At 40.7% G+C, this 57,671-nt stretch carries 53 protein-coding genes, 2 tRNA genes and 2 pseudogenes (2 of these 57 only partly in view); 24 read left to right on the plus strand and 33 right to left on the minus strand.

Features of this window, described 5'->3' with window-relative positions; genetic code table 11:
• From AC4MBN_RS13735 to AC4MBN_RS13745, 3 genes are all read left to right on the plus strand, one after another.
• A protein-coding gene (locus tag AC4MBN_RS13735; RefSeq protein ID WP_419365001.1) for a methionine aminotransferase crosses the window boundary here: on the plus strand, positions 1-23 show its final stretch. 1,132 nt of this gene lie to the left of the window's left edge; 23 of the gene's 1,155 nt are visible here — the last part of the coding sequence; the start codon falls outside the window, past its left edge; the stop codon is at positions 21-23.
• Between the two features lie 104 nt (positions 24-127).
• Positions 128-1,492 (plus strand): MATE family efflux transporter, encoded by a 1,365-nt coding sequence (locus tag AC4MBN_RS13740; RefSeq protein ID WP_179992722.1) that lies wholly within the window; start codon positions 128-130, stop codon positions 1,490-1,492.
• Positions 1,493-1,654: 162 nt separating this feature from the next.
• Positions 1,655-3,022: an LLM class flavin-dependent oxidoreductase gene (locus AC4MBN_RS13745; RefSeq protein WP_491880373.1), complete on the plus strand. Its 1,368-nt coding sequence runs from the start codon at positions 1,655-1,657 to the stop codon at positions 3,020-3,022.
• Positions 3,023-3,171: 149 nt separating this feature from the next.
• On the opposite strand, the gene AC4MBN_RS13750 is transcribed toward AC4MBN_RS13745, so the two are convergent.
• The 11 genes from AC4MBN_RS13750 to AC4MBN_RS13800 all read right to left on the minus strand — a co-directional run bounded on the left by AC4MBN_RS13750 (position 3,172) and on the right by AC4MBN_RS13800 (position 12,525).
• Positions 3,172-3,984, minus strand: coding sequence for an ABC transporter ATP-binding protein (locus AC4MBN_RS13750; RefSeq protein WP_491880374.1), 813 nt, complete (start codon positions 3,982-3,984; stop codon positions 3,172-3,174).
• Positions 3,985-4,321: 337 nt separating this feature from the next.
• On the minus strand, positions 4,322-5,134 hold the full coding sequence (locus AC4MBN_RS13755) for an ABC transporter ATP-binding protein (protein WP_491880375.1): 813 nt from the start codon (positions 5,132-5,134) through the stop codon (positions 4,322-4,324).
• Positions 5,135-5,152: 18 nt separating this feature from the next.
• Complete coding sequence (locus tag AC4MBN_RS13760) at positions 5,153-5,914, minus strand: ABC transporter permease (RefSeq protein ID WP_491880376.1); 762 nt, start codon at positions 5,912-5,914, stop codon at positions 5,153-5,155.
• 10 nt (positions 5,915-5,924) lie between these two features.
• Positions 5,925-6,779, minus strand: a complete 855-nt coding sequence (locus tag AC4MBN_RS13765; protein WP_491880967.1) for an ABC transporter permease — start codon at positions 6,777-6,779, stop codon at positions 5,925-5,927.
• A gap of 27 nt (positions 6,780-6,806) precedes the next feature.
• Positions 6,807-7,874, minus strand: coding sequence for an ABC transporter substrate-binding protein (locus tag AC4MBN_RS13770; RefSeq protein ID WP_491880377.1), 1,068 nt, complete (start codon positions 7,872-7,874; stop codon positions 6,807-6,809).
• 24 nt (positions 7,875-7,898) lie between these two features.
• Positions 7,899-8,360 (minus strand): hypothetical protein, encoded by a 462-nt coding sequence (locus AC4MBN_RS13775; RefSeq protein ID WP_491880378.1) that lies wholly within the window; start codon positions 8,358-8,360, stop codon positions 7,899-7,901.
• A complete protein-coding gene (locus tag AC4MBN_RS13780; RefSeq protein WP_491880379.1) occupies positions 8,350-9,387 on the minus strand; it encodes a hypothetical protein in 1,038 nt (345 codons plus the stop codon). Before AC4MBN_RS13780 ends, AC4MBN_RS13775 begins: the two co-directional genes overlap by 11 nt.
• 13 nt (positions 9,388-9,400) lie before the next feature.
• Entirely contained in the window at positions 9,401-9,616 is a 216-nt protein-coding gene (locus tag AC4MBN_RS13785) for a TOBE domain-containing protein (protein ID WP_491880380.1), read from the minus strand.
• Between the two features lie 110 nt (positions 9,617-9,726).
• Positions 9,727-10,431, minus strand: coding sequence for a Crp/Fnr family transcriptional regulator (locus AC4MBN_RS13790; RefSeq protein WP_491876394.1), 705 nt, complete (start codon positions 10,429-10,431; stop codon positions 9,727-9,729).
• A 118-nt stretch (positions 10,432-10,549) separates the two neighbouring features.
• Positions 10,550-11,491 carry a TauD/TfdA dioxygenase family protein gene (locus AC4MBN_RS13795; protein ID WP_491880381.1) on the minus strand — a complete coding sequence of 314 codons (942 nt, stop codon included), beginning with the start codon at positions 11,489-11,491 and terminating at the stop codon, positions 10,550-10,552.
• A gap of 185 nt (positions 11,492-11,676) precedes the next feature.
• Positions 11,677-12,525 (minus strand): SDR family NAD(P)-dependent oxidoreductase, encoded by an 849-nt coding sequence (locus AC4MBN_RS13800; protein WP_180052699.1) that lies wholly within the window; start codon positions 12,523-12,525, stop codon positions 11,677-11,679.
• A gap of 219 nt (positions 12,526-12,744) precedes the next feature.
• Between AC4MBN_RS13800 and AC4MBN_RS13805 the strand changes: the two genes are divergently transcribed.
• The 3 genes from AC4MBN_RS13805 (at position 12,745) to phoR (ending at position 15,761) form a co-directional block, all read left to right on the plus strand.
• Entirely contained in the window at positions 12,745-13,419 is a 675-nt protein-coding gene (locus AC4MBN_RS13805; RefSeq protein WP_419365019.1) for a TetR/AcrR family transcriptional regulator, read from the plus strand.
• A gap of 249 nt (positions 13,420-13,668) precedes the next feature.
• The gene (gene phoB / locus AC4MBN_RS13810; protein ID WP_419365021.1) at positions 13,669-14,379 is read left to right on the plus strand and encodes a phosphate regulon transcriptional regulator PhoB; all 711 of its coding nucleotides are present in this window, start codon (positions 13,669-13,671) and stop codon (positions 14,377-14,379) included.
• 23 nt (positions 14,380-14,402) lie between these two features.
• Positions 14,403-15,761, plus strand: a complete 1,359-nt coding sequence (gene phoR / locus AC4MBN_RS13815; protein ID WP_491880382.1) for a phosphate regulon sensor histidine kinase PhoR — start codon at positions 14,403-14,405, stop codon at positions 15,759-15,761.
• A gap of 52 nt (positions 15,762-15,813) precedes the next feature.
• Here phoR and AC4MBN_RS13820 read toward each other — a convergent pair whose 3' ends face one another.
• The 3 genes from AC4MBN_RS13820 to AC4MBN_RS13830 all read right to left on the minus strand — a co-directional run bounded on the left by AC4MBN_RS13820 (position 15,814) and on the right by AC4MBN_RS13830 (position 17,965).
• Positions 15,814-16,464, minus strand: coding sequence for a glutathione S-transferase (locus tag AC4MBN_RS13820; protein WP_491880383.1), 651 nt, complete (start codon positions 16,462-16,464; stop codon positions 15,814-15,816).
• 120 nt (positions 16,465-16,584) lie between these two features.
• Entirely contained in the window at positions 16,585-16,983 is a 399-nt protein-coding gene (locus AC4MBN_RS13825) for an OsmC family protein (RefSeq protein ID WP_419365027.1), read from the minus strand.
• 34 nt (positions 16,984-17,017) lie between these two features.
• A complete protein-coding gene (locus tag AC4MBN_RS13830; protein WP_419365160.1) occupies positions 17,018-17,965 on the minus strand; it encodes a pirin family protein in 948 nt (315 codons plus the stop codon).
• 495 nt (positions 17,966-18,460) lie between these two features.
• Here AC4MBN_RS13830 and AC4MBN_RS13835 point away from each other — a divergent pair, with 495 nt between their 5' ends.
• Positions 18,461-19,813, plus strand: coding sequence for a GGDEF domain-containing protein (locus AC4MBN_RS13835; protein WP_419365029.1), 1,353 nt, complete (start codon positions 18,461-18,463; stop codon positions 19,811-19,813).
• 159 nt (positions 19,814-19,972) lie between these two features.
• Positions 19,973-21,198: pseudogene (locus AC4MBN_RS13840) on the plus strand (GGDEF domain-containing protein).
• Positions 21,199-21,255: 57 nt separating this feature from the next.
• Here AC4MBN_RS13840 and AC4MBN_RS13845 read toward each other — a convergent pair.
• Together AC4MBN_RS13845 and guaA are read right to left on the minus strand one after the other, a co-directional pair.
• Complete coding sequence (locus AC4MBN_RS13845) at positions 21,256-22,407, minus strand: IS4-like element ISAbe18 family transposase (RefSeq protein ID WP_058951619.1); 1,152 nt, start codon at positions 22,405-22,407, stop codon at positions 21,256-21,258.
• Positions 22,408-22,545: 138 nt separating this feature from the next.
• The gene (gene guaA, locus AC4MBN_RS13850) at positions 22,546-24,114 is read right to left on the minus strand and encodes a glutamine-hydrolyzing GMP synthase (RefSeq protein ID WP_491880384.1); all 1,569 of its coding nucleotides are present in this window, start codon (positions 24,112-24,114) and stop codon (positions 22,546-22,548) included.
• Positions 24,115-24,595: 481 nt separating this feature from the next.
• Between guaA and AC4MBN_RS13855 the strand changes: the two genes are divergently transcribed.
• Entirely contained in the window at positions 24,596-25,234 is a 639-nt protein-coding gene (locus tag AC4MBN_RS13855; RefSeq protein WP_034704672.1) for a DedA family protein, read from the plus strand.
• A 25-nt stretch (positions 25,235-25,259) separates the two neighbouring features.
• Here the strand turns inward: AC4MBN_RS13855 and AC4MBN_RS13860 are convergent, their stop codons facing one another.
• The 5 genes from AC4MBN_RS13860 to AC4MBN_RS13880 all read right to left on the minus strand — a co-directional run bounded on the left by AC4MBN_RS13860 (position 25,260) and on the right by AC4MBN_RS13880 (position 28,061).
• Positions 25,260-25,853: a hypothetical protein gene (locus AC4MBN_RS13860; protein WP_005233326.1), complete on the minus strand. Its 594-nt coding sequence runs from the start codon at positions 25,851-25,853 to the stop codon at positions 25,260-25,262.
• Positions 25,854-26,046: 193 nt separating this feature from the next.
• Entirely contained in the window at positions 26,047-26,439 is a 393-nt protein-coding gene (locus AC4MBN_RS13865; protein ID WP_004780647.1) for a hypothetical protein, read from the minus strand.
• A 13-nt stretch (positions 26,440-26,452) separates the two neighbouring features.
• Entirely contained in the window at positions 26,453-27,289 is an 837-nt protein-coding gene (locus AC4MBN_RS13870) for a ParA family protein (protein ID WP_034704678.1), read from the minus strand.
• A gap of 61 nt (positions 27,290-27,350) precedes the next feature.
• Positions 27,351-27,743 (minus strand): SirB2 family protein, encoded by a 393-nt coding sequence (locus AC4MBN_RS13875; protein ID WP_005233322.1) that lies wholly within the window; start codon positions 27,741-27,743, stop codon positions 27,351-27,353.
• Between the two features lie 9 nt (positions 27,744-27,752).
• Positions 27,753-28,061, minus strand: a complete 309-nt coding sequence (locus AC4MBN_RS13880) for a BolA family protein (protein ID WP_004780643.1) — start codon at positions 28,059-28,061, stop codon at positions 27,753-27,755.
• A gap of 230 nt (positions 28,062-28,291) precedes the next feature.
• Between AC4MBN_RS13880 and AC4MBN_RS13885 the strand changes: the two genes are divergently transcribed.
• Together AC4MBN_RS13885 and AC4MBN_RS13890 are read left to right on the plus strand one after the other, a co-directional pair.
• Positions 28,292-28,367: transfer RNA gene (locus AC4MBN_RS13885), tRNA-Gly, on the plus strand.
• Positions 28,368-28,412: 45 nt separating this feature from the next.
• A tRNA-Gly gene (locus AC4MBN_RS13890) sits at positions 28,413-28,488 on the plus strand.
• 342 nt (positions 28,489-28,830) lie between these two features.
• Here the strand turns inward: AC4MBN_RS13890 and AC4MBN_RS13895 are convergent.
• Both AC4MBN_RS13895 and AC4MBN_RS13900 read right to left on the minus strand, forming a co-directional pair.
• Positions 28,831-29,232, minus strand: a complete 402-nt coding sequence (locus AC4MBN_RS13895) for an NUDIX hydrolase (RefSeq protein ID WP_034170792.1) — start codon at positions 29,230-29,232, stop codon at positions 28,831-28,833.
• Positions 29,229-29,819 (minus strand): LOG family protein, encoded by a 591-nt coding sequence (locus AC4MBN_RS13900; protein WP_491880385.1) that lies wholly within the window; start codon positions 29,817-29,819, stop codon positions 29,229-29,231. The genes AC4MBN_RS13895 and AC4MBN_RS13900 overlap by 4 nt, the downstream gene beginning before the upstream one ends.
• 519 nt (positions 29,820-30,338) lie before the next feature.
• Between AC4MBN_RS13900 and AC4MBN_RS13905 the strand changes: the two genes are divergently transcribed.
• The 9 genes from AC4MBN_RS13905 (at position 30,339) to glmS (ending at position 40,297) form a co-directional block, all read left to right on the plus strand.
• On the plus strand, positions 30,339-31,307 hold the full coding sequence (locus AC4MBN_RS13905; protein WP_419365042.1) for an alpha/beta hydrolase: 969 nt from the start codon (positions 30,339-30,341) through the stop codon (positions 31,305-31,307).
• 336 nt (positions 31,308-31,643) lie between these two features.
• Positions 31,644-33,155: an acetaldehyde dehydrogenase ExaC gene (gene exaC / locus AC4MBN_RS13910; RefSeq protein ID WP_166135102.1), complete on the plus strand. Its 1,512-nt coding sequence runs from the start codon at positions 31,644-31,646 to the stop codon at positions 33,153-33,155.
• A gap of 414 nt (positions 33,156-33,569) precedes the next feature.
• Positions 33,570-34,691 carry a bifunctional 3,4-dihydroxy-2-butanone-4-phosphate synthase/GTP cyclohydrolase II gene (gene ribBA / locus AC4MBN_RS13915; protein WP_491880386.1) on the plus strand — a complete coding sequence of 374 codons (1,122 nt, stop codon included), beginning with the start codon at positions 33,570-33,572 and terminating at the stop codon, positions 34,689-34,691.
• An 11-nt stretch (positions 34,692-34,702) separates the two neighbouring features.
• A complete protein-coding gene (ribH, locus tag AC4MBN_RS13920; RefSeq protein WP_004280926.1) occupies positions 34,703-35,173 on the plus strand; it encodes a 6,7-dimethyl-8-ribityllumazine synthase in 471 nt (156 codons plus the stop codon).
• 4 nt (positions 35,174-35,177) lie between these two features.
• The gene (gene nusB / locus AC4MBN_RS13925) at positions 35,178-35,627 is read left to right on the plus strand and encodes a transcription antitermination factor NusB (protein ID WP_005233270.1); all 450 of its coding nucleotides are present in this window, start codon (positions 35,178-35,180) and stop codon (positions 35,625-35,627) included.
• Positions 35,628-35,644: 17 nt separating this feature from the next.
• Positions 35,645-36,562 (plus strand): thiamine-phosphate kinase, encoded by a 918-nt coding sequence (gene thiL, locus AC4MBN_RS13930; protein ID WP_491880387.1) that lies wholly within the window; start codon positions 35,645-35,647, stop codon positions 36,560-36,562.
• A gap of 22 nt (positions 36,563-36,584) precedes the next feature.
• Entirely contained in the window at positions 36,585-37,061 is a 477-nt protein-coding gene (locus AC4MBN_RS13935) for a phosphatidylglycerophosphatase A family protein (protein ID WP_491880968.1), read from the plus strand.
• A 20-nt stretch (positions 37,062-37,081) separates the two neighbouring features.
• The gene (glmU, locus tag AC4MBN_RS13940) at positions 37,082-38,446 is read left to right on the plus strand and encodes a bifunctional UDP-N-acetylglucosamine diphosphorylase/glucosamine-1-phosphate N-acetyltransferase GlmU (RefSeq protein WP_491880388.1); all 1,365 of its coding nucleotides are present in this window, start codon (positions 37,082-37,084) and stop codon (positions 38,444-38,446) included.
• 12 nt (positions 38,447-38,458) lie between these two features.
• Positions 38,459-40,297: a glutamine--fructose-6-phosphate transaminase (isomerizing) gene (glmS, locus tag AC4MBN_RS13945; RefSeq protein WP_491880389.1), complete on the plus strand. Its 1,839-nt coding sequence runs from the start codon at positions 38,459-38,461 to the stop codon at positions 40,295-40,297.
• Between the two features lie 56 nt (positions 40,298-40,353).
• Here the strand turns inward: glmS and AC4MBN_RS13950 are convergent, their stop codons facing one another.
• Positions 40,354-41,418 (minus strand): acyltransferase family protein, encoded by a 1,065-nt coding sequence (locus AC4MBN_RS13950; RefSeq protein ID WP_491880390.1) that lies wholly within the window; start codon positions 41,416-41,418, stop codon positions 40,354-40,356.
• Between the two features lie 140 nt (positions 41,419-41,558).
• Between AC4MBN_RS13950 and AC4MBN_RS13955 the strand changes: the two genes are divergently transcribed.
• Complete coding sequence (locus tag AC4MBN_RS13955) at positions 41,559-42,929, plus strand: phosphohexomutase domain-containing protein (RefSeq protein ID WP_491880391.1); 1,371 nt, start codon at positions 41,559-41,561, stop codon at positions 42,927-42,929.
• Between the two features lie 64 nt (positions 42,930-42,993).
• Here AC4MBN_RS13955 and AC4MBN_RS13960 read toward each other — a convergent pair whose 3' ends face one another.
• The 6 genes from AC4MBN_RS13960 to AC4MBN_RS13985 all read right to left on the minus strand — a co-directional run bounded on the left by AC4MBN_RS13960 (position 42,994) and on the right by AC4MBN_RS13985 (position 50,780).
• Positions 42,994-44,436, minus strand: a complete 1,443-nt coding sequence (locus tag AC4MBN_RS13960) for a capsule assembly Wzi family protein (protein ID WP_491880392.1) — start codon at positions 44,434-44,436, stop codon at positions 42,994-42,996.
• A 28-nt stretch (positions 44,437-44,464) separates the two neighbouring features.
• Positions 44,465-45,496, minus strand: a complete 1,032-nt coding sequence (gene galE / locus AC4MBN_RS13965) for a UDP-glucose 4-epimerase GalE (protein ID WP_491880393.1) — start codon at positions 45,494-45,496, stop codon at positions 44,465-44,467.
• A 1-nt stretch (position 45,497) separates the two neighbouring features.
• Positions 45,498-47,159 carry a glucose-6-phosphate isomerase gene (gene pgi / locus AC4MBN_RS13970; protein WP_491880394.1) on the minus strand — a complete coding sequence of 554 codons (1,662 nt, stop codon included), beginning with the start codon at positions 47,157-47,159 and terminating at the stop codon, positions 45,498-45,500.
• Entirely contained in the window at positions 47,159-48,415 is a 1,257-nt protein-coding gene (locus AC4MBN_RS13975; RefSeq protein WP_491880395.1) for a nucleotide sugar dehydrogenase, read from the minus strand. The genes pgi and AC4MBN_RS13975 overlap by 1 nt, the downstream gene beginning before the upstream one ends.
• Positions 48,416-48,432: 17 nt before the next feature.
• Positions 48,433-49,308: a UTP--glucose-1-phosphate uridylyltransferase GalU gene (galU, locus tag AC4MBN_RS13980; RefSeq protein WP_491880396.1), complete on the minus strand. Its 876-nt coding sequence runs from the start codon at positions 49,306-49,308 to the stop codon at positions 48,433-48,435.
• 107 nt (positions 49,309-49,415) lie between these two features.
• Positions 49,416-50,780: an undecaprenyl-phosphate glucose phosphotransferase gene (locus AC4MBN_RS13985; protein WP_491880397.1), complete on the minus strand. Its 1,365-nt coding sequence runs from the start codon at positions 50,778-50,780 to the stop codon at positions 49,416-49,418.
• Between the two features lie 246 nt (positions 50,781-51,026).
• Here AC4MBN_RS13985 and AC4MBN_RS13990 point away from each other — a divergent pair, with 246 nt between their 5' ends.
• Together AC4MBN_RS13990 and AC4MBN_RS13995 are read left to right on the plus strand one after the other, a co-directional pair.
• The gene (locus AC4MBN_RS13990) at positions 51,027-52,451 is read left to right on the plus strand and encodes a mannose-1-phosphate guanylyltransferase/mannose-6-phosphate isomerase (protein ID WP_491880969.1); all 1,425 of its coding nucleotides are present in this window, start codon (positions 51,027-51,029) and stop codon (positions 52,449-52,451) included.
• A 76-nt stretch (positions 52,452-52,527) separates the two neighbouring features.
• Positions 52,528-53,790: an oligosaccharide flippase family protein gene (locus AC4MBN_RS13995; protein ID WP_491880398.1), complete on the plus strand. Its 1,263-nt coding sequence runs from the start codon at positions 52,528-52,530 to the stop codon at positions 53,788-53,790.
• 44 nt (positions 53,791-53,834) lie between these two features.
• Here AC4MBN_RS13995 and AC4MBN_RS14000 read toward each other — a convergent pair whose 3' ends face one another.
• The gene (locus AC4MBN_RS14000; protein WP_491880399.1) at positions 53,835-54,857 is read right to left on the minus strand and encodes an IS30 family transposase; all 1,023 of its coding nucleotides are present in this window, start codon (positions 54,855-54,857) and stop codon (positions 53,835-53,837) included.
• 136 nt (positions 54,858-54,993) lie between these two features.
• Positions 54,994-55,986 (minus strand): acyltransferase family protein, encoded by a 993-nt coding sequence (locus AC4MBN_RS14005; protein ID WP_491880400.1) that lies wholly within the window; start codon positions 55,984-55,986, stop codon positions 54,994-54,996.
• 158 nt (positions 55,987-56,144) lie between these two features.
• Here AC4MBN_RS14005 and AC4MBN_RS14010 point away from each other — a divergent pair.
• Positions 56,145-57,077, plus strand: a pseudogene (locus AC4MBN_RS14010) (IS5 family transposase).
• A gap of 224 nt (positions 57,078-57,301) precedes the next feature.
• On the opposite strand, the gene AC4MBN_RS14015 reads toward AC4MBN_RS14010, so the two are convergent.
• Positions 57,302-57,671, minus strand: partial view of a glycosyltransferase WbuB gene (locus AC4MBN_RS14015; protein WP_491880401.1) — the final stretch only. 875 nt of this gene lie beyond the right edge of the window; the window shows 370 of its 1,245 coding nt (coding positions 876-1,245); its start codon lies off the right edge, out of view — the gene reads right to left on this strand; its stop codon occupies positions 57,302-57,304.

The following is a 57,671-nucleotide window of genomic DNA, read 5'->3' on the forward strand; positions in this document are numbered from 1 at the left end:
CACATATTCTTTCCAAAGTTTAAAAAAAATAGACTTATTGGTTACTGAAAAGCTAAGGCGTTCTTGATGCGGATCAAGGATAATTTAGTCCTGATAAATATATGAAAAATCAAGAACAGGATGTCATATGGCACAGCAAGCATTGGTTCACCAGCAGAATTTATGGAAAACATTTTTTATTTTCCTGTTACCGCTGGTCGTTACCAACATCCTGCAAAGCCTGTCCGGTACGATTAATACTGTTTTTGTGGGGCAAATGCTCGGCGTGCAAGCGATTGCTGCAGTTGCAGTATTTTTCCCGATTCTGTTCTGTCTGATGGCTTTTGTGATTGGTCTCTCTGCAGGTTCTACGGTTCTGGTAGGACAGGCTTGGGGTGCCAGAAACCTGGAAAAAGTGCGCTGTGTAGTTGGCTCTACCCTGTTTATGACGCTGATTGGTGGCAGCCTGATTGCCCTATTGGGTGTATTTTTTGCTGAAAATATCCTGCAATTATTAGGTACAGATCCGGATGTGATGCACCTTTCTTTGCCTTATGTGCAATGGATGTTGGCTGGTAGCCCACTGATTTTTATTTATATTATTTATACTTCAATTTTACGTGGTGTCGGAGATAGCACTACGCCACTGTTTGCCTCTGCCTTAACGATTGGTGTGGGCTTGGTAGTAACACCAGTCTTGATCGCCGGTTATTTCGGTTTTCCTAAGATGGGGATCATCTCTCCAGCAATTGCAACCATTCTGGGGAACTTGGCTGTTCTGTTATTTCTCATTCTCTATTTAAATTATAAGCGTCATCCTCTAAGACCAGACTGGGCGTTGATCAAAGATATTCGTCATCAGCCCCAGCTCAGCAAGATTATCCTGCGCTTAGGTATTCCGACCGGAGTTCAAATGGTCACAACTTCAGTCGCTGGTCTGGTCATTGTGGGTCTAGTCAACCGTTATGGTGCAGAAGCAACAGCAGCCTATGGTGCCGTGAATCAGGTGCTGAATTATATTCAGTTCCCTGCTCTTTCTATTGCCATTGCAGCTTCCGTCTTTGGGGCACAGGCCATTGGTGCTGGTAAAAATGATTTGCTCAATAAAGTGACTCGAACTGCTTTAAGTATGAATATCTTGTTCACAGGTAGTCTGGTAATTCTGGCTTATCTGTTTTCTAAATATCTCATGGCACTATTTATCACTGACCCACAGGTCGTGGTATTGGGTCAGCAACTTCTCTTCATTGTCCTATGGTCGATTTTGTTCTTTGGTGCTAGTGCAATTTTCGCTTCGATCATGCGGGCCAGTGGCACAGTAACAATCCCTATGTTGATCAATATCATTGCCATTATTGGAATTGAAGTACCAGCTGCCTATATGTTCAGCCGCTGGTGGGGTTTACAAGGGATCTGGTATGGCTATGCCCTTGCCTTTGTCTGTCTTTGTATTATGCAAGGCTTGTATTACCAGTTTATCTGGAAGAAAAAGACCATCGAGGCACTGGTTTAATCTTCCGGCCTGAACTACTGGATAAACCTTAGTAAACCACCTCTAAAGAGCGTATTTCCTGCTTAATCCATATTTTTTATATGGATTCATTTTTATTATATTTTTCAGGCATGAAGATCCTTGTTATAAGCAGTGTATTGTATAAAAACACAAGGTCTTCTCATGGCTAAACGACAAATTAAACTGGGTGCTTTTATTCCAACGACTTCGCAACATGCGGCAGGTTGGCGCCATCCTGAATCTCGTCCTCAGGATCATTTAAGCATTGATTATGCGATTGAATTAGCAAAAACTGCTGAACGCGGCCTGTTTGATGCCTATTTCCTTGCAGATGGTCTGGCAGTCAACTGGAGTCATGGCGCTTCCAAACATAATAAGAATGTCGGTTATAGCGATAAAGTTGTGGGCTTTGAACCCGTCACCTTATTCGCAGCGATTTCAGCCGTCACCCAAAATATTGGTTTTATTGCAACTGCTTCTACCACCTATGAAGAACCGTATCTGTTGGCACGAAAATATGCCTCTTTAGACCATATCAGTAAGGGTCGTGCCGCTTGGAATGTCGTCACCACTATATCTGCTGAAACCGCGCGGAACTTTGGTTTCAGTGCACATCCGGATGCCAAAGTCCGTTATGAGCGCGCGGATGAATTTATTGAAGTTGTACAGAAGCTCTGGGATTCCTGGGAAGATGATGCATTCCTCTATGACAAAGAAAGCGGTCATTTCTTTGATGCATCTAAACAGCATGAACCTCTGCATAGCGGCAAATATTTTAATGTCCAGGGTGCACTCAATGTCCCTCGTCCACCACAAGGCTACCCCGTCATTGTTCAGGCAGGCCAGTCTGAAGATGGTCGTGAACTGGCCGCCAAATATGCCGAAGTGATTTTTACCGCCCAACAAAACCTGTCTGATGCCCAAGCCTTCTATCGTGATGTTAAAGGTCGTCTGGTTAAATACGGTCGTCATCCGGATGATCTAAAAGTAATGCCGGGGGTTTCTGTCTTTGTAGCTAAAACAGAACAGGAAGCCAAAGAAAAATATGAATTACTGAATCGTCTGATTCATCCAGATGTCGGTTTAGGCTTACTGTCTGGTCTGGCAGGTGATATTGATCTTTCAAACTATGATTTGGACGCCCCATTTCCTCTCAAAGATATTGAGATCAAGTCTAGCCGTCAGCAAATGATGTTCGAGATTGCAGCGAAGCATCACTTTAGCATTCGCCAGCTATATGAATATATTGCCTCTGCTCGCGGTCACTGGACGCTGATCGGGACACCTGAACAGGTAGTCGACCAGCTACAGGAATGGTTCGAAAATGAAGCGGCTGATGGTTTTAATGTCTTGCCACCAACGACACCTGCCGGTCTGAATGATTTTGTCGATTTCATCGTACCCGAGCTACAACGCCGTGGCCTGTTCCGGACCGAATATGAAGGCACAACTCTACGTGAAAACTTAGGATTGAAACGTCCAGAAAATCAGTATGTGATTGCGCAACAAAATACTGCGGTTGCCTCTTAAAACAGCCATTATAAAAAATGCCCGATAGGGCATTTTTTATTTCTTTAAGTTAAGCACTGGGGTAATTGGGGCTAGTGGAAATGACAAATATGGGCGAAGTTGTGTCGCTGTTGATTTCTGTATAACTTGAAATGAATGAAGCTCCTAGTCTACCAGCAAAACTGACCAAAGCTTGTGAGTAGCGGCTGATCCTTTATAGTTGAAAAATTTAATACTTTTAGAATTTCTCTTTTCAACTGCTGTAGTCGCGTATTCTGGCGCTTGCGTGGGTAAGATAAGGGCACTTTTAAAACCTGTTCGATTCGTCCAGGATTAGCCTGCATCACGGCTACTGAATTGCTCAGCAATAAGGCCTCAGCAATATCTTGGGTCGCTAAAATCACGGTAATTTTTTTGGCTTTCCAGATTCGTTGTAATTCTTCATGCAGATGATGACGCATTAGCGCGTCCAGCCCAGCAAAAGGATCATCTAATAATAAAGTATCCGGTTGAGTAACCAGGCTTTTGGCAATTGCCACTTTCAGATTCATGCCAGCAGACAAGTGTGATGGATAAGCATCCTTAAACGGCGTCAGTTGCAGCAATTCCAACTGTTCCTGAATTCTTCGGTTTTCCTCTTCTCTGCTTAAAGAGATTTGATGTAAGGCCATGCGGATATTTTCCGTCACACTGAGCCAGTTAAACAGTCGATGATCCTGATAGACAATACTGAGATTTGGAAGATGTTCAGCTGGCTGTTTTCCCTGAATCAGAATCTGTCCCTGTTGATGCTGCTCCAAGCCCATCAGTAAACGTAACAATGTGGATTTACCGCATCCAGCATGCCCTACCACACTGACAAAATCACCTGCATGAATATCCAGATTAATATCTTCGAGGATCTGAGCCTGCTGATCTGGTGCTGTGCTATAACTTTTATGCAAATTTTGAATTGTGATTCTACATTGAGAGTGCTCCGTCATTTTTTCTCACCTTTTGCTGCAATACATATTTAATCATTGTTCTAGATTGGTTCTATCCTATTCACGATCTTGGATAAATTTCTGTCTCTTTTGAATCTGCCGAAAATAGGACTCTTTTGACTATAAAAGAGTTTGGGGTAAGGAGTTATCTTGATTTTTTATTTGGTTATCAAAAGCATGTATAAGTTTTAATAGTTAGACATAAACTCATAAATTTCAATATTTTAAAATTTTATTCTTCTATATAACATTATTTAAAATATTCCGCATAACTAAATCGCAACAATGCTTAGGGTAATAAAAAAACCCGCGAATGCGGGTATTCAATTGGCTCAGCTTACCAGGCCAATTTATACTGTTCCAGCTCATGCGGCACAAGCTCGACCTGATCCTGGAAATCAAGCAAGATGTCATTTTTAATGGCCGCCAGACGGTAATCTTCACGCTTACGTGGACGTTCAAGATCCACTTTCACAATACGTTTGATTCGTCCCGGATGTGGCTGCATTACCACTACCCGATCACCTAACAATACTGCTTCCTCTACATCATGAGTGACCAGAATAGAGGTGATCTTTTCTGACTGCCAGATCCGCTGTAATTCCTGCTGCAGATTGGCACGGGTCAAGGCATCCAAGGCACCAAAAGGTTCATCCAGTAATAAAATTTGTGGACGATTCACCAGACTACGTGCAATTGCCACACGCTGGCTCATTCCTCCAGACAGCTGACTTGGATAGGCAGTTTTAAACTGGCTCAATTGCACCAGCTCCAGATGATAATCAATCAGTTCCTGCTTTTCGGCTTTGCTCAGACCTGATTTGTCCAGCGCTAAAGCTACATTCTGCTCGACACTCAGCCAGGGAAACAAACGGTGATCCTGAAACACAATACCGCGATCCAGACTGGTGCCCTGAATCGGTTTGCCATCAATCAAAATGCTGCCTTGAAACTCGGCATCAAGGCCCACCAAAAGCCGCAATAAGGTTGATTTGCCACAGCCACTATTACCGACAATACTGATGAACTCGCCTGGCTGGATATTCAGATTAATCTGGTCTAAAACCTGTAACTCTTCCCCATCTTTAGGGAAGTACTTGTCGAGTTTCTGGATCTCGACATGACCCTTAATATTCACCTGTTGATTCATGTTGTTATCTCACATCTTTTATTTATTGGCCGCCTGACGCCAGCGTAAGTTATAGTTTTCAAAGAATTGTGCTGCCTTGGAAAATAACAGCCCGACAATCGCAATAATGGCCATGCCATATAGCACCACTTCCATCTGGAACAGGTTCTGTCCGTCCATGATTGGATTGACCACGCCAACCGAGGACACAAAGAAATACTCCGCGCCAACAGTCGCCACCCATGAAAACACCAGCGCAATATTCAAACCGGCAAAAATACTTGGGGCTGCTGCGGGTAAAATCACTTTAAAAAAAGTACGTACCGGACTGAGCTGGAAAATCTGCGCCACTTCCTTAATTTTGACCGGCACATTCTTGACCCCGTCATAGGTATTAAAGAACACCGGATAGAACACGACTAAAGCAATAAAAATCACTTTTGAAACTTCACCATGTCCAAACCACATGATCATCAGTGGAATCCAGGCAAATACAGCCACGTGTTTAATAGCATTCAGCGTTGGAGAAAAGATTCGATCCAGCCAGATGTTTAGACCCAGGGCCAAACCCAGCACTGCACCCATCACTCCACCGGTAATAAACCCTGCCGTATTACGCAGTAGGCTGGCGATAATATTTTCTGTCACCTCGCCTGCCTGCCAGCTTTCTACAAAGGCCTGCCATACAGCAGCTGGCGGTGACAGCAAAGCAGGATCAACCCATTGTTTTGCGGTTACGATCAACCAGGCAACCAACAGAACCAGAGGAATGACCCAGCCGCGATAATCTATTTTTTTCATGATGTTCTCTCTATCTAGCCTGATCCCAACCACGGAACTGTTTTTGTATGAGGCGGATAATGACGTCAAAGCCAAATCCCACCAGTCCAATCACTACTACAGTTGCCATCACCACATCGAGCTGGAAAATCTGACGGCCATAGACCATCACATAGCCAATCCCTTCACTTGAAGCCAGCAGTTCTACTGCAACCAGAGCGCCCCATGAACTTGCCAGAGATAAACGCAGACCACCGATAAAACTGATAAAAGCACCCGGCAGAACCACATTTTTAAATCTGGACCAGGTGCTCAGTTGATAAACTTCCGCGACTTCGGTCAATTGCTGTGGAATATTGCGTACCCCTTTAAATACATTGATCGTCATCGGCACCAGCGCGGCTTTAGCGATCAGAATAATCTTAAGGGCTTCATCAATTCCGACCAGTAAAATTAACAGTGGAATCCAGCCGATCACGGGTACCAGATTAATGGCTTTAAACGTAGGCCAGATATAGGCCTCTGCTCGACGTGATAGTCCCATGGTCAGACCTAGGACCAATGCCAGTACAATGCCGGCACTGAACCCGTAGCCAATCCGGCTCAGACTGACACTCAGATTGCTCCACAGTTCGCCGGTTTGATACAGATCTTTCAGGGCGACCCAGACCAGTTCAGGTGCAGGCAGCAATAAAGGGTTCACCCAGTTCCGTTCTACCGACACATGCCACAGATAGAACAGCGCGATGGGGAAAATGACTCCAATTCCCCATATGAACACCTGATTCTGTTTAAAAAAATTCAGAATACTTTTTCGATTCAATCTGGATGCAGCATTGTCCTGTGTCGGTGTCTTGGCTGTTTCAAGCTCGATTTCCTGTAACATCACTCAACCTCCTCAAGGGCATGATGGTTATTGCCCATTGGCATTGAGAGGTTTCCAATAATTCTGTAAATTCAGCGTTTTTACAGCATTATTGACATACTTTGGTTCGATCCATGAATCTACATTGAATTGACCACGAATGAGCTTAAGCTCCTGACCTGCTTTAAGTTTTTGCTTAATCAGACTAACGTTGTATGCATCAAAAATTGGCGCACTATTACGTTTTAAATCCACACCAGTATGTAGTCTGCTAATAACAGAGAAAGGAAGACCTGATTTTGCCCATTGCTTGAATAGCTGATCTTTATTGACAGGATTACTTTCCCAGGCTGCCTGTTTAACTAAGACATTCACGATACGCTGTACCACTTCAGGATATTTCTGTTCAAACTTCGAGTTCACTACAACATAACCTGAAGTTTTATAAACATCTGGTTCATTCTTAGTGGTATAAATGACTTTAGCAATGCCACGATCTACAATGGATAAAATCGGTCCCGCACTCCAGATGGCATCAATATCACCACTGGCAAGTGCTGAATAAGCAACTGGCCCATCCATATTCACAAACCGGAAATCTTTTTCGGTATATCCGTATTTTTTAAGGACATTAATAATCGATAAATGGATATTGGTTCCTTTAAAGAAGCCGATACGTTTACCTTTCAAATCTGCTAATGATTTTGCATTGGAATCTGCAGCAACGGCTAGATAAGTATCTGTTTTAGTACTCGCCACTAAAATAGCTTTGGTATCAAGCCCACTCGACCTACCAATCAGCCCAGGCAAATCCCCAATCCATGTAATATCTACCAAACCATTGGCATAGGATTCATTAATTGCAGGACCCGCACCTTTAAAGTTATTCCATTGCACTTTAATGCCATCTTTCTGGAATTCTTTTTCAAATAAACCCAGTGTCTGTGCCGTTGCATAGTAATTGCCATAACCTACAGGACGGTTACCAGTTCCTACCATTGGAGAGGCAAAACGAATAACATTAGGTTTAGCTTCTGCTGCAAAAGATTGAACAGCAGGCACCAGTGTTGCTGTGAAGAGAAGGCCAGCAAATAATACTTTTGACCATTTAAACATGTGAAAATTCCTCAAAATATAAAATTAGAATCCGTACTGGAATTGTGCGACCAGTTCGTTATAGCTCTTGTTTGTAATGTCATTGTTGACATGGTTCAGGTTGATCTGAAACTTGGTGGTTTCCGCAAAAAATGCATTCAGGCCCAGACTGTGAATATCAACCGTTTGATCGGCTAAATTCTTGTCACGATCAATGGTGTCGTAGCGATAGAAGGCCTGGTAAGACTTTGGCCACCAGTCGTCATAACGGCCCTGATTACGGAAGCCTTTGACAAACTGCTCACCAAAGTTCCAGAACAAGGTACCTGTGTGCGACTCACTTTCACGCTTATAGGTCTGTGCAGTTTGTGAAATATAGGTGTCATCTTCACCTTGCACATATTCATAGGTCATACCGAATGGATGATGGTTATAGTAAATATCAAAGCCTTTACGCAGCACATCGCCTTTACCAGCAAAGGCTGCGCTGGTACCATCAATTTCCAAATAGATTGCTCTTGCCTTGATACCAGGACAGACCAAAACTCAGTTCACGCAGCCATGAGTTATATTCCGCAGGCAAGGTATAACGCAGACGTCCAATAAAGTTTTTGTCATCATTGTCATCCGATTTATTGGCACCATTACCATTCACCAGACCAAAGGCATAGCTGATCATTGGCGAGCGATAGTTATAACCATAGTCCACGGTTGGTAAGGCATCTCCACGCACAATCAGACCGACTTCACGCAATGCCAGTCCATAACCTAGTCCCGGCAAACTAAATAAGGCATTGTTAATGGTAGGTTTCAGGTCTTCAGTGGCCTGAACTTCCTGGCCAAATGGCAATAGTTGCTGACCTAAAGTGACGCTCAAGCGTCCCGTGTCGGCACTTAAGGTTGGTAATACGTGATAAGTCAGCTGTGCATCCAATAAGTTCAGATAACTGTTATTGGTTCCTGTCTGTGGAGAAGTACCAAAACGCAGGTTGAAATCCAGGTTTTTGCCTTCTTCATAGTCTTTATACAGGTTGCCAATAAAACCAATTTGGACTGCACCTAAATCAAACGAAGAGTGGCGGTCTTGAACTGCCATCCCGGTATTGGTACCCGTAGGTGGAGTGCGCTGTGCTTCATCGATATAAGAGGCTTTGGCTTGTACCACCCCGTTAATCAATAACTGACGTGTTGATAATGCCGTTTTGGTATCGCGGTCACGTTGTACCTGATATTTATAGTTTTCCAGATCGCTTTGCAGACCTTGCAACTCGGCACGTGTCACAAAGCTTTGGTCATCATCAGATTCAGTTTCTGCATCAGCAGATAGTTCAGCCTCATCAGCAGTAGTGGCTTCTGTAACGGCTTCGTTCTGATTCTGAATCTGCGCTAACTGGGTTTTTAATTGTTTTAATGACTGCTCGAGTTGACTGACCTGTTGTTGTAACTGACCTACCTCCGCATCTGCATGCGTTAAGCCAATACTCGCGCTTAGCAGAGTCAGTACCGTTGCCCCTTGTTTAAAATATTGCTTCATACAATCGACACACCTACAGTTTTGCCAGTGAAACATCAGTCGATTTGATCAGCACAATCACCTGACTTCCTACCTGCAAATCCAGCTCTTCTACAGAACGTGTCGTAATTACCGAAGTGAAAATACCTGAAGCAGTCACCACATCGACTTCAGAAACCACATCACCTTTTATAATTTCCTGAATAGTACCTTTTAACTGGTTACGCACATTAATAGATTGAATTGTCATTATTAATTCCTGTTGTTTTGGTTGGAATTAATATGCATGATTTTTAATATGCCGAAAAATAATATAAATAGATTTTGATATATTATTTTATAAAATCTAAAAATATTATTTTAAATCCAGTTAATCTGATAATTTAAATATTCTTTGTTTTTAATCACGATATTTTCATATTGCCAATCCAGAATATTTTGACTTGCCAGATTCTTTATCTCTTTATTAATGGTTTGGCGTGAGGCAGAGAGTAAATCTGCTAAATCATGCTGGGAGATCTTGAGTTTAATTTCAGTTCCCAGAGGATGAGAACGACCATACTGAATCGAAAGATCATGCAAAACCTTACATACTTTTTGATGTAAATTAGCGACTTGCAGGAATTTGACCTGCTGGATCAGATATTGCATCCGATGGCTGAGAATATTTAAAGCATCCTGCTTTAAGTGATTGTTATCATTTATTTCTTCTATAAATATATGCTGTGGAATTTGCAGGACTTTAACCTGATTAAAAGCATAATAATCATAATCAATCACTTGTGTATTGAGGCACGGAAGCAGGTTAATCAGATGCTTTTCCGAGAAATAATTAAAGGCATGAAAACGACCCGACGGGCTTAAATATCCAATCTGTATAATCCCATCAAGTAATATATATAAAGCAGTATGGCAGTTTTCTTTATTTAAAATTAAATCGCCTTTTTGATATTTTCGAATCGTTGAACATTTTAAAATATAATCCAGTTTATCCTCAGAGATATTTTTAAATATATTTTTTAATATGTCGTAATTTACATTATTTTTTGCAGTATGAATTTGCATAAAATGATCCACCCTATATTTTATTTAAATATTAGATGGATCATTAATGACTGGCGAATCATTTATTCTTGATTATTTAGCTATTTATATGCAAAGTTTCCAATTGAATAAGAATTACTTATGAAACTTTTTCATAAATACCGTCTTCACTGTTATAGCGGAAATTGCTGATATCCTGCTTGACATCTTTACGCAGTTCACGGCTTGGACGGCCATCCACACCTACTGGCACATCACCCTCTAAAGTCACACGGCGTACTACACGGTGCTGGTCACCATAATCATTAATCGCACGGTGTTGTGTCGCACGGTTATCCCAGATTGCCACATCACCTGCACTCCAGCGCCAGCTGACAATATTTTCCAGCTTCTCCACATAACTTTGGAACAGGTCGAATAAACGGCGTGATTCACTTGAACTATAACCGACAAAGCTCTTAAAGAAATGGCCCAATAACAAGGTTTTTTCACCTGTTTCAGGATGAACACGTACCAACGGATGTTCAGTTTCATATTCAGTTGAGTTGAAGTAGTTTTTATATTTTTCCAAAGCTTCTTTTGGAACACTGACTTTTGCAGCATAGTCAAAGTTGTTGCTGTGAATCGCACGCAAGCTATCCGCCAGTGTTTTCAGTTCTTCAGGTAAATCATTGTAGGCAGCGGTTGTATTTGCCCATACGGTATTGCCACCTACTGCAGGTGCAACCACGCTACGCAGGATAGAAGCTTTTGGATAAGCATCAATAAAACTGATGTCCGTATGCCAGCTGTCTGCACGTGCACCGCGTGAATCAATTTCCAGAATATGTGCAGAGCCATCTTTTACCGGTACAGTCGGGTGATTCAACGGCGTGCCTAAACGCGCTGCAAAGGCTTCTTGGGCGACATCATCCAGATGTTGCTGATCTTTAAAGAAGATCGCTTTATGCTGCAATAATGCCTGATTGATTTCATTCACCACTTCATCAGCCAAATCCGCTGACAGTTTTACGCCCTGGATTTCAGCGCCAATACGGCCACCAATTGGTTGTACCTGGATGTGTTTATATTCATAAGTCATGATTATTTCCTCTATCTATAATTATGTCGACCTTCGGTCTGTGAAATCATCATGCCGAATCGGCTTATCTAACGCTGTCAATTTATTGACATTCTTATGCACCATTTTTGATTTATAAAATACTTTAGCTGCTTAAGTTTTCGGGCATAAAAAAACCCGCTTACGCGGGCTTTGATCAGAGTGTTTTAAGCTGACTTTTTCTTCTGCTTGCCGAGGCGGGTAGCTAAAGCCGTGACTTTCTGATAGCCAGTTGGCATGAGGCGCTGAATTAAATCAATCGCTTTGGCATCATTCCCAATCAGCAGACGGCGTTTGTCTTTTTGTACCGCATCCAGTATTTGACGGGCTGCTTCTTCTGGTGGGCAACGCAGCAGCTTATTAAAATTCTGTGCAGATTTTTCCGGATGCATTCCCAGACTACGGATACTGTCATTCATTTTCGCTGCAATGGCGATATTGGTGCGGATTCCGCCTGGGTGTACACAGAGTGCGCTTACGCCGCAGTTTTCCATATCCAGTTCCTGACGCAAGGATTCGGTAAAACCACGCACAGCGAATTTAGTGGCATTATAAGCAGACTGAGTTGGCTGGGCAGTTAAACCGAACAGGCTGGAAATATTGATGACATGACCATCACCGGTTTTCTTGATTAAAGGCAGGAATTCTTTGGTACCATAGACCACGCCCCAGAAGTTAATGCCTACGATCCATTCCAGCTCTTCATAGCTGGCGCCTTCTACGGTAGAACCGAGTGCCACGCCAGCATTATTAAAGATCATATTCACGCTGCCATGATCTTTCTCGACCTCAGCGGCCCAAGCGTGCATTTCTTCCAGATTAGCCACATTGACCTTTTTGGTTGTGACACGAACATCAGTACCTTTCAGCAGCTCAACGGTTTTAGCCAGACCCTGTTCATTCACATCGCTTAAAGCTAAATGACAGCCCTGCTTCGCTAAAAGCACCGCAAGTTGCTGGCCGATACCTGAACCTGCACCTGTGATGGCCGCGACTTTATTATTAAAATTTTTCATTGAATTTCCTTGATTAAAACACTGCCCTTCCATGACAGCCTGTTTTTCTGTCGCATAGGGATACAGCACACCGTTTCAATATAGTTTTGACAATCCATATTGTCAATAATTCCAGCATGTCTCTACGGGCCAATTTTCAGGTTTGAATTTCAGCATAGGTCAAAGCCGGATTTATTGATAAGATACTTAAAATCTCAAGCACATGAGTCTATGGTCTTTATGACGGATGCAGTAAATTCAGGACAAAAACTAGCAAGTAAAAGTAAAGAACGCCAGTTTAAAGGACTTTCTATGGCTGAGCGTCAGCAGGCACGTCGTGAAAAGCTGATTGAGGCCGGGATCGAGGCTTATGGTCGTCATGGTTTCTTTTCAGTCACAGTAAAGGATATCTGTAACGAAGCCAAACTGACTGAACGTTATTTTTATGAATCCTTTAAGAAAAGCGAACATCTGTTCCAGACTATTTTCCTCAAGCTGATTGACCAGTTACAGCAAAATGTCATGCAGGCGATGATGCAGGCTTCTTCTGATCCAAAGAAAATGATCGAAGCCGGTCTGACTGCCTTGCTGACGACCTTGCGTGACAATCCACGTATGGCACGGATCATTTATATCGATGCCATGCTGGTGCAGGAACTGCATAATCAGGCCACCATTCATGAAACCATGTCACGTTTCGACCGCATGATTCACGCCTTTGTCATGTTGATGATGCCGCAGTTAAATCGCAGTGAGCAGGAAATTTCACTGGTGTCGACCGGTTTAAATGGTTATGTCACCCAAATTGCCATTCGTTGGGTGATGAGCGGTTTTAAGCATTCGCTTGAGGAAGTTTTATCGTCTTGTAGTGTGGTTTTTTTGGCGCTGCTCGAGTCATTTTCAGAGAAAAAATAGCTGTTAAATCCTGTGCTTAATAGGCTTTTCTGCATTTACCAGTCAGTTGAATATTTATGCTGTACTGCGGAAATGAGTAAAATTAATTTATGATTTTTTAACAAGTTTCTGCGCTATATTTGTCACAAATCTTTTCGAATTTCAGCAGTTTTTCCCTTTCTGCAATGATACTGTCATAATTAGTCTTTGTAATAAGCCTGTCATAAATATAAAACGGTTCACCGTTTACATGAAATAGGGTATTGCGTTGTGAAAGATGACTACATATTAATCGTCGATGACGAGCTCCCGATTCGGGAAATGATCCATACCTCTCTGGATATGGCCGGTTTTCAGTGCTTACAGGCAGAAGATGCCAAGCAGGCTCATCAAATGATTGTGGACCAGCGTCCAGCATTGATTTTGCTGGACTGGATGATGCCGGGTGGTGTCAGCGGTGTGGACCTGTGTCGTCGTCTGAAACGTGATGAAAGCCTGTCTGAAATCCCGGTGATCATGCTGACAGCACGCGGTGAAGAAGACCACAAGGTACAAGGTCTGGATGCCGGTGCCGATGACTACATGACCAAACCGTTCTCGACCCGGGAACTGGTTTCCCGGATTAAGGCGGTATTGCGCCGTGCCAATGCCCTGAGTGGTGAAAAAACCATTGATGCCAATGGCCTGATTCTGGATCCGGTCAGCCAGCGGGTCAATTTTGGCAACAACATTCTGGAAATGGGACCCACTGAATACCGTTTACTGGCATTCTTTATGACCCATCCGGAACGTGCCTATACCCGTGCGCAATTGCTGGATCAGGTTTGGGGCGGTAACGTCTATATTGAAGACCGGACCATCGATGTGCATATCCGCCGTTTGCGTAAAGTGCTGGAACCTTATGGCGCTGACCGCTATGTACAAACTGTACGTGGCACCGGTTACCGTTTCTCGACCCGTGCCGATGTTGCACTCGGTTAATTATTTTAGGTAAATCTTGTTTTATGTATGAGCCCTATCCTGTTCCCGAACTGTCACATGAGCACAAAAGACTCCGTTACAGCAGCTTATGGGATTTTGCCAAGCAAGATTTACGTCTCCTTCTTCTCTTCCTGGTGATTGCCAGTTGTATTGGTCTAGGCATCGGTTATTTCTGGATCTGTATTGTTCTGGCCTTTGTTGCCTTCTTTGGCACACAGTTGCGTTCACTCTACCTGGTCAATGAATGGATTTCTAATCGTCCTTATGATGTTCCACCGAATATTGGTGGGATATGGGGTGCGCTACTTTTCAATGTTTATCGCGCCCAACGTCAGGAACGGATTGTTCAAGCGGAAATGGTCGAATTGATTGATCGTGCCCAGTCTTCGCTGGTGGCCTTGCAAGAAGCCGTGGTACTACTTGATGAAAACCAGCAGATTGAATGGTGGAATCCAGCGGCCGAACGTCTGCTCGGAATCTCGAGTGATGACCGTCGCCGTAATATCCTGACCTTGTTACGCCAACCGAGTTTTATTGACTACTATCATCATATTGATGATGCGCCCGATGGCCTTAAAATGAAGTCTTCGATATTCGAAGATCATTACGTACAGATTAAAATGACCCGCTTTGGCGGTGAAAGCCGTTTACTGGTCGCCTATGATGTGACCCGGATGCACAATCTGGAACAGATGCGTAAGGACTTTGTCGATAATATTTCGCATGAGCTGCGTACACCTTTGACCGTGCTCAGCGGCTATATCGAAACCTTTACCAATCAGGAAGATATTAGCCCACGCTGGAAACGCGCCTTTGACCAGATGCAATCCCAGACCCGTCGCATGAATGCACTGGTGAATGACCTGTTGCTGCTATCCCGTCTGGAAAATGACAAGAATATTGCCAAGAACCAGATTATTGATATGCCGAATCTGATGAACCAGCTGTTTGATGATGCGCAAGCCTATAACGTGGATTATGGCCATACCCTAAATCTGGATATTGACAGTCACTGTGACCTGATTGGCTCAGATATGGAAATTGCCAGTGCCTTCAGTAACCTGATTACCAATGCCATCAAGTACACGCCTAAAGGTGGAACCGTCACCATGGGCTGGCATGATGATGGTGAATCGGCCTATTTTGTCGTAGAAGATACTGGAATTGGCATTGATCCTAAACACTTACCTCGCTTGACTGAACGTTTTTACCGGGTTGATTCTGACCGTAGTCGCCGTACTGGTGGTACAGGTTTGGGACTGGCGATTGTGAAGCATGTACTGATGCAACATCAGGCCCAGCTCGAAATTGATTCCCGTGAAAATCAGGGCTCCACCTTTAAGGTGATTTTCCCTAAAGAACGCCTCAGTTTCCCAGACTGATGCAAAAATAAAAAAAGGTGCAAGTCGCACCTTTTCTTTTTTAGCGAAGGCTTTAAGACTTTAATGCCTGCTCTTTGGATAAGGCCCGGAAATAAGCCGCTCGATGCGAGATCCGTTCCAGATAGGCTTGAATCGCCGGATAGCTTTTACCGGTACGGCTTTGCATGGCTTCAAGCGGAAAGCTCATCTGGATATCAGCAAAACTGAAACGACCGGCAAAATATTCATGCTGGCTTAAATGATCTTCCAGAAACTGGATATGGTCTTTTAAACGGCTTTGCACAAACTGCTTCTTCACCCCTTCACAAATTGTTTTAGCAACCGGACGTACCAGAAATGGCACTTGCTCAGGAACTTTGGTCATCACCAGTTGCATCACCAGTAAAGGCATCAAAGACCCTTCTGCATAATGCATCCAGTAGCGGTATTGCGCCTTGTTCTCGGCACTGATCGGCTGAAACTGATAGGTCGAATCATAGGTTTCTTGGAGATACTCCAGAATGGCGGCAGACTCAGCCAGTACCAGATTCTGATCTTCCAGAATCGGGGCTTTACCCAGAGGATGAACCTGTTTCAAAGCAGGCGGAGCAGAATAGTTAGGCAGGCGTTTGTAATACTTGATCTCATAATCAAGTTCCAGCTCTTCCAAGGCCCACACGATTCGAAATGATCTTGATTGTTCGAGATGATGTAAAACACGCATATTAGACTCATGATTTTATTGTTATTACTGCGTGAGCATAGCAAAAAGTCTGGCTCTAACTAAAGAGTTTATCAGTCTACTTACATTTTCCCTACCGGATATAGCGTACCCTCTTTTAGCTTAAATCAGGTTAGTGCGGATCTCCAGACTGCGTAACAGGGTTTTGGTCACTGGGGTTTTGGCACAAATCTCCAGAATTTTCTGCTGCAAAGCCGAATCATGAGCAATATCGAAACTTAAGCGTCGTTCAATCCATTCCTGTCCTTCTTTATTGGCAAAGAATTCTGCTTCAACCTGAAAGTCGCCCAGTTCAATGTCCTTATGCTTGGCATACATGCGCAACGTAATCATGGTGCAAGAGATCAGACTGCCTAAAAGCAGATCATAAGGTGCAGGACCTGCATCCTGCCCGCCGAAGGATTCAGGTTTATCGGTCAGATAATGATGTTGACCATGACTGATTTCTCCCTGCCACGGTATGGTTAAGCTCTGTATTTTGGCAATTGCGATACGGGCCATACTGATCCTTTGTTCTTATAGTTATATGAAAGATTTATCGAGAAACACGCATATGTTCTGGAAATGCCGGTGCTTCCATGCGCGGCCCATCATAGCTTGGAATGGTGCCAAAACGCGGGTGCCCCATCATCCACTGTTCACGGGCCAGCTTCAGTTCTTCCACATCACGACCAACCAGATTCCACCACAATAAAATAGGGCTTTCAAACGGCTCTCCACCAATCAGCAAAACTCGTCCACGCGCATGAATTTCAACATCCACATGCTGTAATCCAGGCTCAAGAATCACCATATTATCTTCGGTCAGTTCATGCCCATTAATACTTGCCAGACCCTCAAGGGCCATAAAGCCATATTCAAATCTTGGATCTAAACTCAAATGGGCACGGGTACTTTCAGCAGCAAACAGATCCACACCCAAAAGTTCGGTATGCACTTTAACCGGGGATTGTGTATTTAGGAATTCCCCGACTAGGACCGTACATTGAATGCCTTGTTCTTCGATCACAGGTAATTCCGGATAATGATCAAACGCGGGAGCCATATTGATCTTGTCATCAGGCAGGGCGATCCAGAGCTGTGCTGCATGCATCTTGGTTTCAGTTTCCGGTGAAACCTCTGTATGCGAAATGCCATAGCCTGAAGTCATCAGATTAACCTGTTTCGGCCGGATCAATTGCCGGTTACCCAGACTGTCACTGTGCATCATGGTGCCTTCAATCATCCAGGTAAAAGTTTGCAGGCCAATATGCGGATGCGGTCCGATATCCAGACCATCTCCCTGAGGAAACTGAGTAGGACCGGCATGATCCAGAAAACACCAGGCGCCAATCATGCGTTTATGCCGACTCGGCAAGGCGCGTTTAATGACAGTTCCCTGCCCGATTTCTGCACGCCGTAAAGGAACTTCCTGTATGAACTGATTGATATACTTTTCACAATCATCTGAATTTGACAGTTCAATATCATTATTATTCGACATGGTTGAGCTGACCTCGGCAAGTTCATTCTGGCTGTATGCTGCATCAAGACATCTTTCCCTGATCATCACAAGATGTCTACCTCATACAACAATGTACCGCGTCTACCCGCAAAATCTATCTTTGGAAATATTTCGATACGTATAAAATGTGCTACTCATCAGAACAGTTCAAATACTTAAAGGCTTCAGTCTTTCAAATCCTGTAATCAAGATCTTGGTGATGAATCATATAATCATTCAAGTAACCAGCATTATCTCGTTTAAATCAACTTATTCATCATGCTCATGTTTCACGTGAAACGCTCATTTTTATTTATATAAACTTTTAAAATCAGCAGTCTATAAAAATGTGATCCGTCTAGCTTCATATTTAAAAAACAAAAATTTTGTTACGTTTTCTTTTTAAAAATCGTGCTACCCCCTGATTCTAGGGAGATTATTTTTTATTCATTTGGTCCATAATAGGGCCCAATAAAAATAAGATTGGATCAGGACATGTCATCCTCGAATGAAAATATATATTCAACGGCGAATATGTCTTTTCAAAACTCGACCACGGATAGATCATTAAAGTTGGCCGAATGTGATCTGCAAAATCGCCAGTTAATTGAAGATGCGCTTGTACATCGCGGTGCACCTATTCCTGCGCAATTCCAGCAGTACTTTTATAATTATCTTTATGTGCATCGTCATCAAAATCTTCGCCAGATTAATTACATGGCGCAGATCGCCTTTTTGCTGTATTTCTTTGCCGATATTTTTATTATTCCTGATATGTTTTTCCTGTCTGGCCTGATCCGGGTATCACTGGTCATTGCTGTCATGTTTTGCTGCTATTACCTGTTTAAGCATCAAAAGAATATCCGGGTTCTGGACATGATTTTGCCTGTGGGCACGACTGTGGCTGCAGCGACCTGGATTGGCCTGCTCCTGCTGTCGAGTAGCCCGCATGTGTCAACTTATATCTATGCCTCTGCGATCTTTGTTTTAATTACCAATCTCTGTGTACAGACCGAGTTTAAGGGTGCGCTGTATTGTTCTATTTTTATCGCCCTGTTTATCATGATTGGGGTAACCCATCTCATGAGTCTATCGCAGGCCTTTATTTTCGCCGTTGTTTTCACGCCTCTCTGGGCGTTTAGTATTTATATCAACTGGAATAATATCATCAACATACGGCGCTCTTTTTTACGCACTTTGCTGGATGAATGGAACTATCAAACCTTAAAAAATCTTGCTCATACTGATGATCTGACGCAGTTATTTAATCGTCGTCATTTTGTGGATATGGCGGAACGTTCAATCCATCAATGGCCAAAGCCTGCCAGCACCTGCCTATTGATGTTTGATGTCGATTATTTCAAGAAAATCAATGACAACTATGGTCATGATGTGGGTGACCGGGTGCTACAACTGATTGCTGAAATTACCCGTAAAGAAATGCGTTCTAGTGATGTACTGGCACGTTTTGGTGGAGAAGAATTTATTGCCTTGCTGGAAGATACCCAGCTACAGGATTGCCTGATGATTGCAGAACGGATTCGCTGCTCGATTCAAAAGCAGGTGATGTACATCAATTCTGACCAGAAAATCCAGTTCACGATTTCTATCGGTATTGCTGAACTTGAATCTCCGCAACAGGAGCTTGAAGACCTGATTAAGCATGCAGATATTGCGCTTTATGAAGCTAAGAAAGCGGGAAGAAACCGGATTAGGGTCTATCATCCTAATATGCTGCAACCGACTAAACCGCTCTCTCCAAATCCCTGGAATGTATTTAAACCGTTAAATAAACAGGAGCAGTCTGGCGCTCATCATAAAGCGAAACAGTCTTGGTCTGCTTTGTAACCTGATAGCAAAATCAAGATTATTAGACAAGAATTTAAGAATTAGGCCTAAATCTGTTTGTGATGCTTTTCAAATAATTTCTAAAAGAATAGAATATTTTTCATACAAATATAAATATTCATCTTATTCATTTCTTTGGATTTAATGTGGGAAGGCGATATGCCAGATAAATATGAAGAAGAAGCTCGCCTCCTGCTTCAGGATGCCCTTCACGATCCTCTTGTTCGTATTCCTGGGTCTTTAAAACCTGCCTACTTTAGGCATCAGAAACAGCTCACTCTAAAATATTTGTTGTAGGTAAACCTATTTGCACAGGTGGCATATGCCTCCTACACCCTTGCCGATATTCTGGTACTGAATGACATTATGAATTTGCTCATTCTGACCAAACTAGGCTATACCTTGGTGATCGTGCTGATAACCATCTGGATGTATCATTTTTACCGGAATTTGCCTGTATTTGACCTGCTGTTGCCGACCTCGATTATCGGAGCAAGTGCAATCTGGTTTTTTAATCTAAACCAGTCTGAAAGTCCGCATACGCTCATTTATCAATATGCTTCACTGGTATTTATTGTCCTGGCCAATTTATGTGTACAGATCCGCTTCTGGCCTAGCCTGATTAATTCCGGTCTGATTACACTGGTGATTTATATCGGTGTGTATTTCAATACCCAAGCTAACCTGTACCAGATGTTCTTGTTTTCCCTGATCTATATGCCGGTTTTGACTTTCAGTTTATATATCAGCTGGAACTCTACACTAAAATCCCGTTTGGTATTCCTGCAACACACCCTGAATGAATATCACCGTCAGACCTTTGAAAATCTCGCCCATACTGACTCGCTGCCAGGCCTGAATAATAGACGCTGTTTTAAATATCTGGTGCAACAGCTGATCCGAAAGAATCTTAAACAGCCTGCTCCAATCAGTTTGCTGGTCTTTGTCGATCATTTTAAGCAGATCAATGACCGTTATGGGCATGATGTTGGAGATCAGGTACTCCAGATGATTGCGCAGACCACACGTAATGAAATGCGGCGCCATGATGTGCTGGCACGGTATGAAGGTGAAGAATTTATCGCATGCCTGCCTGAAACTTCACTGGATTGGATGATGCGTTAAAAATTGCCGAATGTTTAAGACACAAAATCGAAAATATTGTGGTCAATCTGGAACATGGGCATCGTCTTGATTTCACCGTTTTAATTGGTGCGGCCATTCTGGAAAGCAGTGAAACGGATTTAATGGCGCTGATTAAACAGGCTGATATTGCCCTGTATCAGGCTAAAGCCAATGGTCGGAACAGAGTGGAATGTTATGACCCTGAACTGGATCAGAGCTTGCTTGGAGAGCTTCAAAACTGGCAGGTTAAACCGGCTTAAATTCATTTGAAAGATAATAAAAAAAGAGCGCCGAAGCCATTGCTGTCCCACAATTTTTCACAAGAGGAAGCTCAAATGAGCTTCCTCTTGTTTTATGGGTATTTTATCGGGTGAAAATAAAGCTTTTAAAGTTCTTCTTTCAAACAAATTCACTTGAATTATTCTGAGTAAACGTTGAACTGTCCAACCTGTTTTTCCTAAATGTTGAGCGAAACTCACCAATAAATAGGCGATCATCGCAATCCAGATTTGTGTCTGAATTGCGTTCCTGCTGCGGCCTAGAAACGCTTTTAATTTGAGATTCTGCTTAATCGCCTTAAAGAACAGCTCAACTTTCCAACGATCTTTATAAATCGCCGCAATGGTGGAGGCGGCTAAATGAAAGTTATTGCTGAGAAAGCTAAAGTGCTTGCCACTTTGCTGATCTCTATATTCAATTCTTCTTAACACTGGGGCTTTTCTTTTTAGGGCATGTGCGCTATTCAGCTGAATGGTTTCATCTTTTAGAATACCTTTGGATTCAAGCACTGGATGTTGCTGGATCACCTGATACACAGATTTAGGCCTAAAACGTGTGACAAATCCAATGTTTTGAGCAGTCAGATTTGCATACCATTGGTAATCGACATAGCCTTTATCAAAAACTACAATGCTGCCAGCAGGAAACTGGAATTTGCGGCCTTGTACCATGTCATTTTCTTTGCCATTTTCAACTGCAACAAACTCAGGAATATCATTGCTGTGATTCAATCCTATACTGAGTTTCATGCTGGCTTTTGAGTCGTGAACTTTGGCCCATTCACATAAGGAAAGCGACAGGTCAATATGACTGGCATCCAAGGAATACAAGGGATTCTTAAAGCGAAATTTATGAGCGACTTTTGAGTGTTCATAGTATTTAAGCAACTTGTAAAATAGCTGTTGATACAAGGCAGCAGGCTGCTGCTCATTGATTCGTGCCAGCGTGCTTCGGGGAATAGACTTTGCTCCGAGATGACTTAGCTTTTCCTGTTGGCACTCCAAATTGGATTGAATATCTCTCAGACTTTGCCTACAAGAGAATTGAGACATCAATATGGCAATAAACTGATCCCACCGGGAAGCTGCTCTAAATTTCTGTCCAACATGGTGTACTTTAGCAAGTTGTTCAAAATCCTGTCGCACAACAGGTTTAATTAGCTCATGAAATACGGTATTCTGATGTGACAAAACCTGAATCCTGGTCGTTAAAGTGTTTGTTTGCACTCATATTTTAACTGTTAGGACTCAGGTTTTTTTATTTAAAGTAAACTATGGGACAGCAGTGGCGCCGAAGCGCTCTTTTGATAAGTAATTTTCGTTAGAAAATTACTCCCATTCAATTGTTGCTGGTGGCTTAGATGAAACGTCATACACCACACGAGAAACTTCAGCAGTTTCGTTCATGATACGTGTAGAAATACGGTCAACCAAGTCATATGGGAGATGTGCAAAACGAGCTGTCATGAAGTCGATGGTTTCAACTGCACGAAGTGCGATCACCCATGCATAACGACGGCCATCACCGACCACACCCACAGATTTCACTGGTTGGAATACGGCAAAGGCTTGAGCAGTTTTGTCGTACCAACCGCTTGCGCGAAGCTCTTGCATGAAGATGTCATCAGCAAGACGAAGAATATCTGCATATTCTTTTTTCACTTCACCTAAGATACGAACACCAAGGCCTGGACCTGGGAACGGATGACGGTAGATCATGCTATGTGGCAAGCCTAGAGTTGTACCCAATTTACGTACTTCATCTTTAAACAGGTCACGTAATGGTTCAACCAAGTCAAATGCCAAGTCTTCTGGTAAGCCACCTACGTTATGGTGTGACTTGATGACATGTGCCTTGCCTTGTTTGCTGGCAGCAGATTCAATCACGTCTGGATAAATCGTACCTTGTGCAAGGAAGGTTACGCCATCGAGCTTACGCGCTTCTTCAGCGAAGACTTCGATGAATTCACGACCGATGATTTTACGTTTTTTCTCTGGATCAACTTCGCCAGCCAATGCAGAAAGGAAACGGTCTTCAGCATCAGCGCGGATCACGCGGATCCCCATGTTGTCTGCAAACATCTGCATCACTTGATCGCCTTCGTTCAAACGAAGCAGACCGTTGTCTACAAATACACAAGTCAACTGATCGCCAATTGCCTTGTGTAGAAGTGCCGCTACAACCGATGAATCGACACCACCTGAAAGACCTAACAATACTTTTTCATTGCCAATCTGTGCACGAAGCTGTTCTACACGCAGGTCAATAATATGTTCTGGTGTCCACAGACCACGACACCCACAAATCTGGTGTACGAAGTTAGACAGTAATTCTGCACCTTTCGAAGTATGGGTTACTTCAGGGTGGAACTGGATCCCATAGAAACGGCGAGTTTCATCAGACACCATGGCAATCGGGCAGCTTGATGTGCTTGCAGTCACCTGGAAGCCTTCTGGAATGCGTGCAACCTTGTCACCATGACTCATCCAGACATGCAGCTGGTTTTCACGGTCTTGCAGCTGACCAATCAGCTGGTCACGTACCACGATATCCACTTCTGCATAACCGAACTCATGTACAGTACCTGGCTCAACTTTACCGCCAAGTTGTTCACACATGGTTTGCAAGCCATAACAGATACCCAGTACAGGTACACCTAACTCAAATACCACTTGCGGCGCACGCGGGCTGCCTTCCAGGTGAACACTTTCAGGTCCACCAGACAAGATGATACCGTTTGGATTAAATGCGCGAATGTCTTCTTCAGACATGTCATAGGCATACATTTCAGAATATACACCAGCTTCACGGACACGACGTGCGATGAGCTGACTATATTGAGAACCGAAATCCAGAATCAGGATACGATCTTCAGTAATTTGAGTATTGGTAGTCATGACAAACAACTATGAAAGGCAAACGAAAGATAAGCGCCGTATTCTAGCATTTTTATTAGGTTTAAGCACACTATTCCCATCAGCATAATAATTAAGCAGTTTATTTTTTTAAATAGAATAAAGCTTTTGATTCAGTAGAAGAGTCCTCCCTTCTCTCCACGGAATTCAGCGTATTTACGCTATTTGGATTTGAATATTTTAGGATCGGCCAGTTAAGTGGCTATTGAAAGTTTATTTCATCTATCTCTATCACTGTCTTCATTTGATAGCGTTTAGGATTGAAAATGGGAGCCACCTTTTGATTTTTATTTTAATGACGTTTTCATGCTGAGCCGGTTTTCGTAGGAATTCATCGCCAATTTGTAAGATAAATTTTTAATTCACCCCTCAGGGATGAGCGGGCAATTATTTTCCTTTTCGGTACTGACTTTCATGCCGCAGACTGTTAGGATTTGATCACCTTTTCGCTTGTTTTTTCCCTATGGAACTGCTTGATTTTATCCTCCACGTTGATGATCACCTGCTCGAATTCATTACCAATTACGGCATCTGGATTTATGGCATTCTTTTCCTGATTATTTTTGTTGAAACGGGACTGGTGGTGATGCCGTTCCTGCCGGGAGACAGTCTGCTATTTGCATCAGGTGCGCTGGCGGCTTCAACGGGTGCAATGGATCCATGGGTACTGATTCCGCTACTGTTCACTGCGGCAGTGCTGGGCGACACCCTGAATTATCATATTGGTAAATATATTGGGCCACGTGTATTTGAGATTGAATCACGTTTTATTAATAAAAAGCATTTGCTTGCTACCCAGCAGTTCTTTGTGAAACACGGCGGTAAAACCATTATTTTTGCCCGTTTCATTCCTTTCGCACGTACCTTTGCACCTTTTGTTGCCGGTGCGGGAAGTATGAATTATAAATATTTCCTGACCTACAATATGATCGGTGGCTTTCTCTGGATCAGTTCATTTGTGATTTTGGGTTATCTGTTCGGCAATATGCCAATCGTCAAAGATAATTTCACTCATCTGATTTTCGGCATCATTATTTTAAGTGTCATGCCAGGTGTAATTGGCTTTATTCAGCAGAAACTCAAGAAAAATAAAATTGCCTAGAAGCCTAGCGCTGTTGAGTGAACATTTACTCCAGCCAATTAATCAACAAGGGCACCAGACAAAGCAGTAAAAACAGAGCCGACCCTTTATAAATCAGGTCGGCTTTTCTTTTTGCCGACTCTCCCGCCAGAATCGCTTGTCCAAAGATCATCCAGAACAACGCAACCAGCAAGGCAATCCCAGTAAAAATGGCAAAGACCAGAACAAAGTTACTCGGACTTTCCCAAGTAGACAGCGGCAATATTCCGGTCGCCAGAAGCGCTGCTTTGGGATTTTTTAGGGTTCCCTTAAACATCTGCCAGGGACGGATCTGAGGATGACTCTGATTATATTGTTCCAGTTGCCGCGCCTTGAATAAATGGAAGGTCATCCAGCCCACACCGATTGCACTCAGCACATGCACCAGTTCCTGAAAACTCGGCCAGATTGGTGAAAACAGATGAACCAGCAGAGCCCACCCATTGATCGCATATAAATACCCCACCAGAATGACGGGAATATACAGACTGGTTTTGGCTGTTCCCTGCTGATAGGCAGAACTGGCCACCAATGCATTGGCAGGTCCAGGGATCATCAGCACTGCTATTGTTGCAAAAACAAAGAGCCAGTTTTCAATCATGGTGGTTAAACATATCAGACAAGGTGATTACCTTAACCAATCTCGTGTTCTGATCACAAGACGAGATCTTTCAAAATTTTATGCGCATCGGTCATTTTTCTGGTGAATACTGTGAACTCTATCACTTGACCAATCATTTTTAAGATAGAAAAAATGCCGACGTAAAGTCAGCATTTTTTTGATGTTTAGAGGGCTATTTATTGGTATTTTGACGGACAACAATTGGGCAAGCTTTAAATTTTGCAGCTTGTACAATAGCTTCCTGTTCACCCAGTAGACGTGCCGTTTCAGTACGTTTGGTATTGGAAGACTGTCCCATATTCACTGATACACTCGGACCAATGCCCCATCCGCCGCGGCTGCCCCAGCCACCACCGACGCCTACCCCTACGCCGACACCTGTACGTTTAGGCGGCTCAACACCATTATCCAGATATTGCTGAATACGATTGTATTCACCCTGAAGCTGCTGACAGTTGAGGGTCTGATAATGGGTGGGTGAAACATAGGTTGGTTTGACCGTCGTTGCACAGGCACTCAGCAAGCTAAGTATGCTGATCGCCAGGCTTATTTTCACAAGTTTCATAGTTAACTCGATCTTAATGCTGCTCTATCTCATTGAACAATGATTGATAGGCCTGAGTCAATTTATGATCAGTTGCCAAGTGAATTAATGGCTGATTTTTTTGATGCGACTCTTTCATCAGCACCGACGGCGGCAACATGCTGTTTAGCACCGGAAGACCTTCATCTTTCAGTTGCTGTACCACTTCGCGCGGCAGTTTTGCCTGAGCTTGAAACTGGTTGACCACGATGCCTTCAATTTCCAGACGCTCATTATGATCATCCTGAGTTTCGATGACATTCTCAATCAGAGTTTGTAAGGCTCGCTTAGAAAACACATCACAGTCAAACGGAATCAGAACACGGTCTGCAGCAATCAGGGCTGAGAGCGTAAAGAAATTAAATGCCGGCGGAGTATCGATAAACACCCGGTCATAATGCTCAGCTAGTGGTTGCAAGGCATCGCGCAGCTTATAAATCTTATGCTTGGATTCCAGTGCATGGGCCAATGTGCCCAAACTCGGACTGGCCGGAATGACATCCAGATTTTTAAAAGGTGATTGATGCAGATAACTTTCCAGCCCTTTAGCCCGGGTCTTGAGAATGGAGCCAATCGCATTACCAATTAAACTTTTGCTCTGCTGGTTCCCCAATACATCTTCAAAATAGTTTTCAATATTCGGCTCCAACGCCGGCTTGTCACTCGAATAGGTTGCATCATCTCCTAGTAAATACTGGCTGGAGTTTGCCTGCGGATCAAGATCGATCAACAGGGTTTTAAGCCCCTGATGCGCACTGATTGCAGCCAGATTGACTGCAATACTCGATTTCCCTACCCCACCTTTCTGATTGAATACCACACGAGTATGCATAAACACCCCTCTTTATTTTTCTAATGATCAGTATGTTTTACTTCATTGACTGATGAATAATTTAGCCAAAATTCGGCTTGATCATGACCAATACCATAATCGCAATAAGTGAAACCACAGCAATAAATAAGCCAGCACGGCGTTGTACCAACAGGATTGAATCATCTTTTTTATAGGCTTTGCCCAGGGATGAAATTAGCACCAGGAATAAAATGATTTTGGCATAAAACCAAGGCTGTACATCAAAATTCTTTAAAAACAGGGCAATAATCCCAGTTAAGGCAATCACGCTAATGACCAGGTGCTGCAAAGCGACCAGAAATACACGTGCTTTTGGATTCGGTTGATTGCCCTGTGTACCCATAAACAGGGTAATAGCACGTGCAAGAATGGCCACAATGGCCAGTCCTGCCGCAGACATATGAATAATCTTGACTAAAAGCTGGGTATCCATAAAGTCCTCTTAGTTTTTTGGTGCATGTGCACATTCCGGACTAGATGTATCCTGTCCTGTCCACTCTTCAGGCAAGAAAGCATGAATTGCCAAGGCATGAATTTTATCTTTAGACAGCAAATCACCTGCCGCAGCATAGACCTTTTGATGGCGTTGTACCGCACGCAGGCCGGCAAAGGCTTCACTGACAATCACCGCCTTAAAATGCGATTCCTTACCCGGAAAATATCCACCATGACCCGAAGATTCATTCACGACTTCTAGGTAAGTAGGTGACAATTGTGCCAAACGGTCTTTCAGTTGTTGTTCTAAGCTCATGGCCTGACTCCGATTCAAGATATGGGTCCAGTATACCCTGTTCTATCCGCTATTTCGGTGCAAGAAATGTCTGCAATTATTTGATTGTGCCGAGATTTCATTAAATTTTGCATAAATTTTGTCTAATTGTCTGGAAGCACAGAGAATATTGCTTTTATTTTATGCAATCGACACAAGATTTTTCATAAAGTTATTGACCCTGTTTTTGCATGCTGTATTATACACGGCATGCGGGAATAGCTCAGTTGGTAGAGCACAACCTTGCCAAGGTTGGGGTCGCGAGTTCGAGTCTCGTTTCCCGCTCCAAATTCTTTTTTGTTCATTTTTTAAAGTAAAAAATCGATCGACCCTGCGGGAATAGCTCAGTTGGTAGAGCACAACCTTGCCAAGGTTGGGGTCGCGAGTTCGAGTCTCGTTTCCCGCTCCAGATTCAAAAAGCCCTGATCGAAAGATTGGGGCTTTTTTTATTGTCGTTCTCAATGACTAAATATTCTGACTAACCCTGCTTTTTTCTCAAATTAAGAAAATTTTCTTTAAATCTTGAATCTCTAGAACTCTGGTTCGATTTATCTTTTTAGGGAACTCCTGCTAAAAGGATTGCACTTCATACAGGTTTAAGCATCTAATTCATCCAAGCAATTAATGATAAAAAACCATAAAAAAAGCCCATTTGAGGGGAAATGGGCTTTTGTAAACATCAATATTAACGCTCTAATATGACAATCTGGTTAAATTTCATATCTATAGATTAAAATTTTTTGAGATCCCATTAGATTCCCAATAGTTGCTTACACCATGGAATTGAAATATCCCGAGTTAAAGGGGCTAAAGGCAAGTCTGGATGATTGAGATCAACCCATTGCATTTCCGCAAGTTCAGCCTGAACCTGTGGCTGACTTTTTAACTTAACCTGATACAAATAACTGACCAGCGAATGATTCAATTCGTTCGCAGCCACGGTTTCATATTTGCCAATATAAGACAGTATTTCCATCTCACAGCCTGTTTCTTCCAGAACTTCCCTAGAAAGTGCAGCTTCAGGCAATTCATTGGGTTCCAGCTTTCCGCCCACATGCATAAAGAAATCGGTATCTTTTTTACGAACCAACAAAATCTGATTCTGTTCATTGAGAATGATAGCCGCAGCAATCGTAATCACTTTATTACTCATACTGATTCTACTGCCTTTACGCTTTTATTCCATTTCGGTTCAGGCGCATGGTAATGCTCCAAAGCATCCAGTACTTCCTCAATTGAACTTGAGGAGATCAAGGCATTGGTAAAACGTGACTGGGTAAATCCAGCCTCAGTCGTTTTCATCAAAAAATTTAGCAATTCATCATAAAATCCATGGATATTTAAAAATGCACAAGGTTTCTGATGAAGGCCCAACTGCCCCCAGGTTAACTGCTCAAAAATTTCTTCTAAAGTCCCCACTCCACCCGGCAAGGCAATAAACGCATCCGCCAGATCAGACATTTTTGTTTTACGTTCATGCATATTTTTCACCACATGCAGCTCTGTTAACAGCGGATGGGCCAATTCTGCATCGACCAGATTTTGTGGAATCACTCCAATGACTGTTCCACCAGCATTTAAAGCGCTATCAGCCACAACACCCATCAGTCCAGCTCGGCCGCCACCATAAACAAGTGTGATTCCCCGTTTCGCAATAGACTCACCCAAAGCTTGGGCCTGCTCTTTAAAATTTTCGCTATTCCCCATAGCTGAACCACAAAAGACTGCAATAGATTTCATTTTTATCCCCTCATCGATCAGTGTATTCTAACTGCATTAAAATAAAAAATTTGTCTTAAAAACAAGCAAAATAGCCATAATCGGCTAGTTTATCGAAGCGCATGATTCAGAATAAACTTTCACTTCTACAGAAAAATACGGATAATTTTTAGTCAGACTTGTACGCATAGACTTACATCGATTCCGGTTCTTTGCGGCTATCCCGGATAGTGGAATTTTCCTATGATACTTACATCAGGAACAGGAAGTTCCATATAACAATGACAATAGATAAGCACAAGGATTGTAAGGTACGACAGGAGTTATACCGAGCCAACCAATACGAAAAACCCCGGCAGGATGCCGGGGTTTTTTATTATTTTTTTATTTAGTCAATCAGGCTGCCAATGACCTGAGATTTTATATTTGACTATTCTCTGCATGGTGCTACTGATCTCGAATGGGTCAGACAGCAGGATTTGACAAATGCAAGCCAATCCACAAGGATAAGCGAATAAAAATAATCATGAGTAGAACAATATGTCCCATCCGCTTTCCAGCCTTGAATATCAACCTGACATTCTGGGTGAAGGTTATGAACAGGCCACTTTAGAATTCCCGCCAGATACTGAAGGTACAGTAGTTGCCACTTTAGTCCGCAAAAAGGCAGACCAGCCCACCTCTAAAGCTATCCTCTATATTCACGGCTTTATTGATTATTTTTTCCAGACTGAAATGGCAGAGCGTTTTAATCAGCAAGGTTTTGATTTTTATGCACTGGATTTACGTAAATACGGCCGATCCTATCTGTCCCATCAGAAACTTTATAATGTCTATCATCTATCAGAATATGATGCAGAAATCAGCCAGGCTCTTGAAATTATTGGACAGGAAGGCCATGACACGGTTTTACTCAGTGGCCATTCTACTGGCGGACTGATTACTACCCTGTATGCAGCACACCATCCGGATCATCCCTTAATTAAAGGCTTATGGCTCAATAGTCCTTTTTATGACTTTAATATGACGCCTTTTGAGAAAAAATTTCTGGTGCCTAAATTAAGCCGTCTGGGAAAACGTTTTCCGGAAATGCTATTTCCTAGCCGCTTAAACCGTCATTATGTGCCAAGTCTGCATATCAGCTATCAGGGGGAATGGCATTTTGATCTGGAATGGAAAAAACCCAGCTATCACTGGGTGCGTCTGAGTTTTGTACATGCCATTCACGAAGCACAAAAAGAAATTCATCAAGGTGTACGTTTAAATATTCCGACTTTGCTGATGCATGCCCATAAAACCACTTATCCCTTACGTTTTAACCGTAATGCTCAAACCAGTGATGTGATTCTTCAGGTACATGACATGATTGAACATGCGCAAAAAATCCAGGGCGATGTGAAACTCTGTTCGATTCAAAATGGGGTACATGATCTGGTTCTTTCAGAAAAACCGGTTCGTGAGCAGGTCTATCAGCAGCTATTTCAATGGCTGGAAAATAAAGCCCTATAAGCCAGATGAATAAGATAGGTAGCAAGCTCTGCCTGTCTTATTTTCCAATGATTTTATTTACCTATTTTTCCTGGATATGAAATAAAAATATCAAGCTGATCAGTAATGCTTTTCACATATTAAAATCATTTCATTATAAAAATAAGATATTGAAATTTATAAAGATAATTAATTCTATTTTTATCCAAATGTTGCCTTTTGTAGCAAGCTTGTAAGTATTTATCCTGCGATTTTTTTCCCTCTCTATAGTAGAGCTGAGATGTTGAATCTGAAGGCTTTTGCAGGACAGAAGTGATTCGGCATTCATCAATAATAATCATATTAAGGAATAGAATTATGCGTTATGCAGATCCCAATACTGACGGTTCAAAAGTGCAATTTAAATCCCAATACGAAAACTTTATTGGCGGCAAATGGGTTCCACCAGTCAAAGGTGAATATTTTGATAATGTCTCGCCCGTAGATGGTAAAGCCTTTACCAAAGTTCCGCGCTCCTCAGTGGAAGATATTGAACTGGCGCTCGATGCGGCTCATGCCGCCAAACAGCAATGGAATAACAGCTCCCCTACTACCCGTTCCAATATTTTATTAAAAATTGCCGACCGACTTGAGGAAAATCTTGAACTGCTGGCAGTTGCAGAGACTTGGGATAATGGCAAGCCGATCCGAGAAACCCTGGCAGCGGATATTCCTTTAGCCATTGATCATTTCCGTTATTTTGCCGGCTGCATTCGCGCCCAGGAAGGCGGCATCTCGGAAATTGATGAAGACACCATTGCCTACCATTTTCATGAGCCATTGGGCGTCGTGGGTCAGATTATCCCGTGGAACTTCCCGATTCTGATGGCTGCCTGGAAACTGGCACCTGCCCTTGCAGCCGGAAACTGTATTGTGCTGAAACCCGCTGAACAGACACCGGTGAGTATTTTGGTGCTGGTCGAACTGATTCAGGATCTGTTACCTGAAGGGGTGTTAAATATCGTAAATGGCTACGGCGTTGAAGTCGGCCGTCCACTGGCGACTAATCCACGCATTGCCAAGATTGCCTTTACCGGTTCTACCGCTGTGGGTCAGTTGATTATGCAGTATGCGACTGAAAATATTATTCCTGTGACTTTAGAACTTGGAGGTAAATCACCAAACTTGTTCTTTGCCGACATCATGGATCAGAAAGATGATTTTCTGGAAAAAGCTCTAGAAGGCTTTACCATGTTTGCCCTGAATCAGGGTGAAATCTGTACTTGTCCATCACGTGCGCTGATTCAGGAAAGTATTGCCGACCAATTCCTGGAACTTGCAGTAGAGCGAGTGAAAAAGATCAAGACTGGTCATCCCCTGGATACCGAGACCATGATCGGTGCTCAGGCTTCTCAGGAGCAGCAAGACAAGATTCTCGGCTGTATTGCAACTGGCCGTGAAGAAGGTGCAGAAATCTTGTTAGGCGGCAATGAACGTCAGGAAGTGGGACAAGGTTTTTATATCGAGCCAACGATTTTTAAAGGTTCCAATGACATGCGCACCTTTCAGGAAGAAATTTTTGGACCGGTATTGGCAGTGACGACTTTTAAAGACTTCGATGAAGCCATCAAAATTGCCAATGATACGATTTATGGACTCGGTGCCGGTGTCTGGTCACGTTCAGCACATACCTCTTACCGCGCTGGTCGCGCGATTCAGGCTGGTCGGGTCTGGACCAACTGCTATCACATCTACCCGGCTCATGCAGCCTTTGGGGGATATAAAAAATCCGGGATTGGCCGTGAAAACCATCGCATGATGCTGGATCATTATCAGCAAACCAAAAACCTGTTAGTGAGTTATTCAACCAAACCAGCAGGTTTCTTCTAAACTGATCTGAATTCGGGTGGACTTCGGTCCGCCTGATTCATTTATTATTTCAAACAGAATTTTAAACTGATTGGTAAAAAATTCATAAAAGGAAGAATGGGGGGAGGTATACGTATTTTTAGGGGCTGTATTAAACGAATAAATAAAACTGCATAAAAAATAACAGATTATTTATAGTTATGTTGATTTTAAATAAGTTTGTCATTTTTTATGCTTTCCGATCGTTTAAAAATCCAGCATAAAGCCTGTGCTTTCATTTAAAGTCGACTTTTCATGCTACGCAAGACTGTGTATAACAATGAACCCCTGAGGGAAAGCAATAAGCATAGGCAAAATTGCTTAAAAAGCGTTAGACTATGCAGTAATAATGTCATGATTCGGTCTGGTATAGATCAAAAAAGAAGGTGAAGGTTGATGCCGCTCAATACAGTTGAAGAGCTTGTAGCAGATATCCGTGCAGGAAAAATGGTTATCCTGATGGATGACGAAGACCGTGAGAATGAAGGCGATCTGGTGATTGCTGCGACCCACGTGCGTCCTGAAGACATCAACTTTATGATCACCCATGCGCGTGGTCTGGTTTGCCTGACTTTAAGCAAAGAACGTTGCCAGCAGTTAAATCTACCCTTGATGGTGGATGCCAACGGTGCTCAGCACGGAACCAACTTCACCCTTTCAATTGAAGCAGCCAACGGCATTACTACCGGTATTTCTGCAGCTGAACGTGCGCATACCATTCAAACTGCGGTGGCTGCACATGCCAAACCAAATGACATCGTACAACCTGGTCATATCTTCCCATTGATGGCACAGCCAGGTGGCGTATTGCACCGTGCTGGTCATACCGAAGCCGGTTGTGACTTGTCTCGTCTTGCGGGTCTGGAACCTGCATCTGTGATCTGTGAAATCATCAAAGAAGACGGCACTATGGCACGTCGTCCAGATCTTGAAATTTTCGCAGAAAAACATGGCCTGAAAATTGGCACTATTGCTGATCTGATTCATTACCGTATGACCAATGAGCAAACGGTTGAGCGTATTGACCAGCAAACTATAGATACTGAATACGGTGTGTTTGATCTCTATCGTTACCGTGAAATCGGTAACCCCGACATTCATTTAGCACTGGTGAAAGGCCAGCCTAAAGATGGCGTGACGACTGTACGTGTTCATGGCTTTAATCCGACACGTGATCTATTAAAGCTGAACAAGCAAGATGGTGAACCGGCCTGGAATCTGGACCGTGCCTTAAAAGAAATTTCAAACAGTGATCGTGGTGTTCTGGTCTGGATTGGCCAGCGTCATTTACAGGACTTAGGCCCTGCCCTAGATGCACTTACCGCACCCAAAAATGTAAAATCCAATGCTGCACTTTCCCAGCAGTATCAGACCATTGGTGTCGGCGCACAAATTTTACGTGACCTCGGCGTGGAAAAAATGAAGCTGCTCAGCTCTCCATTACGTTTCAATGCCCTGTCCGGCTTTAACTTAGAAGTGGTGGAATACATCACCGCACAACAAACATTAGAGAAATAATCGAGGTTCCTATGGCAGTTCGCCGTATTGAAGGTATGTTGCATCTCGCGAACGAAGACCGTTATGCGATTTTAGTTGGTCGTTTTAATAGCTTTGTTGTTGAACATCTGTTAGAAGGTGCCATTGATACATTGAAACGCCATGGCGTATCAGAGGATAATATCACTGTTGTTCATGCACCTGGTGCTTGGGAACTTCCTGTGGTTGCGAAAAAACTGGCAGCTTCAGATCGTTTCGATGCCATCATCGCGCTGGGCGCTGTGATTCGTGGCAGCACGCCTCACTTCGATTTTGTAGCTGGTGAATGTGCCAAAGGTTTGGGCGTGGTTGGCCTGGACACTGGCTTACCAGTGATTAATGGTGTATTGACTACGGATAGTATCGAACAGGCGATTGAACGCTCGGGTACAAAAGCAGGAAATAAAGGTAGTGAAGCTGCCTTGACTGCTATTGAAATGGTTAACTTGTTAAAGGCTATTTAACGCTATGTCGCAAACACTTCAAGCAACTTATGCAGCAAAACGTAAAGCACGTCGCTTTGCTGTACAAGGAATTTATGAATGGCAGATGAGCCACAATCCGGTGCATGAGATTGAAGCACGTACTCGTGTGGACAATGCCATGCACAAAGTGGATCTCAGCTATTATCATGAATTGTTGACTCAAGTGGTTGCCAATCATGAAGCATTGGATGCTTTGCTTATCCCTGTGCTGGATCGCGAACTTTCTGCACTTGATGGTGTAGAACTCGCTACACTTCGCCTAGGTGCCTATGAACTCAAAGAACATCTTGAGATTCCATATCGTGTCGTTCTGGATGAAGCAATTGAGTTAGCTAAACACTTTGGCGGTGCAGACAGCCATAAATACATCAATGGTGTATTAGACCGTTTAGCGACAACTTTACGTGCAGCAGAAAAACAGCAAGCCAACTAATCTAGTCGAATTGTTGTATGGCTGAGTTTTCGATTATCGATACCTATTTTAATCGTCAGAATAAAAATTCTGTCGATTTAGGCGTTGGCGATGACTCAGCCTTGCTCACCCCTCCTCCACAGCAACAACTAGTCATCTGTGCCGACACCCTCGTTGCTGGACGTCATTTTCCTTTAGACACCGATCCTCATGCGATTGGCTGGAAATCTGTCGCTGTTAATCTTTCTGATATTGCTGCGATGGGCGCGACCCCGCATAGTATTTTACTTGCCTTGAGCCTACCCCAAATTGATCATGACTGGCTAAAAGCCTTTAGTCAGGGTCTCTATGATTGCTGCGATCAATTTGGTGTGAGTTTAATTGGTGGTGATACCACCCAAAGCCCTCATTTGACCTTATCTGTGACTGCCCTTGGTTGGGTAGAGATTGGTAAAGCTGTACCCCGTTCAGGTGCCAAGCCTGGTGATCTGATTTGTGTATCCGGTACAGTGGGTGATGCTGCTTTTGCTTTAAATCATCTTGGTCATCCATTACAGAAACGTTTGGATTATCCAACCCCACGCTGTCAGTTGGGTACTGCCTTAAAAGGCCTAGCTAATAGCATGATTGATGTTTCAGACGGTCTGGCACAAGATTTAGGACATATTCTTAAGGCATCAGGTGTAGGTGCAAAGCTAGCGCTTGAAAACTTACCCATCAGTCCTGCCCTGCAGGCATTAAATGATGAACAGCGTTGGCAATACGCCCTCGCGGGTGGTGATGACTACGAGTTATGCTTTACAATAAACCCGCAAAATTATGAAAAATTATTGCAAAAACAGCTGGATGTTTCGATTAGTATAATTGGCTCCATTCAGCAGCAACACGGTTTAACTTTTGAAAAAGATGGCGTAGATCATTCACTTCAATTTAACGGATATCAACATTTTGCATAAACCTGCGATCAATTTTAAAAGCATGTCATGGATCAACCGACTCATTGTCTTTAGTGGGGTAGGATTTGGTTCTGGTCTGGCGCCTAAAGCGCCTGGAACTTTTGGTTCAGCTTTTGCACTTTTATTTGTACCCATCTGGCTCTACTTAGGTTTTGTAAATAGTCTTTTTGCCATTGTCATCATGTCCCTGATTGGCATATATATCTGTGGCCAAACTGCCAAGGTCATGGGTGTGCATGATGATGGACGCATTGTCTGGGATGAGTTTGCAGGACAATCCATCACCTTTTTGCCACTGATCTATTTAGCTCAGATGAACTGGTTATGGCTACTCATTGGCTTTGCCCTGTTCCGATTATTTGATGTCTGGAAACCCTGGCCGATTCGGGTCATTGACCGTCAGGTTGGGGGTGGTTTTGGCATCATGCTGGATGACATTATCGCTGGTATCTGGGCAGCACTTTGTATTTGGATTTATTTTTACTTTACGATGGCTTAAGCCATATCTAGGATTAGAACATGTCTACGACTGTGATTATTCTTGCTGCAGGTAAAGGAACCCGTATGCGTTCCAACTTACCAAAAGTATTACAACCGCTTGCAGGACGACCTTTACTCGGCCATGTGGTCGACACAGCAAAAAAACTCAATGCAGACAATATTATTACTATTTATGGTCATGGCGGTGAGCAGGTTCAGTCCGCATTTGCAGACCAGAATATCCAGTGGGTAGAACAGGCTGAACAGCTTGGTACCGGTCATGCCGTACAAATGACACTACCTGTTTTGCCTAAAGATGGTATTTCACTAATCCTGTCGGGTGATGTCCCTTGTATTAGCCAGCAGACGCTTCAGAATCTGCTCGATGCTACTCAAGAGCAAGGCATTGGCCTAGTAACATTAACGCTTGCAGATGCCAGTGGTTATGGTCGTATTGTACGTAAAGATGGTCAGATTCAAGCCATTGTTGAACATAAAGATGCTTCTGAAGAACAGCGCCAAATTAAAGAAATTAATACCGGTATTTATGCGGTCAGCAATACCAAGTTACATGAATGGCTACCAAAATTGTCTAATGATAATGCCCAAGGTGAATATTACCTGACTGATATCGTGGCAATGGCACTAGCAGATGGTATGAGTGTTGCATCTGTAGAACCTGAGCTAGCTTTTGAAGTGGAAGGCGTCAATGACCGTGTGCAACTGGCTGCTTTAGAGCGTCAGTTCCAGGCTTATCAGGCTAAACAGCTGATGCAGCAAGGTGTACATCTGATTGACCCAAGCCGTTTTGACTTACGTGGTCAACTCACTGTTGGTAAAGATGTGCGGATCGATATCAATGTCATTATCGAAGGTGATTGCGAACTCGGTGATAATGTTGAAATCGGTGCAGGCTGCGTAATTAAAAATACCAAGATTGCTGCGGGTACTAAAGTTCAGCCATATAGCATCTTTGATCAGGCAATTGTGGGTGAAGAAGCACAGATTGGTCCATTTGCACGCTTGCGGCCAGGGGCAAAACTGGCAGCTGAAGTCCATATTGGTAACTTTGTTGAAGTGAAAAATTCTAGTATTGGTCTAGGTTCTAAGGCGAATCATTTCACTTACTTAGGTGATGCTGAAGTCGGTAGCGGTTCCAATATTGGTGCAGGGACGATTACCTGCAACTATGACGGTGCCAACAAATTTAAGACTATCATTGGGGATCATGCTTTTATTGGTTCTAACAGCTCTCTGGTTGCACCCGTCCAGATCGGTAATGGCGCGACAGTGGGAGCGGGTTCAACAATTACCCGTGATGTGGCAGAGAACAGTTTAGCGGTAGAACGTTCCAAGCAATTTGCCAAAGAAAACTATCAGCGTCCGCAAAAAATCAAGAAATAAGAGGAAGTTAGTATGTGTGGTATCGTCGGTGGCATCGCGGAACGTAATATCAGCAATATCTTAATTGAAGGCCTAAAACGTCTTGAATACCGTGGCTATGACTCTGCGGGTCTGGCCTTAATCAATAATAGCCAGGTGCTACGTGAGCGCCGTGTAGGTAAAGTTGCGAACCTTGAACAAGCTGTGAATGAATCACAGATTAATGGTTCATTAGGTATCGCGCATACACGCTGGGCAACTCATGGTAAACCGACTGAAAACAATGCTCATCCCCATATTTCGGGTAATGTTGCTGTGGTTCATAACGGGATTATTGAAAACTACCAGGAACTGAAAGATGATCTTGAAGCTTTAGGCTATGTATTCACTTCACAAACTGATACTGAGGTGGTTGCCCATCTGGTCAATGATGCACTGAAATCTACCCCTAGCCTGCTTGAAGCTGTTCGTCAGGTCGTACCACAGCTGAAAGGCGCTTATGCGCTCGGGATCGTACATACAGATCATCCAGATGAATTGATTACTGTACGTGAAGGTTCACCATTAGTGATTGGTGTCGGGATTGGTGAAAACTTTATCAGTTCTGACCAGTTGGCTTTATTACCGATCACGAATCGCTTTATCTATCTTGAAGAAGGTGATATTGCGCGTCTAACTCGCACTGCGATTGAAGTATTTGTGGATGGTCAACTAGTAGATCGCCCAGTCAAAGAACTGGATGCCACCGTGAGCAATGCATCTAAGGGTGAATATAAGCACTACATGCTCAAAGAAATCTATGAGCAACCTGAAGCCCTAAAACAGACTATTTCACAAGCCTTGAATGGCAATACGCTGCGTGAAGATTTTCTGGTAAATGCGGAACAGGATTTTTCAAAAATCCAGCAGATTCAGATCATTGCCTGTGGTACCAGTTACCACGCCGGCATGATTGCCAAATACTGGTTTGAACAGCTAATTGATCTGCCTTGTCAGGTCGAGATTGCCAGTGAATTCCGCTACCGTACGCCAGTGATTGTCAATAACACACTTTATGTGTGTATTTCTCAGTCAGGTGAAACAGCCGATACCTTAGCCGCTCTGCGTGATACGCAAAAACGTGCTACATCAAAAGGTGTAAACATTACGACGATGACGATTTGTAATGTGGCTACATCTTCAATGGTACGTGAAACAGATTACAGCCTGCTGACTTTAGCGGGTCCTGAAATTGGCGTGGCTTCAACCAAAGCCTTTACCACCCAGCTTGCAGCCCTAATGTTACTGGTACTGAAAATCGGTACAGTGAAAAATGCCATTTCAGCTGAACAGATGACTGAGATCACCACTGGACTATGGCATATGCCTAAGGTACTGCTAGATACCTTAAGTCATAATGATGAAATTCTGCGTCTCTCTGAACTGTTTGTAGAGAAACAGCACTGTCTATTCCTAGGCCGCGGTACACACTTCCCGATCGCACTGGAAGGTGCACTGAAGCTAAAAGAGATTTCTTATATTCATGCAGAAGGTTATGCGGCGGGTGAGCTGAAGCACGGTCCACTGGCTTTAGTAGATAATGACATGCCTGTGGTAATTCTGGCACCGCAAGATAACATGCTCGATAAACTGAAATCCAATATGGAAGAAGTTCAGGCACGTGGTGGTGAATTATTTGTCTTTGCGGATGAAAATAGCGGCATCAAAGCCAAAGAGCGCCAGCATGTGGTTTATGTACCAAGTGTAGATGCTCTATTAGCTCCAATCGTGTACAGTATTCCGGTGCAATTACTCTCCTATCATGTGGCAGTCCTGCGTGGTACTGATGTTGACCAGCCACGTAACTTGGCAAAATCAGTAACAGTGGAATAATCCATAAAATTAGCCTGTTATATGATGTTTTTGATTACTCTCATATAACAGGTTAACTATATATTTCTTAAATTCCGAATAAATATTTTAATCTTTAATATCCATATAGAATTTGATTTAAATGAATTCTTAACTGTCCTATTTAAAGGGATTTCAATAAATTTATTTACATAGTACCCAATAAAAATACAGATCACATATAAAAATAAAGCAAAATTAAGATTTTGAAAAAAATAATAGCTTATATATAACTTTGTTCCTATAACCAGTATGAATGGGTGACTTAGATAAATAGAATAAGACGTGTTCCCTAATCTATCTAAAATATTTACAAATTTATGATAGTGGTTTTTAAAAAAGCTTTCCAAACCAATCACACCAACCACACATAAAAAGGCTGGCACTCCTCTGTCCAAAGCACGACCAAATCCAGTTTCAAACACATTAAATATATTCTGAAAGAAAATAAATGCAGTTCCCAATAGAATCAGAATAATATTCAGCACAAAGTTTAAATTGCATTCAATATAAATGAGATATGCACAAATACCCAAGGTATACTCTAAAAGAATCACATTAAAAAAGAATACTTTATCTAAATTTAATACCAATATTCCTACAGCAGGTAAAAAGGTTAATACCGCTATTAATGCAATATAATTTATTTTATTTCTAAAGAAATAGAGAGATAAAGCAAAAATGATATAGAAATAAACATCATAACTTAGGGTCCAGCCATTTTGAACAAGGAACTTATGCTCCCCTGGAATTAACAAATAAGAAGCTATAACATTTGTATATCCACCACTCATATTAATAAGGTCGGGGTTATATAAAAAAATACAAAGAGCCACAGTGGTAAAAAACCAATAGAGAGGCAATATTCTTTGCATACGACCTTTTAAAAATTTTATAGGAGTTATATTTTTTTTAGCTGTCGTTAAACAGATAATAAACCCGGACATTACGAAGAAAATATCAACACCAGGCCCTCTAAATCGATACCACTCTAAAGACAGGATATTATACTGATGAACTTTATTTTCTATATGACTGAGCAAGACAAAACTTGCAGCAATAAATCTCAATATATTAATTGAATATAATTTATTATTAGACATATTTTTGTCCTTATAATTTTTAATAAAATGCTTTATTCTTCAAATGAAATATTATTTTAATATTATGTAACTAGCTGAATGATAAAACTCTTTAAATAGGTTAGAATATATTTTTCAATTATACGCTTAAATAATAAATTATGAAAAAACTTTCTTGTTTCAAAGCTTATGATATTCGCGGCAAATTGGGTAGTGAGCTGAACGAAGAAGTCGCCTATAAAATTGGCCGTGCTTATGGTCAAATTTATCAGCCTAAAACTATTGTTGTTGGTTGTGACGTTCGCCTGACTAGTGAAGACCTAAAACAAGCCACTATTCGTGGTTTGAATGATGCAGGTGTCGATGTCCTCGATTTGGGTATGACCGGTACTGAAGAAGTCTACTTTGGGGCATTCCATTTAGATGTCCAAGGTGGTATTGAAGTAACTGCTAGTCACAATCCAATGGATTATAATGGCATGAAATTGGTACGTGAAAACTCACGCCCAATTAGCGCAGATACCGGCCTAAAAGAAATTCAAGCCTTGGTAGAAGCTGGTACATTTAATGAAGTTGCAGCTAAGGGAACTACTCAGAAGTATAATATTCTACCTGAATTTATCGATCATTTATTAACTTATATAGATCCTGCTAAAATCCGTCCGTTAAAACTGGTGGCAAATGCAGGTAATGGTGCAGCAGGCCATGTAGTCGATGCTTTAGAAGAAAAATTCAAAGAACTGAATGTTCCAATTGAATTCATCAAGATTCATCATGAAGCAGATGGTAACTTCCCGAATGGTATCCCTAATCCATTGTTAGTTGAAAACCGTGATAGTACCCGCAATGCGGTACTCGAACATGGTGCAGATATGGGTTTAGCATGGGATGGCGACTTCGACCGCTGCTTCCTTTTCGATGAAAAAGGACAATTCATTGAAGGTTATTATATTGTCGGTCTGCTTGCACAAGCATTCTTATTGAAACAGTCGGGTGAGAAAATTGTTCATGATCCACGATTGACTTGGAATACCCTTGATATTGTGGAACAGCATGGTGGTATCACTGTTCAATCAAAATCAGGACATGCCTTCATTAAAGAAGTGATGCGTGAACACAATGCTGTGTATGGGGGTGAGATGTCTGCACACCATTACTTCCGTGATTTTGCCTATTGCGATAGTGGGATGATTCCATGGTTATTAGCAGTGGTGGTATTATCAGAAACCAAGAAGCCTTTGTCTGAACTTGTCCAGGCAATGATTGCCAGGTTCCCATGCTCAGGTGAAATCAACTTTAAAGTGGCTGATACTCAAGCAACCATTCAAAAAATCTTCGACCACTTTGCTGATCAAAACCCTATCATTGATTATACTGATGGGGTCAGTCTGAATTTTGGTGCTTGGCGTTTAAATGTTCGCGCGTCAAATACAGAGCCATTATTGCGTTTGAACATTGAAAGTCGTACCAGTCTAAACCCAAAACCAATTCAGGATTATGTTGAGGTACTGACCGATCTGATTCATCAATAATGATTTAGCCCCTTTAACCTACTCTGAATGGTTAAAGGGATTTTACTCTTAACCAGTTTTTATATTATTTAAATAATAATTTATCTAAAGGAACCTCTAAACTTAAAGCTAGTCCACTATCACTACCATTTAAATTAGAATCATTCAGCCATCCTTTTAATTTTAATGGTGTAACATTATCAATATAATGTGTCCAGCTAACTTCTAATGCTTTAATTTTTTCTTGAGTTGGGTATTTATAGTTTATATCTCTACTAGATTGATTAATTTCAGAAGTAAGTACTCTTCCAGATAAGCGATTCATTCTATCTATAATAATATTCCCTCCCATAGAATATATCTGGCTATCACCACCAATAGAATGGCCTAAAGGGTATCCATGCTGATAATATCCATCCTTATAGTCACCATGACTATATGTATACCCCCATACTTTTCCATTCGTACGAGTATCAGCCATCTCTAGATATAGTTGAATTGGAAATTTACTTAACTTAGATGAATAATCTATCCCTAATAAATGAAATTTCCTTGATGGAAGATAACCCGCTTCATCTTCACCAATCAACTGCCCATATAATCCCAAAGGTAAGTTAATGAAAGAGTTGAAATTGAATTTCACATCAATACCGGCAAGTTGATTAGACTTATCCAATGCTCGATCATCAACATTATCATTCCCTTTAATCGCTTCCCATAACCCACTTAAGCTTTCATCTTTTCCATCCCCTCCCCACTGAAAAATTCGTGATGCTCCAATTTCTAAATATGGGCGCGGCTGCATAGTTACACGCAAGCCAAGTAACTTAGCATTTGGGATTGATTGGTAATCATCCAATTGACCAGCAAACATCTGATACTGCCAATTACCAATCCATGAAAGCCAAGTTGATTCAAAAGCTTTTTGCTCTACTCTTTGCAAAGTTACACCATATACAGGCCGGCTAGCATCACCACGAATTAAACTTCCCTCATATCCTGGTCCCCAATATGTAGGTATTTGCCCAGCAATAAACCACTGATTCCAAAAATTTACACCTAAATATGAGCCCTCAACATTCACCTTTTGATCATTTTCAATTATCTGATCTTTTTCTACATTTATCTTAATTTGTGATGCCCAATGCTCACTATTGGCTTTAAAGCCTATACCAACATGATGTTGTGCACTTTCTTTATTTGCAAAAAACTGAGATTGTCTTTGTTGTTCGGTTTCAGTAAAAACATCCAATATAAGCTTATTGTTTTCCAATTTTAGATAATCATTAACTTTATCAATGACTTTTTGTTGTATATTATTGTTTACAACAGCTTTGCTCAAAGCTCTACTTAATTCTGCTTCGCTGAGTGGCCAGGTTGAAGTACTAATTTGAATCACACCTTGTTGATTCAACCAATTTAAATCATTACGCAGATTCTCCTCATTTAATATAATTCCATTTGCTTGTGAATGAATTGATATAATAGTTAAACACCCAATAGCTAAAGTTTTTGCAGACTTAATCATCTATCCCTTCCTTCCAATATTTAGATTTTTATTTCATTATTTGTTCACAAAAACCATTAGGATATTTTTTCTGCCAATGCCAGCTATGCGCAAGCATATCCTCCAGACAATATTCTGCCTTCCAGCCCAATTCTTGTTGAGCACGTTGGTTGTCAGCATAAAAGCTTGGTAAATCTCCAACACGGCGTGGTGCAAATACATAAGGTATCTTAACCTGATTAACAAGTTCAAAGGCTTTCACAATCTGCAGCACTGAAATTGGAGTACCTGTACCAATATTCCATGCTCGACAACCACTATTATTAAGACGATTTTCAATTGCTAATACATGGGCTTTGGCAAGATCAACTACATGAATAAAATCACGCTCACAGGTACCATCTGCTGTTGGGTAGTCATTGCCAAAAATACACAATTGTTCACGACGACCAACTGCGACTTGTGCGACAAATGGCATTAAATTATTAGGAATGCCTTGCGGATCTTCACCAATTTCTCCACTCTTATGCGCTCCCACTGGGTTAAAATAGCGTAGCAGTGCTATAGACCAATTCGGATTTGACTCTGCTGTTTTTTCTAGTACTTGTTCAATGACCATCTTAGTATAGCCATAATTATTGGTAGGCATACCTACAGGCATATCCTCTTGGTAAGGCGCTGAGTTTTTCTCTCCATAAACAGTGGCTGAAGAACTGAACACCAAATTAAATACATGAGCTCTTTCCATCGCTCGGACTAGACACACCGAACCCGAAATATTATTGTCAAAGTATTCTAGTGGTATTTTTTGACTTTCCCCTACTGCTTTTAACCCAGCAAAGTGAATGACGGCATCAATTTTATAATCACTAAAAACCTGATCCAGTGCATAGACATCACGAATATCGCCTTGTATAAAATCTAAAGACTTATTTGTGAGGATTTGAACTCGCTCCAAGGCAACCTTTGAACTATTACAAAGATTATCAAATACAATGACCTCATGCCCTGCATGTAACAATTCCACACATGTATGCGAGCCTATATATCCAGCCCCACCCGTTACCAAAATTTTTGCCATATTACTTTCCGAGCAAGATACTTAACAAACCACAGGTTGAACTATCAAATCCACTAAAATCAGTTTTATTGCCGTTCAAAACAGGTAAAACCAAGTTGGCAATTTCTTTACCTTTCTCTACGCCCCATTGGTCAAATGCATTGATATTCCACAGTACCGACTGTACAAAGACTTTATGTTCATATAATGCGATCAGCATTCCTAATGTATAGGGACTAAGCTCTTTTACTAAAATTGTTGAGCTAGGTTTATTACCTTCATACTGTTTATATAAAGGTAAGCTTTCTACTTCTTCAGAATCAAGTGCTTGATTTCCAAAAGCTAATAACCGAGATTGGGCTAAACAGTTGGATAATGCTAAATGATGTTGATCAATTAGAGCATCTGCTGTTTCCACATAAGTAAATTGATTAGATGTATAACGTTGTACTGGTGCAATAAAGTCACAACTTACAGTATGGGTACCCTGATGAAGTAATTGATAGAAAGCATGCTGCGCATTAGGTCCGACCTCTCCCCAAATAATTGGACAGGTACTGTTTTCAACTTTTTGGTCATTACGTTGAATCGACTTACCATTCGATTCCATTTCTAGCTGCTGTAGATAAGCAGAAAAATACTTTAGGCGACCATCATAGGGTAAAACTGCATGTGTTTGGATATTAAGGAAATTTAAATTCCACATACCCAAAACTGCCATAATAACAGGGATATTCTCTTTAAAATCTGCATTTTTAAAGTGCTCATCTACCGCATAAGCCCCTGCCAAAAGACGTTTAAATCCCTCTACGCCAATATTAAGAGCGATTGGCAGACCAATACAGGACCATAATGAATATCGACCACCTACCCAATCCCAAAGCAGGAGCTGGTTTTCTTTACAAATACCCCATTCAGTCATTTTTTCAGGTTTAGTCGATACACCAATAAAATGTTGGCAATTTAATGATTCAGATTTTCCTAGCTGTTTTTCTAACCATTGGCGTGCAGTTTGAGCATTATATAGTGTATCAATTGTGCTAAATGATTTAGAAGAAATAATAAATAAGGTAGTTTCAGGTCTTAATTGATGCAAAATATCAGATAGTTGGCTACCATCCATGGTAGATACGAAATGTACTTTTAAAGGTTTAGCCGTTTTTACTTTAAAATCAGATAAGGCATGACTAACCATCATAGGGCCTAAATCAGATCCTCCAACTCCTATATTGACGACATCCTGAATAACCTCGCCTGTCACTCCTCGATATTGTCCTGAATGAATTTTTTCCACTAAGGCATACATACGTTCAAGTTGTGTATGTACTTGGTCAGTTAATTTTGGATAAATTTGATGATCTTTGGGCAAACGGAGCGCCCAATGCATCACTGAACGCTGTTCCGTATAATTGATCGCTTCTTCAGAAAATAGACGTTTAATCCAGGTCGATAAATCTCTTACTCGAGCAACGTCTAATAAACCATGAATCACGGATTGATCAATACGCTGTTTACTATAGTCAAAAATAAGATCTTCACATTGAAGAGAGTAATGTTCGAACCGTTCAGAATCTTCTGCAAAAAAATCGTTTAAATGTTTTTTCCCTATTGTTTTAGAAAGTTCTTCCAGGCTTGACAAAGTAGATACCAAGTCTTTTTTTGGGAATATTTGTAAGTTCATCATTATCGGCCCACCCCTATATAGGCAAATCCTTGTTCTTTTATATAAGCAGGATCATATATATTACGTCCATCCAAAATCAATGGATGAACCATTAGTCTTTGTAAGTGCTTGTAATCCAATGAACCGTATTGCTTCCATGCAGTTAATACACATAATGCATGGGCATTATTAACAGCTGCATACTGCTCTTCACAAAGAATAAGATCAGGACGATCCCTATAATAATGACGAATCTCCTCTAAAGCTTGAGGATCATGTAATTGCACTTTCACACCTTGTGCCCATAGTGCCTCGAGCATAGGATGAATAGGAGAGTATTGGGTGCTAGAGGTATTTACCTTAAATGCAGCTCCCCAGATTGCGACCGTCTTTCCTGCTAAATCACCATGAAAATAATTCCAGAGTTTACGGAACATCAATTCTTTTTGCTGCTCATTAATTTCCCATACTTGGGTAAGTAATTGACTTTTTACACCCGTATTTGCAACCGCAGTAGATAAGGTTAAAATATCATGAGAGAAGTTTTCTCCTCCGAAACCAGCCCCCGGGTATAAATAGGATCCACCGATACGGCTATCTGCTCCCATTCCTTCTCTGACATAATTAATATCTACTCCCACTTTTTCTGCAACGACTGCCAAATCATTGATATAACTTATACGAGTAGCTAACATTCCAGAGATACTTAATTTAGTAAATTCAGCATCTAATATAGGCATAAACAAATAATGCTTCAGTCTTGGAAACAAGGGGCGAAGCATTTCTTGTAATTTAATTTTTGCTTTTTCATCATTACAACCAATAATGATACGCCTCAAGGACAAAACGCTTTGAAAAGCTTGACCTTCCTGTACCATATCAGGTAAATAAACCCATTGATCCTGTGGTAATCGTGCTTGCAACTGCTCAGTACCATTTAAGCCAAAAGTTGAAGCATTAATCATTAATTTAGGATGGATAATAGTCCGCTGATTAATTAGATCAAGTACTTTAAGCGCTGTTTCCTTTTCTACATGATTAAAACTAAAGATATAAGCATCAATATCTAAAGGAAGACTTTGAAAATCACAATAGCTGAGAAACCCTGCTTTAATATGCTGTTCTAGTGCTTGAATAACCTCTCGCTCACGAACATCAAATCCTTTTTTTTGAGGATCATCAATATTGCTACAAACATAAATATAATGCCCGCATTCTGCTAATAAAGATGCCATCACAGCCGCATATAGGGTTGTCCCAAAAATTGCAATCTTCATCTATTAACTCACATTTTTTACAATTTTAATTTTTGAATTAAAGCTTTAAATTCTGTTCCTAATTTAGGATGGTCAATACCATAATGTAATACAGCATTTAAATAACCTATTTTGCTGCCGCAATCGAAGGTTCGCCCTTTCATACGATAAGCTTCTACTGTATCTGTTTGCTGTAACATCGCAATTGCGTCTGTTAACTGAATCTCATTACCTGCACCTTTAGGTGTCTGCTCAAGTAATTGCATGATTTTAGCAGGTAAAATATAACGTCCCACTACCGACAAATTCGAAGGTGCGGTTCCTAAAGCTGGTTTTTCTACAATACCTTGCATTACAGCACTTTGGCCCTCTTCAAGAGTTACAGCCACATCTACGATGCCATATTGATCAACAAGCTGATCAGGCACAGCTTCTACCATGATTTGTGATGCATTTGATGTATTAAAACGTTCAATCATCAAAGACAGATCATTTTTAGTATCAGAATCTTTCACCAGAACATCAGGCAATAAAACTGCAAAATTCTCGTTACCTATTATAGACTTAGCACAAAGCACAGCATGTCCTAAACCTAGTGGTTGAGGCTGACGTACACTCACCACACTCACATATGGAGGTAAAATTTCTGTAATCTCTTTAAGCAAATCAATTTTTTTCTTTTGCTCTAAGGTTGTTTCAAGTTCAAAATTGCGATCAAAATAGTTTTCAATTGATGCCTTAGATGAATGTGTTACTAGAATAATTTGCTCAATACCGGCTGCAACTGCTTCTTTGACTACATATTCAATTGCTGGACGGTCAACCACGGTTACCATTTCCTTTGGAATTGATTTACTGGCCGGGAGAAAACGTGTACCTAGACCAGCAACAGGAAGAATTGCTTTCTTAATCATAAATATTCCTAGTAAACATCAAATGATGTTGAGTTAATGCAATAAATTTATCTGATATCTAAAGCATATTTTAAACCAAAATTAACACTTCACTTCTATATCAGAATTTAATAAGCGGATTTATGAATAAATCCTTTAAATACAGTTAAGAAAATAATATGAATATCAAGCCAGATACTCCAGGTACGAATGTACTCTAAATCACACTCAATACGTTTTTCCATCTTGTTTAAAGTATCTGTTTCACCACGCCAACCACGAATCTGAGCTAAGCCTGTAATCCCAGGCTTTACTTTATGCCGTAACATATAGCCAGGAATTAACTTACGATATTCTTCATTATGCGCAACCGCATGTGGACGCGGCCCTACGACAGACATTGACCCTAAAAACACATTAATGAATTGTGGCAGCTCATCAATTGATGTACGTCTTAAAAAACCGCCAATCGGCGTCAAACGTGGATCATTTTTTACAGCCTGAGTGACTTTAGCACCATTCTCCATAACATTCATAGATCTAAATTTATAAACTAAGATTGGTTTACCATTTAAACCATAACGGGTTTGTTTAAAGAATACCGGACCTTTAGATGTCAATTTGATCGAAATAGCTATAGCTAATAAAAGAGGAGAAATGAGTATTAAAATCATGGCTGAAAAGCAGATATCTTCTATTCGCTTCACGAATGTATTAATACCTGTTAATCTCGTATCAATAATTGGGATAATAGGGGTCCCATTGATATCCTCCACCCGAGAATATAAAAATTCATGACTAAACAACTCAGGAATAATAATCGTGGAACATGTGGTATCAGATAAAAATTTGATAAGTTCATCTGCTTGACCGATATTATGTTGATTAATAACTACATAAACCTTATCAATATTTTCTTCTTTGATAGTATGCATGCCTTCAATAAAGTTACCAGAATAAATAGATGTGTCTGCTTTATCTTCGAATGTAAATAAACCAATAGGAGTAAAGCCAATCCACTCTGAATTTTTTAAATCCGCATATAGTTTTTGTGCCTTTTCTCCTTCACCAAAAATCATTACATTCGTTGATTTATGGGAAAGTTTATAGAAAATACTGTATATCAGACGGATAGCAATTCTTAAAACTGCCATCATAGCGACTACACTAACAAAATAATTAAGTAAAATGTCAAATGTAATATTTTTTAAAAAAATTAATATAGAAGAAGAAATTAAGATACTAAGAGTTGTATTTTTTAAACAAAAAATAAGTTCATTAAATAGGCTAATACCACGCCATGACCGATAAAAATCCGTCAGACCACCAATAAGTTGAAAAACACTCACTACCGTAAGAAACATGGCAAATGCTTGTTGTCCAAAATCAAACGCATTAAACTTATATATGAAGTAAAAACCAAGGTAAATAGCCAAAACATCGCAAAACCGCTGTAATATTGAGATGTAAGATGCATTTAATCGAGAAGCCATTGTATGCCTGTATTTATATATTGAAGGATTCTTCTAAAATTAAATAACTACAATTAAGTTAAACTTTAATTATTGAATCCTTTAGCCATTTGATCACGCGTGTTAGTATAGTTTATGAATAAAGAAACACAAAAGCTATATCTATAAAGTTTAAAATTTTATTTAAAATATAAATAGATATATTTTTTCACACTGAAAAAATATATAAAGAGTCTTATAATGTCATAAATACATAGAGATTGAATGATGATTCCTGTAATTTTATCTGGTGGTTCGGGTACACGTCTTTGGCCACTCTCACGTTCTAGCTACCCAAAACAATTCCTACCTATTACTGAAGAAAAAACCTTATTCCAGCTAACACTTGAACGTATATCCAAGCTGAATCAAGAACTTGCAAATTTCCAAAATCCAATTATTGTCACAAATGAAAATCATCGTTTCATTGTTGCAGAGCAGCTAAGACTACAGAAAACACCAGCTCAAATTTTACTAGAACCCATTGCCCGCAACACAGCACCCGCTATTGCAGCAGCAGCAGAATTAGCCCTCTCCCATGGAGAAGATCCAGTTTTACTGATTCTTGCAGCAGATCACGTCATTGAACAACAAGAATCCTTTAATCAGGCTGTAGCGGTAGGTCTAACTGCAGCAGAATCAGGGAAATTAGTCACTTTTGGGATTGTGCCCACATCCCCAGAAACGGGTTATGGCTATATTAAGGCTGAACAAAAAGTCGAACAATCTGAAATCCAAAGCTATCCTGTTGCACAGTTTGTAGAAAAACCGAATCGTGAAACTGCAGAAAAATATGTAGGTGATGGTTCATATTTATGGAACAGTGGTATGTTTATGTTTAAAGCATCTACGTACTTACAAGAGCTAGAAAAATTTAATCAGGCCATTGTCACTAATGCTAAAAAAGCAATTGCGAATAGTAAGAATGATCTAGATTTTATACGTCTTGATAAAACAAGTTTTGAACAGTGTCCAGAAGATTCAATTGACTATGCTGTGATGGAAAAAACCGAACATGCTGTCGTAGTACCACTGAATGCCAATTGGAATGATGTTGGTGCTTGGAACAGTGTTTGGGAAGTGAGTCAAAAAGATGAAAATGGCAATAGCATTCGCGGCGATGTCATCACACAAGATACTCATAACTCATTAATCCATGCTGAAACCCGTCTCGTCAGTACACTTGGCTTACAAAATGTTGTCGTCATTGAAACTGCGGATGCCGTACTTGTAGCCGACCAAGCAAAAGTCCAAGACATTAAAAAGATTGTAGAAAGGCTTAAAAATACACATCGCTCTGAAATTGATCAACATCGTAAGGTCTACCGCCCTTGGGGTAGCTATGACTCAATTAACCATGGTAGTCGTTATCAAGTAAAATGCATTGTGGTGAATCCTGGTCAGAAACTTTCGCTACAGATGCACCATCACCGTGCAGAGCATTGGATTGTGGTGAATGGTACAGCCAAAGTGCGTAAGGGTGACGAAACAGTGCTACTCACTGAAAACCAATCAATTTATATTCCACTCGGTGAAACACATGCCTTAGAAAACCCAGGTAAAGTCCCACTTGAGTTGATTGAGGTTCAGTCCGGCTCTTATTTGGGTGAAGATGACATTGTTCGGTTTGAAGACTTATATGGCCGTGTTTAAATTTAATTAACCCATTCATAAAATGCTCCTCGTGAGCATTTTATTTTTTCATTCTTTGAGATTCTAAAACATACTAATGTCTATTCTTTCTAAAAAAATCCTGTCTAACTCCCTTTGGATGATGCTTGAAAAAATCATTTCCATGTTTGGTTTGATTTTTGTCATGTCCTATGTTGCCAAATATATTGGGCCAACAAATTTTGGAAAAATTGCATTAGCGACAACGATCTTCGCCTTCGTTCAAACCTTAACATGGTTTGGCAATCAAGAAATTTTATTCAAACGTGTCAGTAAGAATCCATCTTCAGGACTAAAATTTCTAAATTCCACACAAAATTTACGCAAGTTATTATTTAGCCTATTTAGCTTTCCTGTACTGGCTTGGCTTTTTATCTATACGGATCAATTGACCTTTATTTTCGGTATTGCCACGGCATTGGCAACGTTTATCTTAATTCAAGATATTTTTGTTATTTATAATAATGCTGTCCTAAAATCTTATATCAATACCCTTGTTAATATTGCAGGATTGACCATTGCCTTTGCTGTTCGTTCTTTAATTGTGCTATTTGAGTTGCCAGCAGAGTATTTAGCCATTCCTATTGTATTAGTGACATTCATTCCTTATATCGCTAAACGTTATTATTTTAATTTGGCTGATCATGCGCCACGTATTCGTTCAATTGCTTACTGTAAGTATTATCTTTATGCAGGTAGTGCTTTAGTTCTTTCTACTTTATCGATTGCTCTTTATGTTCAAATAACCAATTTGATGTTGGTACATTTAACCTCAACCTATGAATTGGGGTTATATTCTGTTGCATCAAGCATTGGTATGGCATGGGGCTTTGTCAATCAGTCTTTGATTACCTCTGTCATGACCAAAATTTATAAAGAGAAAAATGACAATGTTGCTTATAGCATGTTTGCAAAACTGAATTTATTAATTATCACAATTTCAAGTGGTGCAATTATTGGTTTTGCAGTTTTAGGACATTGGATTATTTCTTTGCTTTACGGTCAGGCATATTTACCTGCTGTTCCACTTTTAGTCGTGATGGCATGTGCAGGGATGTTTTCTGGTTTAGGTACAGCAGCAGCTCGATTAATTATTCGCGAAGAAGGTTACAGTTACATTTCTAAAAAAATGCTGTGCATGGCTGTTTGTTCTGTTCCTATTTCTTATTTATGTATCAAGTATTTTGGCTTAATGGGTGCAGCATATGGTATTGCATTAATAGAACTACTTTCTGCAACCTTGTTTAACTATTTTTATAAAAAAGGGCTTATTTTTAAAGTTCAGCTATGTCCTTTTTTCAGAAATAAATTTAAGGATTAATATTATATACTATTTATTAGTATCTATAAGAAATCAGGGCGAATTCAAACATGAGGTGCGACAGTTTCAAAAGCCTTATGATAATCAACAAGCTGAGCAAACTTCTCTAATGGTGTAAGCCAATCTAACGCTTTTCTAGGACGAGTATTCAGTGACATGGCAACTTGATTTAAATAATGCTGATCTGCCTGATTTAAATCAATCCCTTTAGGTAAATATTGCCTAATTAAACCATTCATATTTTCGCATGTGCCTTTTTGCCATGGTGAATGTGGGTCACAGAAATATACATCTATGCCTAAATCTTCTTCGAGTATTTTATGTTCTGACATCTCACGTCCACGGTCATAGGTCAACGTTTTACGCAGTTCTGCAGGTAAATATTTCAGAGCTTCAGTTAAAGCCTGCACTGATTCTGCCTTTGCATCAGGTAATGTTGCCAAGATACAGAGCCGTATATTTCGTTCAATAAGTGTTGCTATCGAACTTTTATTGTCTTTACCTTTAATTAAATCGGCCTCCCAATGACCCGGTATTTTTCTTTCTTGAACTTCAGCTGGGCGCTCATGAATAGTTTTAATATCCTGTAATATAGAATCTTTTTTAGGTTCACCGTTAGCTTTTCGCTTTTTATTTTCATGACGCAGACAGGATAATAAGTCTTTTTTCAACTCACCCTTTGGTAATGCTCGTATAGTTGAGTAAATCGTTGTATGGCTTACATTCATTGTTTGATCCAAATCAGAAAATGTCTTTAAACGCTTCGATATTTGCTGAGGAGACCATAAACAACGGATCGCTTCAACAATAAATCTCCAGAGGATTGAGTCGATTTTGAGTTTTCTGTGACCACGTCTACGTCTAGCGAAGGTGTTATCAGAAGCATATCGAGCTTGATAAACGTCATTGATGCTATTTCTTTTAAGTTCACGATAGATCGTACTAGGATGTCTTTTAATAAGTTCAGCAAATTTTCTGGGTGAAAAGCCTTCTTTTCTTGACTCAAGCATTAATGCAGTACGATCTTCAAAGTTAAGATGATGGTATGACAATTTTATATACTCCATAAACCCTTTAAATTAATTAGGTGGTTTATGTCGCACTTCAAGTTTTACTCTGCCCAGTTTAGTAATATTAAATATTTTTACCTAATATTACTAATCCAATAATTCACAATAATTTAATTAAAAAACTTAATTTTATTCATTTAATATTTTTACCCAAAAACAAAAATGAGCTTATTTTATTTCTCGACAAAATTTTATCCAAAAAAATAGGACAAAAAACACCAATTAATGTAGAAAATAAAATAACAAGCAATGGATAATCAATATTATACCCCATTTTACTTAATAAAATTCTTGGAGAAGAGACTAATAAAGAATGAAATAAATATATGCTATAAGAAAAAACACCTATATATGCCAAAAATTTAATTTTAATCTTCAAATTAAAAACAAATATACAGATAATAATAGACAAAATTGCATTTTCTAAAGAGAATTTATTAACCTCTTCCAACCCCAAAAAAATCAGTCTAATAATATAAAAAATTGATAAAAAACCAATTAAATAAATTATAAATTTAATATTTCCCACAATCTTACTCTTATTTCTTTCAATTATCATACCCACCAAAAAAAATGGTAACAAATATATAGCTTTTCCCAATGCCATAAATTTAATACTATACAAATCTTTAAAAAAATATAATATCAATGAGATAGCAAAAAAAATTAATAAATTTAAATTTGATTTAATTAAGTCAAAATAGTCTAACAACCCAATTAATATAAATATAATTAACATAGCATGTAAATACCAAAATACCCCTAAAGGAGTTATTGGATATAAAAGCAAATCATTGACTGTATAATTATGCGACCCCCCAAAAAAATATTGAATTATTATTGTTGGCAGGCCTACAAATATAGCGGGTATAATTAATCTATTAAACTTTCCTTTAAAATATTTCTTAAACGATCCTTCCTTAAGAGGTCTGATTGAATAAACATATCCTCCAAGAAAAGTAAATAATGGCATTCTTAAAAAGGTCAAAAATAATATGATTTTTTCCAGTATTAGATTTTCATTTAGCAAGCCATACGAAGCTATACTTCCAAATGCATGAAATCCGACTACCAAAATACATGCTATTCCTCTAAGAGAATCAACTTCTAATTTTCGTTCACTCATTAACTTATACCATAAGGACCTGATTTTAAATTAATATATTATATAGTATTATTATAAATATTTTAAATTACTATTTAACCCGAATCCTGCTTAAGCCAATGACTGGCTTTGTTGCACAAACCTATCTGTAAAGGCTTTTTCAGCGATATAATTTTCAAATGAAGAAGCCTACACATAAAATCTACCGCACAACCAATTGGCCCGCATATAACCGAGTACTCATGAGTCGCGGAAATATTGCCATTTGGTTTGATCCTGCTACGCAATGGTATGCTCCATCAAAAGGCAAACAAGGGCGAAATCAAACCTAATCCGACGCAGCTATCCAATGCTGCTTAATGATTAAATCCTTATTCCGTCTATCTTTACGTATGGTCACTGGTTTTGTGCAAAGTCTGATTAAACTTTGCTGATTAAATTGGACCGCACCAGATTACAGTACGTTTTGTAGAAGACAAAAGCATATTGATATTGCAATCAGCTACCAAAAAAGTAGCGATGGGCTGCATCTACTCATAGACTCTACAGGCATGAAGTTTCTAGGTGAGGGCGAATGGAAACGCAAGAAACATGGAGCTGAATATCGTCGCCAATGGCGTAAACTTCATATTGGTATAGATGCTGAAATACTGCAAATACGTGCAGTTCAGCTTACAACAAATAATGTCAGTGATTCACAGGTGCTTGGTGATTTACTTGATCAAATTCCACAAGATGAGCGGATTGACTCTGTTTATACCGATGGAGCTTATGACACCAAGCAATGCTATCAGGTCATTGCAAATCGGCAAGCGCATGCGGTGATTCCACCTAGAAAAAATGTGAAACCATGGAAAGATACAAACAGTAGCTCGCTAGAGCGAAATGAATTACTTCGAACAGTTACACGTTTAGGCAGGACACTATGGAAAAAATGGTCAAATTATCATCACCGAAGTTTGGTAGAAACCAAGATGCACTGCATCAAATTATTGGGTGATAGGCTTAGTGCAAGGAGTTTTGATAGCCAAGTGAATGAAATTCATGCACGTGTAGCAGTCCTCAACCGATTTACGGAATTAGGTCGACCACTTACCCAAATTACGCCTTAAATTTGGCTCAATTAGGGGCGCTTTGCATTTCAAATCTTTGTGCAACAAAGCCACAATCAATTGGTACTGTACATAAAATTTCCTTATTCAAAATTTAGTCATTTTTTTAAAAATTCACGTCAACGTCCTACATTAGATATACAATCTAAATTTTCATTAATATCAAAAATAGGGGGAAATATATAACCCCCAAGTATGCAACCCTCATTTCAATCAAATTCTATTTAGTATTTTTCAGTATTAATTACCTCTACTAATTCTTTCTCGAAATTCTTTAATATTTGGTTTTTACTTAAATTATGTTCTGCATAATTCCGCCCATTCCGACCATAGCTTTTTCTACGCTCTGCATCATATGAAAGTTCAAGAATTGCTTGTGCAAAGGCTTGTCCATTTTCAGGCTCTACAATCAAACCGCACTGTGCACCTTGAGTAATGACATAACCCAATTCAGTCTCTGCATCTGCAGTTGCGATTACACTTTTACCACTTGCTAACATACCTGTCAGTTTAGAAGGCATCACCAAATCGGCAGCATCCGCACGTTGTGGCAATAGATGAATATCTGCCAAACCCAACAATTCACCTAAACGT

The organism is Acinetobacter sp. CAU_H_60 (genome assembly GCF_058599385.1).

What these genes read in the sequence shown, in the direction of transcription:
- AC4MBN_RS13740 (WP_179992722.1), top strand. Translation starts at nt 128, where the DNA reads ATGGCACAGCAAGCATTGGTTCACCAGCAGAATTTATGGAAAACATTT.
- AC4MBN_RS13745 (WP_491880373.1), top strand. Translation starts at nt 1,655, where the DNA reads ATGGCTAAACGACAAATTAAACTGGGTGCTTTTATTCCAACGACTTCG.
- AC4MBN_RS13750 (WP_491880374.1), bottom strand. Translation starts at nt 3,984, where the DNA reads ATGACGGAGCACTCTCAATGTAGAATCACAATTCAAAATTTGCATAAA.
- AC4MBN_RS13755 (WP_491880375.1), bottom strand. Translation starts at nt 5,134, where the DNA reads ATGAATCAACAGGTGAATATTAAGGGTCATGTCGAGATCCAGAAACTC.
- AC4MBN_RS13760 (WP_491880376.1), bottom strand. Translation starts at nt 5,914, where the DNA reads ATGAAAAAAATAGATTATCGCGGCTGGGTCATTCCTCTGGTTCTGTTG.
- AC4MBN_RS13765 (WP_491880967.1), bottom strand. Translation starts at nt 6,779, where the DNA reads ATGTTACAGGAAATCGAGCTTGAAACAGCCAAGACACCGACACAGGAC.
- AC4MBN_RS13770 (WP_491880377.1), bottom strand. Translation starts at nt 7,874, where the DNA reads ATGTTTAAATGGTCAAAAGTATTATTTGCTGGCCTTCTCTTCACAGCA.
- AC4MBN_RS13780 (WP_491880379.1), bottom strand. Translation starts at nt 9,387, where the DNA reads ATGAAGCAATATTTTAAACAAGGGGCAACGGTACTGACTCTGCTAAGC.
- AC4MBN_RS13785 (WP_491880380.1), bottom strand. Translation starts at nt 9,616, where the DNA reads ATGACAATTCAATCTATTAATGTGCGTAACCAGTTAAAAGGTACTATT.
- AC4MBN_RS13790 (WP_491876394.1), bottom strand. Translation starts at nt 10,431, where the DNA reads ATGCAAATTCATACTGCAAAAAATAATGTAAATTACGACATATTAAAA.
- AC4MBN_RS13795 (WP_491880381.1), bottom strand. Translation starts at nt 11,491, where the DNA reads ATGACTTATGAATATAAACACATCCAGGTACAACCAATTGGTGGCCGT.
- AC4MBN_RS13800 (WP_180052699.1), bottom strand. Translation starts at nt 12,525, where the DNA reads ATGAAAAATTTTAATAATAAAGTCGCGGCCATCACAGGTGCAGGTTCA.
- AC4MBN_RS13805 (WP_419365019.1), top strand. Translation starts at nt 12,745, where the DNA reads ATGACGGATGCAGTAAATTCAGGACAAAAACTAGCAAGTAAAAGTAAA.
- phoR (WP_491880382.1), top strand. Translation starts at nt 14,403, where the DNA reads ATGTATGAGCCCTATCCTGTTCCCGAACTGTCACATGAGCACAAAAGA.
- AC4MBN_RS13820 (WP_491880383.1), bottom strand. Translation starts at nt 16,464, where the DNA reads ATGCGTGTTTTACATCATCTCGAACAATCAAGATCATTTCGAATCGTG.
- AC4MBN_RS13825 (WP_419365027.1), bottom strand. Translation starts at nt 16,983, where the DNA reads ATGGCCCGTATCGCAATTGCCAAAATACAGAGCTTAACCATACCGTGG.
- AC4MBN_RS13830 (WP_419365160.1), bottom strand. Translation starts at nt 17,965, where the DNA reads ATGTCGAATAATAATGATATTGAACTGTCAAATTCAGATGATTGTGAA.
- AC4MBN_RS13835 (WP_419365029.1), top strand. Translation starts at nt 18,461, where the DNA reads ATGTCATCCTCGAATGAAAATATATATTCAACGGCGAATATGTCTTTT.
- guaA (WP_491880384.1), bottom strand. Translation starts at nt 24,114, where the DNA reads ATGACTACCAATACTCAAATTACTGAAGATCGTATCCTGATTCTGGAT.
- AC4MBN_RS13855 (WP_034704672.1), top strand. Translation starts at nt 24,596, where the DNA reads ATGGAACTGCTTGATTTTATCCTCCACGTTGATGATCACCTGCTCGAA.
- AC4MBN_RS13860 (WP_005233326.1), bottom strand. Translation starts at nt 25,853, where the DNA reads ATGATTGAAAACTGGCTCTTTGTTTTTGCAACAATAGCAGTGCTGATG.
- AC4MBN_RS13865 (WP_004780647.1), bottom strand. Translation starts at nt 26,439, where the DNA reads ATGAAACTTGTGAAAATAAGCCTGGCGATCAGCATACTTAGCTTGCTG.
- AC4MBN_RS13870 (WP_034704678.1), bottom strand. Translation starts at nt 27,289, where the DNA reads ATGCATACTCGTGTGGTATTCAATCAGAAAGGTGGGGTAGGGAAATCG.
- AC4MBN_RS13875 (WP_005233322.1), bottom strand. Translation starts at nt 27,743, where the DNA reads ATGGATACCCAGCTTTTAGTCAAGATTATTCATATGTCTGCGGCAGGA.
- AC4MBN_RS13880 (WP_004780643.1), bottom strand. Translation starts at nt 28,061, where the DNA reads ATGAGCTTAGAACAACAACTGAAAGACCGTTTGGCACAATTGTCACCT.
- AC4MBN_RS13895 (WP_034170792.1), bottom strand. Translation starts at nt 29,232, where the DNA reads ATGAGTAATAAAGTGATTACGATTGCTGCGGCTATCATTCTCAATGAA.
- AC4MBN_RS13900 (WP_491880385.1), bottom strand. Translation starts at nt 29,819, where the DNA reads ATGAAATCTATTGCAGTCTTTTGTGGTTCAGCTATGGGGAATAGCGAA.
- AC4MBN_RS13905 (WP_419365042.1), top strand. Translation starts at nt 30,339, where the DNA reads ATGTCCCATCCGCTTTCCAGCCTTGAATATCAACCTGACATTCTGGGT.
- exaC (WP_166135102.1), top strand. Translation starts at nt 31,644, where the DNA reads ATGCGTTATGCAGATCCCAATACTGACGGTTCAAAAGTGCAATTTAAA.
- ribBA (WP_491880386.1), top strand. Translation starts at nt 33,570, where the DNA reads ATGCCGCTCAATACAGTTGAAGAGCTTGTAGCAGATATCCGTGCAGGA.
- ribH (WP_004280926.1), top strand. Translation starts at nt 34,703, where the DNA reads ATGGCAGTTCGCCGTATTGAAGGTATGTTGCATCTCGCGAACGAAGAC.
- nusB (WP_005233270.1), top strand. Translation starts at nt 35,178, where the DNA reads ATGTCGCAAACACTTCAAGCAACTTATGCAGCAAAACGTAAAGCACGT.
- thiL (WP_491880387.1), top strand. Translation starts at nt 35,645, where the DNA reads ATGGCTGAGTTTTCGATTATCGATACCTATTTTAATCGTCAGAATAAA.
- AC4MBN_RS13935 (WP_491880968.1), top strand. Translation starts at nt 36,585, where the DNA reads ATGTCATGGATCAACCGACTCATTGTCTTTAGTGGGGTAGGATTTGGT.
- glmU (WP_491880388.1), top strand. Translation starts at nt 37,082, where the DNA reads ATGTCTACGACTGTGATTATTCTTGCTGCAGGTAAAGGAACCCGTATG.
- glmS (WP_491880389.1), top strand. Translation starts at nt 38,459, where the DNA reads ATGTGTGGTATCGTCGGTGGCATCGCGGAACGTAATATCAGCAATATC.
- AC4MBN_RS13950 (WP_491880390.1), bottom strand. Translation starts at nt 41,418, where the DNA reads ATGTCTAATAATAAATTATATTCAATTAATATATTGAGATTTATTGCT.
- AC4MBN_RS13955 (WP_491880391.1), top strand. Translation starts at nt 41,559, where the DNA reads ATGAAAAAACTTTCTTGTTTCAAAGCTTATGATATTCGCGGCAAATTG.
- AC4MBN_RS13960 (WP_491880392.1), bottom strand. Translation starts at nt 44,436, where the DNA reads ATGATTAAGTCTGCAAAAACTTTAGCTATTGGGTGTTTAACTATTATA.
- galE (WP_491880393.1), bottom strand. Translation starts at nt 45,496, where the DNA reads ATGGCAAAAATTTTGGTAACGGGTGGGGCTGGATATATAGGCTCGCAT.
- pgi (WP_491880394.1), bottom strand. Translation starts at nt 47,159, where the DNA reads ATGATGAACTTACAAATATTCCCAAAAAAAGACTTGGTATCTACTTTG.
- AC4MBN_RS13975 (WP_491880395.1), bottom strand. Translation starts at nt 48,415, where the DNA reads ATGAAGATTGCAATTTTTGGGACAACCCTATATGCGGCTGTGATGGCA.
- galU (WP_491880396.1), bottom strand. Translation starts at nt 49,308, where the DNA reads ATGATTAAGAAAGCAATTCTTCCTGTTGCTGGTCTAGGTACACGTTTT.
- AC4MBN_RS13985 (WP_491880397.1), bottom strand. Translation starts at nt 50,780, where the DNA reads ATGGCTTCTCGATTAAATGCATCTTACATCTCAATATTACAGCGGTTT.
- AC4MBN_RS13990 (WP_491880969.1), top strand. Translation starts at nt 51,027, where the DNA reads ATGATTCCTGTAATTTTATCTGGTGGTTCGGGTACACGTCTTTGGCCA.
- AC4MBN_RS13995 (WP_491880398.1), top strand. Translation starts at nt 52,528, where the DNA reads ATGTCTATTCTTTCTAAAAAAATCCTGTCTAACTCCCTTTGGATGATG.
- AC4MBN_RS14000 (WP_491880399.1), bottom strand. Translation starts at nt 54,857, where the DNA reads ATGGAGTATATAAAATTGTCATACCATCATCTTAACTTTGAAGATCGT.
- AC4MBN_RS14005 (WP_491880400.1), bottom strand. Translation starts at nt 55,986, where the DNA reads ATGAGTGAACGAAAATTAGAAGTTGATTCTCTTAGAGGAATAGCATGT.